Genomic DNA, 57,671 nt, shown 5'->3' on the forward strand with positions numbered 1-57,671 from the left:
GTTCCGACGGACGCCGGCACCGTCGTGTGCGCGGGTCCGTACGCGGTCCGCGAGTGGGTCCGTCCACGGCTTCGCAGGTGGGTCCGTACGCGGGTTCGTGCGTGGCGGGCGCCGGCGGGAGGGGACGGAACCCCCGTCCCACCAGCGCGTATTGACCGGGCCGCCGGTCGCTCCGAATAATCGGCGGGACCGGGCACGGCGGTACGCCGCGCCGCGGTACACCGCATCGGGGGAGCGACCGTGATCGAACAGCCTCAGCACACCGGACTCGCCGCACTCGCGGAGGAGTTCTTCGACGCCGAGAACACCCACAACCCGTTCGACGCGACCCTCAGCGGGGTCGAGGGCTACGCCCACCTGGTGCCCGACCCGTCCCGCGCGGCCGCGCACCGCCACCGCGAGGCCCTGCTGGGCTTCACCGCCCGGCTGGCCGCGATCCCGCTGGACTCGCTGGCCGGCGAGGACCGGATCACCCACCGGGTGCTCGCCCGGCTGCTCGCCAACGGCATCGGCCAGATCACCCACGGGCTGGCCGAGTTCAGCGTCTCGGCGACCATCGTCGCCCCGCAGAACGAGGCCTTCACCGCGCTCGCCATGACCTCGATCGACCAGGAGGGCGCCGACGCCTACCTGGAACGCCTCGCCGCGCTGCCCGACTACTTCGACGCCGTCCTGCGCCGCACCCTGGACGCCGCCGCCGAGGGCCGCCACCCGCTGCGCAGCGGGGTCGACGCCGCCGTCGCCCAGCTGGAGGCCCACCTGGCGACCGCCCCGGCCGAGGACAAGCTGCTGCGGCCGCTGGCCGGCCGCCCGGAGTCCGAGCGCGCCCTGGCGATCGTGCGCGACGCCGTCCGCCCCGCGGTGGCCCGCTTCCTGGCCGGGCTGGCCCAGCGGCTGGCACCGGGCGCCCGGCCGGACGACAAGGCCGGGGTCTGCCACGTGCCGGGCGGCGCCGAGGGCTACGCGGACGCCGTCGCCCGCTTCACCCGGCCCGGGCTCACCCCGGAGGAGGTGCACCGGATCGGTCTGGAGGCCGTCGCGGCGCTGCGCGAGGAGTTCGCCGAGCTGGGCGGCAAGGTGCTGGGCATCACCGACCCGGCCGCCGTGCTGACCGCGCTGCGCGAGGACCGCTCGCTGCGCTTCGGCAGCGCGACCGAGATCGTCGCCCTGGCGGACGGGGCGCTGGACCGGGCCCGCCGCGCCGCCCCGGACTGGTTCCGCCCGTACCCGATCGCCGACTGCGTGACCAGGGAGATCGACCCGATCGAGGCGGAGACCGCGCCGCTGGCCTACTACCAGCCGCCGGGCCCGGGCGGACTGCCCGGCACCCACTGGATCAACACGCTGCGCCCGGAGACCCGGTTCAGCTACGAGTACGAGGCGATCGCCTTCCACGAGAGCGTTCCCGGCCACCACCTCCAGCTCGCCGTCGCGCAGACCCTGCACCACCTGCCGCGGTTCCGGCGGAACCCGAGCGGCCAGCTGACCGCCCACGTCGAGGGCTGGGGCCTGTACACCGAGCGGCTCGCGGACGAGATGGGGCTGTACGGCTCGGAGCTGTCCCGGTTCGGGATGCTCTCGCTGGACGCGATGCGGGCGGTCCGGCTGGTGGTGGACACCGGGATGCACCACTACGGCTGGTCCCGGGAGCGGGCGAAGGCCTACATGCGGGCCAACACCGCGACCCCCGAGGCCAACGTCCGCAACGAGATCGACCGCTACATCGCCTGGCCGGGCCAGGCCACCGCCTACCTGATCGGCCGCCGGGAGATCGTGCGGCACCGCGAGCGGGCCGAGGCGGCGCTCGGCGCCCGGTTCGACGTCCGGGAGTTCCACCACCGGCTGATCGGGCACGGCAGCCTGCCGCTGGGGGTGCTGGAGGAGCTGGTGACGGACTGGATCGCGGAGCAGTAGGCCGGCGGTCCTCCGGCCGGGCTCAACGGCCCAGCACCGCACCGCCGTTGAGCCCGATCACCTGACCGGTCAGGTACCCGGCGGCCGGCGAGGCCAGGTAGGCGACCGCCTCGGCCACGTCGGCCGGGGTGCCCGCCCGGCCGACCAGGGTGTCGGCCACCTTCCGCGCGTGGAACTCCTCGCTCCAGCCCGCCCCGAAGATCTCGGTGGACTCGACGTACCCGGGCGCGAGCACGTTCACCGTGATCCCGTCGGGCCCCAACTGCCGCGCCAGGCCGAAGGCCCAGCCGTGCAGCGCGGCCTTGGCCGCGGCGTACGAGCCCGCCGAGTGCGGGCCCGCGCCGCCGCGCTGGGCCGCGGCCGAACTGATCACCACCAGCCGGCCGCCGGGCCGCCGCAGCGCGTCCTGGAGCGCGGTGGTCAGCAGCACGGCGGTGAGCAGATTGCCGTCCAGGTCCCGCCGCCAGGCGGCGGCCAGCGCGGCCAGACCGTCATCGGCGGGCGGGGTGACGATCGCGCCCGCGTTGTTCACCAGCACGTCCACCGGCCCGAGCCCGGCGATCCGGGCCGCCGCCGCCTCGACCGCCGCCGGGTCGGTCAGATCGGCCGCCACCGGCACGACGCGCCCCGGTCCGGCGGTCCGCTCGATCTCCTCCCGGGCCTGCTCCAGCACCGCCGCCCGGCGGCCGAGGACCACCACCCGGTGCCCGTCCCGGACCAGCCGCGCCGCGATCGCCCGGCCGATCCCGGTCCCGCCCCCGGACACCACCGCGAGCCGCTCCACCGTCGTCACTCCGCCCCCCTCGGGCTTCGGCCCGTACGCGCCGGGCGATGTTCGGCAGCCCCACGGTCACCTGGCGGTACCGGGGGCCTGGTCGTCCACGTCATGATCAGACCGCCGAGGGCCTTCGCCCCCCGGCCCCGGCGGACCGCTCCGGAGCCCGGCGCCGGCGGCGCGCTCGTCCGGACCGGTCAGACCACCGGCGGGACGACCGGCAGGTTGCGCTTGTGCTCGGTGCGGCGGTAGTGGCCGAGGACGGTGCGGAAGACCTCCTCGCTGACCGGCATGCCCTCCAGGAAGTCGTCCAGGGCGTCGTAGCTGACGCCGAGGGCGTCCTCGTCGGGGCGGCCGGGGGCGAGGTCCTCCAGGTCGGCGGTCGGGATCTTCTTGACCAGCTCGGCGGGCGCGCCCAGCGCCTCGGCGACCGCCCGCACCTGGCGCTTGGTGAGGCCGGACAGCGGCATCACGTCGGCCGCGCCGTCCCCGAACTTGGTGAAGAAGCCGACCGCGGCCTCGGCCGCGTGGTCGGTGCCGACGACCAGCCCGCCCTTGGCGCCCGCCGCCGCGTACTGGACCACCATCCGCTGGCGGGCCTTGACGTTGCCGCCGACGAAGTCCTCGTGGCCGTGGTCGCCGTAGGTCAGGCCGGCCGCCTTCAGGGCGGCGAGCGCGCCGTCGGTGGCGGGCTTGACGTCGACGGTCAGCACCTCGTCGGCGCGGATGAAGCCGAGCGCGAGCTGGGCGTCCGCCTCGTCCGCCTGGACGCCGTACGGCAGCCGCATGGCGGTGAAGGTCACCTGGTGCCCCTCGGCCCGCAGCCGCTCGACGGCGAGCTGGCACAGGCGCCCGGCGGTGGTGGAGTCGACGCCGCCGCTGATGCCGAGCACCAGGCTGCGCGCGCCGGTGGCCCGCACCTGGCCGACCAGGAACTCCACCCGCCGCTCGGCCTCCTTCGCGGGGTCCGGCACGGGGACGACCCCGAGGGCACGGGCGATCTCCCGCTGGACGTCGGCGGGCAGGGGCTCGGTCATTCCGACTCCTCGGGACGGTGGGTACGTGACGCGATCACGAGGATACGACCACCCACGACGCGGCCGTCACGGGCGGGGGGCCTCCCCCGGTTCCGCCTGCGCGTCCGTGTCCGCCGGTGCCGCCTGCGCACCCGCCTCCGCCGCTCCTTCGGGCCCGTCCGGCTTCCGCAGCGAGACCGGCCGCTCCGGCCTCGGCGCCGGGTGCGACAGGATGTCGAGCACCACCCGGCCGTCCACCGTCTCCTGGGCGACCAGCAGCGCCGCCAGCTCGTCCAGGTGGTGCCGGTGGTCGGTGAGCAGGGCGACGGCCCGCCGCTCGGCGCCGCGCAGCAGGCGGGCCACCGCCTCGTCCACCGCGCGCTGGGTCTGCTCGGAGTACGGGCGGCGCAGCAGGTCCTCGGGGTTGTCGCCGAGGTAGTGCGGGGTGCCGCTGGAGTAGCCGACCGGGCCGAGTTCCGGGGAGAGGCCGAACTCGCGGACCATCCGGGTGGCGACCGAGGTGGCGTTGGCGAGGTCGTTCGCGGCGCCCGTGGAGCCCTCGCCGAAGACCACCAGCTCCGCCGCCCGGCCGCCGAGCTGGACGGTGATCAGGTCGACCAGGTAGGCCTCGCTGTACAAGTGCCGTTCGGCCTCGGGCAGCTGCTCGGTGGCGCCCAGGGCGACGCCGGCCGGGAGGATCGTCACCTTGGCGACCGGGTCGGCGTGCTCGCACAGCGCGGCGACCAGCGCGTGTCCGGACTCGTGCACCGCGACGGCGTGCCGCTCGTCGGGCAGCAGCGCGTTGGAGGACTCCCGGCGGCCGAGCAGCACCCGGTCGCGGGCGGTGTCGAGGTCGTCGGCGGTGAGGGTGGCGCGGTCGGCGCGCACGGCGTTGATGGCGGCCTCGTTGACCAGGTTGGCGAGGTCGGCGCCGGAGAAGCCGGGGGTGCCGCGGGCGAGCCGCCCGAGGTCGACGTCCGGGGCCAGGGTCTTGCCGCGGGCGTGCACGGCGAGGATGGCGGCCCGCTCGGCCTGGTTGGGCAGCGGGACGGTGACCTGCCGGTCGAAGCGGCCGGGGCGCAGCAGGGCCGGGTCGAGGGCGTCCGGGCGGTTGGTGGCGGCGATGACGACGATGCCGGTGCTCTGGTCGAAGCCGTCCATCTCGGCGAGCAGCTGGTTCAGGGTCTGCTCGCGCTCGTCGTTGCCGCCGAGCCGGGTGCCGCCCGCCCGGCGGCCGCCGACGGCGTCGATCTCGTCGATGAAGATGATCGACGGCGCGCGCTTGCGGGCCTCGTCGAAGAGGTCGCGCACCCGGGAGGCGCCGACGCCGACGAACATCTCCACGAAGCCGGAGCCGGTCACCGAGAGGAAGGGCACCGAGGCCTCGCCGGCGACCGCCCGGGCGAGCAGGGTCTTGCCGGTGCCGGGCGGCCCGACCATGATCACCCCGCGCGGCCCCTTGGCCCCGGCGGCGGCGTACCGCTCCGGGCTGCGCAGGAAGTCGACCACCTCGCTGACCTCCTGCTTCACCCCCTCGTACCCCGCCACGTCGGCGAACCCGGTGTCCGGCCGCTCCGCCTCGATGATCTTGGCCCGGGACCGTCCGATGGCGCTCAGACCGCCGCCCAGCGAACGGGCGGCCATCCGGCCGGACCAGAGGAAGAGCCCGCCGAAGATCAGCAGCGGCAGGAACAGCAGCAGGGAGGACCAGATCGAGCCGCCGCCGCTGCTCCGGCTGCCGGTGACGGTCACGTGGTGGTCGGAGAGCGCGCTGCTGAGCTGGGAGGTGTCCAGGGCGGTCGGGATCTGGCTGCTGAAGTGGGTGCCGTCCTTGAGCGTGCCGCTCACCGCGCCGGTGTCGCTGACGTCCACGGTCTGCACCTGGCCGGCGTCGACCCGGTTCACGAAGTCGGTGTAGCCGTAGCGGGTGCCGGGCTTGCCGGGGTTGGAGAAGAGCACCAGCAGGAGCAGCGTCACCAGTACGGCGACGGGCAGCAGCCAGCGGCGCCACGAGGGCGGCGGGGGCTTGGCCGGGCCGCCGGGGCCGGGGCGCTGGTTCCGGCCCGGGCCGGGGCCCTGGCCCGGGCCCCGTGGTTGGCCCCAGCCCTGCCTCGGGCCGGGGTCGGGGCCGGAGCCCGGCGGGGTCGTGGGGTGACGGGCGGCGCGCAGCCGGATTCGTGCGATCATCCACGCTCACCGCCTCTCGGGGGGCCGGACAGCCTCCGTCCCTCCATGGTCGGACTCTCCGCGCCCGGACGGGAGCCTGAAGGGGGTGGCAGCGGTCCACTCGGGGGAGAACGACCCGCTCGGCGCCACGTGCCCGCAGCGCCGGATCGGGCTCGGGAGGCGGGAACGGGCGTCGGGCACGGCGTCGGACTCGGGAGGCGGACTCGGGCAGGCCGAAGGCCGGTCCGGTACGTGGGGTCGCGCCGTCGCGAACGGTTTGCGGAAGCCTGCCGGGCGCCTCCACCGCACCCGGCGGAGCCTTCGCCCGGCCGCTCCTTCGGCTGCCCCTCCGACCGCTCCTCCGGGCCGCGCTCAAGGATCATCGGGCCGTACGGAGTTGGCGATCGAGCCGCCCACCAGGACGATTCGCGACCTAGAGTAGCCGCATGGTCAACGAGGAACTGCCAGCGCCGCACAAGACGCCCGAGGCCGCCGTGGAACCCCGGGCCGGGGACAGCGACCGGGACGCGGTGGCCGAGCAGTTGCGGATCGCCGCCGGCGACGGCCGCATCGACCTCGGGGAACTGGAGGAGCGGCTCGACCGCACCTACGCCGCGCGGACGTACGGCGAACTCGACGTCCTGGTGGCCGACCTCGGCGGCCGGCTGGAGGCCCGGGAGGCGTCCGCGGCGGAGGAGGTCCTCACGCTCCGGCCCCGGATGAACAACATGGTGCAGAGCGGCCGCTGGTCCGTGCCCCGTCGGATCGTCGCGGAGACCAAGATCTCGCTGCTCACGGTCGACTTCACCGAGGCCGTGTGCCCCCACCGGGAGATCACGGTCGAGGCATCGACCGGCATGGGCCACATCCGGCTGATCGTCCCGCGGGGCTGGGGCGTACGGATCGACCCGTCGAGCACCAACACCGGAAACATCGTCAACAAGGCGGCCGAGCAGGCGGAGCCGGGCGCCCCGGTGCTGACCGTGATCGGCCACCCCCGGTCGGGGCCGATCAGGATCAAGCAGCGCCGCCGGGGCTGACGGGCCGCAGGCCGGGCCCGCGGCAGTCCTCCGTGCGGGCACGCCCGATGCGGGCTCGGCCCGGCCTCCGCCGGGGCGGGTCAGGAGAAGTCGAGCGCGTCCGTCCGGGTCCGCTTGAGCTCGAAGAACTTCGGGTACCCGGCCAGCAGCCGCACACCGTCGAAGACCCGTACGGCGTCCTCGCCGCGCGGGATGGCGCTCAGCACCGGACCGAAGAAGGCGACGCCGTCCACGTGGATGGTCGGCGTCCCGACCTCCTCGCCGACCGGGTCCATGCCCTCGTGGTGGCTCTTGCGCAGGGCCTCGTCGTACTCCGCGCTGTTCGCCGCCTCGGCCAGCTCCTCCGGCAGGCCCGCCGCCGCCAGCGCCTCCCGGATGACGGCGTCGTCGGCGGCCCGGTCCTGGTCGTGCAGCCGGGTGCCGAGCTCGGTGTACAGCTCGCGCAGCACCTGCGGGCCGTGCTGCTCGGCGGCGGCGATGCAGACCCGCACGGGGCCCCAGCCGGTGGTCATCAGGCGCTGGTAGCGCTCGGGCAGGTCGGTGCGGCCCTCGTTGAGGACGGACAGGCTCATCACCCGGAAGTTCAGGTCGAGTTCGCGCTGCTTCTCGACCTCCAGGATCCACCGGGAGGTTATCCAGGCGAAGGGGCAGACGGGGTCGAAGTAGAAGTCGACCTTGACGGTGTCGTTCCTGACGGTGTCGTCGCCGGCCCGGTGGCCGTTGCCGGGGTGCCGGTCGGGAAGCCGGGCGGCGAGCTGGTCGAGGTGGTGCTGGGCGGGCGCGGTGTTCGTCACGTCGTTGGTCACGCTGAGAAGACTAGTGACAGAGTGGCCCACTCTCCAGGGCCAATCGATGGCTGCTCCAGTGGGCCACTTTCACTCCCGGCCGTCCGTCCCCGCACGCCCTGCGCGCCCGGCACGGCCCGCACACCCTGCACGCACCGCACGCCCCGCCGACCGCTCAGCCGCAGGTCGTCCCGTCCGCCGGCACCGTCCCGTCCAGCAGGTAGGCGTCCACGGTCTGCTTCAGGCACGGGTTGCCGGTGTTGTAGCCGCCGTGCCCCTCGCCCTGCAGCGTGACGGTGACGCCGACGCCCGCGCCGAGCTGCTGCGCCATCGTACGGGCGCCCTCCACCGGGGTGGCCGGATCGCCGGTGGTGCCGACCACCAGGATCGGGGCGGCCCCCGGCGCCGACACCTCCGGGTGGGCGGCCTTGCCGGGGACGGGCCAACCAGTGCAGGCGGTCAGTCCCCAGGCCGTGTAGGACCCGAACACCGGGGAGGCGGCCTGGAACTGCGGCAACTGCTGCTGCACGTCCTGGTCCGAGTAGCGCTGCCTGGCGTCCACGCAACTGATCGCCCGGTTCGCGGCGTTCAGGTTGCTGTAGTGCCCCTGCGCGTCGCGCCCGTTCAGCGCGTCGGAGAGCTGGAGCAGCGTGTCGCCGGTCCCCTGGTCCATCGCCTGGGTGAGCCCGGCGGCCAGCACGGGCCAGGTCTCCTGGCTGTACAGGGCGCCCGCGATGCCGGTGATCGCCAGGCTCTCGGTGAGCTGCCGCCCCTGGGTGGTCGGCAGCGGCGACTGCGCCAGCTTCTGCACCAGGGCGGTGACCTTCGCGGTGCCCTCGTCGCCGCCCGCGCCGGTCGGGCAGGCGGCCCCGACCTGGGCGGCGCAGGCCTTCATGAAGTCGTCGAGGGCGAGTTGGAAGCCCTGGGCCTGGCCGAGCGCGGCCTGCTGCGGGTCCTTGGTGGGGTCGACCACCGAGTCCAGCACCATCCGGCCGACCTGCTGCGGGAACAAGTGCGCGTAGACGCCGCCGAGCTGGGTGCCGTAGCTGATGCCGAAGTAGGAGAGCTTCGGGTCGCCCAGCACCTGCCGCATCAGGTCCATGTCGCGCGCGGCGCTCTCGGTGTCCACGTACGGCAGCACCGCGCCGGAGTTGTGCTCGCAGGCGGCGACGAAGCGGGCGTTGCCGTCGTCCAGGGCCTTCACTGCGTCGGGGGTGTCGGGGGTGCTGTCGGCGGCGGTGGCGGCGTCCATCGCCCGGTCGTCCAGGCACGTCACCCCGTCGCTGGCGCCGACCCCGCGCGGGTCGAAACTCACCAGGTCGTAGCGGGAGTTGAGGGAGGAGTAGGTCGCGGCCAGGGCCGGCAGGGTGGCCACGCCGGAGGCGCCGGGGCCGCCGAAGTTGAACAGCAACGAGCCGATCCGGTGCTGCTCGTCCTTGGCCCGGCTGCGGATCAGCGCGAGACCGATCGTCGTGCCGTCCGGTTTGCCGTGGTCCAGCGGGGTCTTGAGGGTGGCGCACTGCCAGTCGGCGGCGGGCGCGGTGCCGTCGCCCTGGGCGCCGGTGGGGGCGGGGCAGGCGTGCCAGTCCAGCTGTTGGGCGGCCAGTCCGGTGGCGGTGCCGGTGGCTGCCGCCGCCCCAGTGGCCGGGGAGGTCGGGGAGGTCGGGGAGGTCGGCGCGGGCTCGGCGGCGGAGGAGCCGTCGCCCTGGCAGCCGATGGCCGCGGTGAGCAGCAGGACGGTCAGGCCGAGCGCTCCGGCGCCGCGGACGACGGTGTGCATGGGGCGGGTCCACCTCTCGGTCGGCCGGGCACCCCGGCGCGCGGTCTCGGGCCTGCCGGACACCCCGGCGCACGGCGGGAGGGCTCACGGCGGGGCGGCCGACGCCTGGCGGGCCTGCGTGCGCGCGGCACCCGGTTCGCCGACGCACCACAGACCCTAGGGGCCGGGGGCCGCCGATGCCCTGCGGAGACCCCCGGACGGGGGGCGTGCGCCGTACCGGCTGCCACCGGCCGAACGGGTGCCGGGCCGGTGGGCCGACGGGCTCCGGCTGACGGGCCGACGGGCTCGGACTGACGGGCTCGGCCCGGCCCAGCCCGGCTGCGGCGCCTCTCGGTGGCGGCGGGGCACGTCTCGCTCCGCTCCCGGGCCCTGTCGCCGCCCTGTCTCGACCCTGCCGATCGGCAGGGTCGAGACAGGAACGGCGCAGCAGGAACCTCCCGATCGGCACATGTGCGACGGACCGGCGGCACGCAAGGATGACGGCCATCGGAGCCCCGCCGATGGGGCCCGGGAAGGAGCCTCCCGTGACCGCCCTGACTCTGTCGTCCCTTTCCCCGCTGTTCCCGTTCCTGCCCTTCCTCTCCCTCTTCCTCTTCCTGCTGTTTCGCCGGCGCACCGCCTCAGTACAACGCCATGCCCGGGGTTCCCCGCACCGCGTACGCCGGCAGGCGCAGCCCGCCGAAGGCGTCCCGGGGCAGGCTCAGTCCGAAGCGCCGCTCGACGGCGCCGAGGGTGCGGCGGCGGGCGGCCCCGTCGGGCTCCCGCCCGGGGTCGCAGGAGGTCACGCCGTCGGCCTCCAGGACTCCGGCGGCGACGAGGTCCGGCACCAGCAGGTCCGGCTCCTGGCCCCAGCGCCAGCGCTCCTCGCCGAGGCCGAAGCCGCACAGCACGGCACCGTCCCGGGCGTAGTCCAGCAGAGCCGGCCGCCGCTCCGGCATCGGGCGGAAGTGCACCACCTCGGCTCCGTCGCGCGCTATCTCGGTGAGCAGCTCACCGCCGGTGGAGTCGCCGTACTCGATCGCGAACGACCAGCCGGCGCACGCGCCGACCCGGATCACGCCGTCGCCGTCGTCACCGGGGCGGTAGACGTCGATGTCCAGGTCCCGGATCTCGGTGTCACTGATCGGCTCGGTCGCGGTGGCCGGGTCGGCACCCATCCGGTGGGCGAGCTCCGCGGGCGTGATCCCCCGGGCGAAGACGACGCCGCCGACCTCACCGTCCGTGCCGGGCCCACCCATTGACGACCGGCTGGTGCCCGGTCGGCCGGTACTCGGCCGACCGATCTCCAGGAGCCACTGGATACCGTCGCCGTCCTGCCCCACTCCCCCGTGCGTGCCGTCGGTCATGCCGCCCTCCCCTCGCGCGCGGCCTGCGGTGACCGGGCGCGCCCGTGGGCACCCTAACCGACCCGGCCGACACCCGGCCGCCGGTCGCCGGATCGCCGCCCGAACCAGCCGCGCCCGGATCGCCAACCACCCCTGATCGATCGGAAGGAGACCGATCCGAAGCCGAACTCACCTGGCACCCTTCGCCGTTCACCCGAACCGGCGGCACACGCCCCACCCCGCCACTCACCGGGACGCGGCCGGTACCTTCTTGCCCACCGCCTCGAACAGCAGCTTCGCGGCCACCGTCGCCCCGTCGGTGCGGATGCCGCCGGCCACGGCCTCCGCCCGTACCCGGGTCTCGGGCGCCAGGGCCGTGGCGAGCGCGGCGGAGAGCGAGTCGACGGTCGGCGTGCGGTCGAGATGGGCCGCGCCGATGCCCAACTCGGCCACCCGGCCGGCCCAGTACGGCTGGTCGGCGATCCGGGGCACGACCACCTGGGGCACGCCCGCCATGGCCGCGGTCGTCGTGGTGCCCGCACCACCGTGGTGGACGACGGCGGCCACCCGGCGGAACAGGGCCTGCTGGTTCACCTCGCCGACGACGTGGCAGTCCTCGTGCTCGTCGACCGCGGCGAGCCCGGCCCAGCCGTGGGCCAGGAGCACCCGGCGTCCGTGCGCGCGGCCCGCTTCGACGGCCACCCGCGCGATGTCCTCCGGGGCGTGCGCGGCCATGCTGCCGAAGCCGACGTACACGGGCGGTTCACCGGCGGCCAGGAACGCCTCCAGGTCGGCCGGGAGCGGTCGGTCGTCGGGCAGGATCCACGCGCCGGTCTGCACCACGTCGAGTTCCGTCCTGCCCTCCGACGGGCACAGCGTCGGGTCCGCCGCCAGCCACGGCCGTCCGGTGAGGACGTGGTCGCGGACGTTCTCCACCGGCGGCAGGCCGATCGCCGCCCGGTGGCTGTTGAGTGCCTCCCCGTACAGCGCGTTCACCCGCTGGGCGTCCTGCTCCCAGAGCTTCCGGTAGTCGGTCTCGTCGTCCGGGGACGGCGTGCCCGGCCGCCGGCCGGGCCGGGAGTGCCGCGAGGGCAGTCCGAGGATGTGGAAGCAGGCCAGCACGTAGGGCAGGCCGAGCTTCTCGGCGACGTCCCGCGCACCGGCCGGCATCAGGCCGGTCGCCAGCACCACGTCACAGCCCTCGGCCGCGGCGGTCAGCGTCTCGAACCGCACGGCGACCAGCTCACGGGCGAGCCGGAACGCGTCCTCCGCCGTCGGCGGCTTCGGGCCGGCCACCACCGACCGCACCGACGGACCGAGCGGCACCAGCGGCACCCCCGCCCGCCCCAGCACCGCCGCGAACTCCTCGTCCGGCGGCGCGCACACCCGCACCTCCGCACCGAACCCCCGCAGCGCCACCGCCAGCCCCGCCAGCGGCTCGACATCCCCGCGCGACCCCCAGGTCGTCATCAACACACGCATTTCACGACTCCCGTTTCCGCAGGTCATGGCCTTACGGCGGGGATTCTGCGCCATGCCGGGGGCCTTGCCGCAAGCCCGGGGGCACGGTATAGCTTGAAAGTGGCAAGGGGATTCACTCTCCTCGCCTTTTTCTTTGGCCGCCCGGTCCCACCCACTCCCCCGAACCGGCCACACCGGAGCAATCCCCACCCGGAACCCGCCGCCTACCACGCGCCGCTCACTCCGAACCACCACCACCGAGCAGCCCGCTGCGAGCCACCGCCCCCTACCGCGTGGCCGCATACCCCCCGTGGTGTCAACTCCGGAACACCCACCGCAGTCACCGTCACGAAGCACCCACTCCGGGCCCCGCCATCGGCCGCTTCCCCAGACCTCACACGCCCGGGCCGTCCGCACAGGGGCCACCTGCCCGGTCAGCCCATCCCAACACGCCTGTTCCAGACGGCCCCATACTCGACCCGCCCACCCAGGACCCCGCCCCCGGGACCCCGGAACTCACCCCAGCCACACACACCCAGCTCTTCCCCACTGGCGTGCCGAGGCGCCCGCAGCAGACCTCCTGACCAGGGCAGCCCACCTCAACATGCCTGTCCTGGACGAGCCTGCGTTCCTGGCGGCTCCTCAGCCGGGCCGCCCAGCCCCGGGCCCCGTCCCGGAGACGCCGGACCCCCGGCCGGTCGGTCGTCGCGCAAAACGGCGGCCCCGCGTACGACCCGCCGCCGCCACCGTGCCCACCGGCAGCACCAGGTCCACCCCGCCCGGCCCAGCCACAGAACCACCCACGCCCCAGCGCAGACCTCACTCGCCGCCAGCGACAAGCACCGAACCGACTGTCCGACCCACGACCAACCGCTCGGCCCAGGGCCAGCCACCACGGTCAGGTCACCCACCAACCCGGCCAGCCTGGCCACCGAGCCGGCGGAAACACCACCGCACCCCCACTCCCACCCGCCCGGCGGCGGGACAGCCAATCCATGGCCAGCAGCCCCAACTGGCGTCACCCCCGCCAACGACGCATCGGCACCGCATCCAGGACCACCACCACCTCGCCCACCGGCAGCGCAACGTCCGCCCCGGCGAGCGCGACCACAGAACCGCCCACGCCCCGGCGCGAACCTCACTCGCCGCGAGCGACAGCACCGAACCGACTGCCCCCAACCGCCCGGCTCAGGGCCGACCGCAAACAGGGCAGCCCCGGCCCCCGAGCCGGCGGAATCACCACCCAACCCGCCCCGCGGCAGCGCAGCCGGGCCACGACCAGCAGCCCCGACCGGCGTCACACCCACCAACGGCGCATCAGCACGGCGTGCTGAACCACCACCGCCGTCACCATGCCCACCCGCAGCGCGAGGTCCACCCTGGCCGGTCGGCCAACCGACGCGGAAACAGCGGCCCGGCGTACAGATCCGCCATCACCACGCCTACTGGAAGCGCGAGGTCTCCCCCGCCCGGCCCAGCCGCAGAACCGCCCACGCCCCAGCGCGAACCTCACTCGCCGCCCGCGACAGGCACCGAATCGGCTGCCCGCCCCACGACCAACCGCCCGGCCCACAGCTGGCCGCCACGGGCAGGTCACCCACTAACCCGGCCAGCCCGGGCGCCCGGCCGCCCGGGCGGTGGAAGCACGCCCACCCGCCCTGCGGCGCGCACGCGGCCGGACCGGCGTCACCCCCGCCGGCGAGGCATCAGCACGGCGTACAGGACCGCCGCCACCACCATGCCGACCGGCAGCGCGACGTCCGCCCCGGCCAGGGCGGCCAGTGGGCCGGTGTAGAGGGTGTCCACGCCGAGGGCTGCGGCTGTGACGCCGCCCGTGAGGGCGATGGCGCCGGCGGGGTTGACGCCGGCGCGGTACCAGAAGGGGCTGCCGGGGCGTTCGTCGCCGAGGGCGCGGCCGTCGTAGCGGTTGCGGCGGAGCAGGATGTCGGTGGCGTAGACGGCGGTGCTGGGGCCGAGGAGGACGACGGTCAGCTGGAGCACGTTGCTGACGGTGTCGAGGAAGTTGGAGACCAGGAGGGCGTACAGCGTGAGCGAGACGGCGACCGCGCCGTCGAGCAGCACGCTGCGGGTGCGGCGGATGCGGATGCCGACGGCCTGGAGGGCGAGGCCCGCGCTGTAGGCGGTGAGGGCGTTGACCGCGATGGTGCCGACCACCAGGGAGAGCAGGAAGACCGGGTTGAACCAGCCGGGCAGGATCTGCCGGAGGGCGGCCTGCGGGTCGGTCATGTCGACGGCGGTGGCGCCGAGCACGCCGAGGCCGCCGACCACCACGCTGGGCAGGAAGCCGCCGAGGGCGGTCCAGCCGAGGACGGCGCGCGGGGCGGTGGTCGCGGGCAGGTAGCGGGAGAAGTCCGCACTGGTGGTGTAGGAGAGCGGGCCGGAGGCGATCAGGGTGACGCCGGCCAGGACGGCCGCCCAGAGTCGGCCGCCGGTGAGGGGTTCGGGCTGGGTCCAGCCGGGGTCGGCGTGGGTGACGATCGCGTAGCCGACCACGGCGAAGGCGGCGGTGAGGGCGAGGGTGATCGGCAGGTAGAGCCGGACGATCAGGGCGTGCCCGTAGACGCTGATGGTGAGGGTGAGTACGACGATCACGATCACGATGGCGATCTTGATCGGGGTGGTCGGGGTGATCCCCGCCTCCCCGGCGAGCGAGAAGGCGGCGACGGCGGCCGCGGCCAGGTTCAGCGCGAAGTAGCAGACGGAGATCATCCAGCCGGTGACCGCGTTGTTCACCCGGTTGCCCCGGATGCCGTACATGGCGCGGGTGATCACCTCGCTGGGCGCGCCGGCGGCCGGTCCGGAGACCGCGAGCAGGCCGGTGCCCAGCCAGAACAGGTTGCCGAGGACGACCACGGCGAAGGCCTGCCAGAGGCCGAGGCCGCTCAGGACCAGGGCGCCGCCGACCACCAGGTTGAGGTAGTTGACGCTGGCGGCCGCCCAGACGGGGAAGAGTTCGCGGGCGCGACCGCGCCGCTCGGTCTCGGGGATGTGGTCGATGCCGTGGACCTCGACCCGGCCGCCCGGTTCCCGCTGGGGCGGGGCGGCGGGGTGCGCCGGGTGGTCCGGGTGGTCCGGCGAGGTGTGGGGGTGGTCCGGGAGCGTGGACGTCATGCGGGGGCCCTCCGTGGGGGTGTCGTGCCCACCTGCTTGCTTATTGGTCGCACACTCAATAGCATCCGCCCCATGACGTCAAGCGTTCAGCGCAAAAGGGTTCGCAAGTCCCCCGAGGACCGCCGGGCGGAGATCGTCGGCGCCGCGGCCGAGGTCGCCCTCACCGAGGGCCTGGAGTGCATCACCCTGCGCCGGATCGCCGACCAACTGGACGTCCGCCCCGGCCTGATCAGCCACTACTTCCCCGCCGTGGAGGACCTCGTCGCCGAGGCCTTCGGCAGCGCCGCCACCGCCGAACTGGAGGCGCTGCTGCCCGCCGACCCGCGGGACGGGTCCCCGTTGCGGCACCTGGCCCGCTTCTTCGCCCGCACCACCGGCCCGTCCTACGACGACGTGAGCCGGCTCTGGCTCAACGCCCGCCACCTCAGCCGCTACCGCCCCGTCCTGCGCGACCGCGTGCTCGACCAGGAGGCGGACTGGCGCGGCCGGCTCGGCGACGTCATCGCCGCCGGGGTCGAGCAGGGCGAATTCCGCACCGCGGACCCGGTGTTGACGGCCGTCCACATCCTCGTCGTGATCGACGGCCTGGCCGTCCACGCCAACACCGGCCTGCGCAAGGACCCGTACGCCGCCACCCGGCTCGCCGCCGCCACCGCCGAACGCGAACTGGGCCTGGCCGACGGCACGCTGGCCTCTGCGGACCCGGCGGACGCACCCGAGACCCCCGCCCCCGAGCAGCCCTGACCACCACCCCAGCCCCCTCAGCTCCCTCAACCCCCTCAAGCCCCGCAGACACCACGCCCCCACCCCGAAGCACCACTGGAGTCGAAGTGCGCACCTCCCTGGTCCTCCTCTCCGCCCGTCTGCTCGACCCCGCCTCCGGCGGCTTCCTCCCGCAGACCGCCCTCGCCGTCGTGGACGGCCGGATCGCCGCCCTCGGCGACGACCGCACCGTCCGCGAACTCGCCGACCCCGCGACCACGGTGATCGACCTCAAGGGCGCCGTGGTCACCCCCGGCCTGGTGGACGGCCACCTGCACCCGGTCACCGGCGCCGAGCTCACCCAGGGCCTGGACCTCTCCGGCTGCACCGACCTGGCCGGCGTCCGCGCCGCCCTCGCCGCCGAGGCCGGACGCCTCGCCCCCGGCGCCTGGCTGCACGCCTGGGGCCTGGACCCGAACGTCTTCGGTGACCGCCCGGTGGAGTCCGCCACCCTCGCGCCCGTCCTGGACGGCGTTCCGGCGCTGCTCCAGCTCTTCGACGCCCACTCCATGCTCGCCAGCCCGCGCGCCCTGGAGCTGGCCGGCGTGGACGGTCCCCGCCGCTTCGACCAGGCCGCCGAGGTGGTCTGCGACGCCGAGGGCCGCCCCACCGGCCTGCTGCTGGAGGACGCCGCCTGCGAGCTGGTCGAGCGCGCCGCCCCGCAGCCGACCCGCGCCGAGCGCCGCGACCGCCTGGCCGCCGCGCTGCGCGCCATGGCCGCCGCCGGCCTCACCGGCGGCCACGCGATGGACGCCAACGGCGACAGCCTCGACCTCTACACCGAGCTGGACGAGGCCGGCGAGTTGCCGCTGCGGCTGCGCGTGGCCCCCTGGTGCCAGCCCGGTGTGGACGCGGACGGGCTGCGGGCGCTGATCGGGCAGCAGGGCCGGGGCGGTCGGCTCTGGCGGGTGGACGGCGTGAAGCTGTTCATGGACGGCACGATCGACAACGGCACGGCCTGGCTGGAGCGCCCGGACTGCCACGGCGAGTCCACCCACGCCTTCTGGCCGGATCCGGCGCACTACACCCGCGTCGTCCGGGAGCTGCACCAGGCCGGGGTGCCGACCGCCACCCACGCGATCGGCGACGCCGCCGTACGGCACGCCCTGGACTCGATCGGAGCGGCGGCGGACGGGGGGACGACGCACGGGGCGTCCCCCGTCCGCCACCGGATCGAGCACATCGAGACCGTTCCGGACGCGGTGGTCCGGCGCTTCGCCGAGCTGGGCGTGGTCGCGTCCATGCAGCCCACCCACTGCTGCGACTTCACCCGGGCCGACCACACCGACAACTGGTCCCGCCGCCTCGGCGAGGAGCGGGCCGACCGCGCGTGGCGCTGCCGGGACCTCTGGGACGCGGGCGCCACGGTCGTCCTCGGTTCGGACTGGCCGATCGCCCCCTACCCGCCGCTGGGCGTCATGGCGGGCGCCCGCCACCGCCGCCCCACCCGCGACCTGAGCCAGGCCCCGCACAACCCCGGCCAGGCGCTCACCGCCCTGGAGGCCCTGCTGGCGATGACCGCCAACGCCGCCCACGCGGCCGGCGAGGAGCAGCTGGCGGGCCGGATCACCGTCGGCCACCGCGCGGACCTCACCGTGTTCGCCGCCGACCCGCTCACCACCCCGGCCACCGAACTGGCGGACCTCCCCGTCCTGTTGACCGTCCTGGACGGCCGACCGACCCACCGCTCCGCCACGCTCTGAACCCTCACCCGGTACCGGCCCCGGCACACCCCCGCGCACGGGTGTGCCGGGGCCGCCCGGGGGTTATCCCCCTGGTCGATCCGGCGGCACTCCTCAGCGCGCCGAAGCCCCCCGGTGATCGACTATTCATTGACCGGCACGTTCGCCGGCGAACCACTCGAACCACCGTGGCCGTTCCGACGGGTTGACGGTTCGACGAATTTGAGGAGCCCCCGAAGTGACCGTACGCAGCGAGAAGCACGGCAAGCCCATCGGTCGACGCGCCCTGCTGGCCGCCACGGCGGCCGTCGCGACCACCGCCCTGCTCGCCCCGGCGGCACACGCGGACCAGCCCGGCACCGACAAGATGACGAACAGTCAGATATCCACCGTGGTCCGCGAACTGAACGGTCTCGCCCACCCGTTGCGGTCCACCGAGCCCGGGGGCCGGACCACCGACCTGCGTCCGCTGGGCGCGATGATCGGCGACGCCAAGGTGGTGGGGCTCGGCGAGGCCACGCACGGCGCCCACGAGTTCTTCACCATGAAGCAGCGGGTCCTGCGCTACCTGGTCGAGGAGAAGGGCTTCACCGCCTTCGCCCTGGAGACGAGTTGGTCCTCCGGTCTGCGGATCGACGACTACGTGCAGGGCCTCACCGGCGGCGACGCCCGGCAGCTGGTCAAGGAGACGATGGGCAAGTCCCCGTGGGAGCGCCAGGAGTTCGCCGACCTGATCGACTGGATGCGCGACCACAACCGCGAACACCCGCAGCACCCGGTCCACTTCGTCGGCGACGACCTGGACTTCCCCGCCATCGGCGACCAGCTCTTCGACCGGGTGACCTCCTACGTCCGCGAGGCCGCCCCCGCGTCGCTGCCGCGCCTGGAGCAGCTGTACGCCGGGCTGCGCCCGTTCGACGACGCCATCGGCTACATCACCACGCGCCCGCTCGCCGAGCGGCGGCAGAACGCCGCCGTGGCGCAGCAGACCCTGGAGCTGGTCACCGCGGCCAGGGGCGAGGGCGGCGAGGCGTACGACTGGGCGGTGCAGAACGCCCGGAGCATTGCCCAGACCTTCACCTTCACCGCCATGAACCTCGAGGACAACAGCGAGGTGGCCGCGATGCAGAACCTCCGCGACCGCGCCATGACCGACAACACCCTCTGGTGGCAGCGCCGCACCGGCGGGAAGGTGCTGCTGTCCGCGCACAACGGCCACGTCGGCTACCAGAGCAGCGACCCCGAGCTCTACCCCAAGACCCAGGGCTCGTACCTGCGCGACGCCCTCGGCGCGGACTACCTCGCCGTCGGCTTCACCTTCGACCGCGGCTCCTTCCTCACCAAGGACGACCCGTTCGCCGCCGCCTGGAAGCCGGTCACCGTTCCGCCGGCCACCGCGGACATGAACGAGTACCCCCTCGACCGGGTCCGCTACCGCGACTACTACGTCGACCTGCGCTCCGCCCCGCCGGCCACCCGGTCCTGGCTGAACACCGCCCGCCCGACCTACGACGCCGGGACGGAGTTCCGCAGCGACCCGCTGCCGCGCCTCGCGATCGGCACCGCCTACGACGCGCTGGTCCACCTCCACGAGACCAGCGCGGCCCGCACCCTCTGAGCATCGTCGCCGGAGCGCCTCTCCGTCGGCACGGGCCGCACAACGCGCGGCCGCACGGTCGACGGGGAGGCGCCCGCCGACCGCACCACCGACGGGGAGGCCCTCGCCGGCCGCCGGCCGCCGGACGCCCGTCAGCCCGTGAACCGCCCGTCCCGCGCCACCACCCGGCCCGCGCGGACCACCAGTTCACGCGCCGGCAGGTCGATCACCACCTGCGGCAGGCACTCGCCCGTCACCAGCATGAAGTCGGCGGGCGAGCCCGGCTCCAGGGTCACGGCCGGCAGGTCCAGCAGTTCGGCGCCGCCGTCGGCCGCCAGGGCGAAGCAGTCGGCCAGCTGCTCGTCGGTGCGGGCGTCGGTGGTCCAGCCGAGCAGGTGCGCGCGGTGCAGCGGGTCGGCGTTGCCGTACGGGCTCCACGAGTCGCGCACGCCGTCCGAGCCGAGCCCGACCCGCACCCCGTGCGCCCGCAGCTCGCGGAACGGCAGCACCTGGTGGGCCGAGGGCGCCACGGTGGTGAGGCCGACGCCGGACTCGGCCAGCTCGGCGGCGAGGTCGGCGAGCTGGGCGCCCGCCAGCTCCGGGACGCAGAAGGCGTGGCTGACGACCACCCGCCCGGCCAGTCCGGCCGCCCTGGTCCGCGCGGCGATCTCGCGCAGCGGGCCGAGGCCGCGCTCGCCCCGGTCGTGCAGGTGGATGTCGAGGCGCAGTCCGTGCTGTTCGGCCAGGCCGAACAGCAGCTCCAGCTGGGCGGGCCCCTCGCCGTCCGGGCCCTCGGCCGGGACGGCGTCGAAGCCGGCCGGGTCGATGCCGCCGATGGCGTCGACCAGCCCGCTGGCCGCCGCCTCCGCGAGCAGCGCGCCCGCGCCGGGCGTCCGCCGGACCCCGTGCTGCGGGAAGGCCACCAGCTGGACGTCCAGCGCGCCGGCCAGCCGCTCGCGCGCCTCGGCGAGCCCGGTCACCCCGGCCAGCCCGTACGCGGGCGCCACGTCCACGTGGGCCCGCACGGCGCGGGTGCCGCGCGTCACGGCGTGGCTCAGCAGCCGGTGGGCCCGCTCGGCGAGCGGGGTGCGCTGGTGCCGGTGGAGGTCGACGTCGCCCTGCACGTACTCGGGCAGCGAGCCGGCCGGGCGCCGGCTGTACCAGGGCTCGCCCCAGGCCGTCTTGTCCGGGTGGATGTGCGCGTCCACCAGGGTGGGCAGCGCGATCCGGCCGCCGCCCTCGACCACCTCCGGCACCGCCCCGTCCGGCACCCGCTCGGCCAGCAGGCCGTCCACGACGATCAGGTCGACGGCCCGGGCGGCACCGTACGGGCGAACGTCCCGGAAGACGGTGACGGAAGGCGTGGTCATGGGCTGCTCTCTCTCGCTCTGGTTCCGCGGCTCGCTCTGGTTCCCCGGCTCGCTCTGAATCCCCGGGTGGTCCTGCCCCCTGGACGGAATGTGCCCGACAGGCAAAACGTCCTACCTTTCATTCAACAGTCTGTTTATCATCTCCGGGTCCCCGTCCCTCGTCCGGAGTAGCTCACGCATGTCCACACCACCGCCCGCCGCCACGCCCGGACGGCACCCGCTGCACGCCCTGCGGGCCACCGTCTTCGCCATCGGCGCCCTGCTCCTGCTGGTCGGGGTGGGAGTACTGCTCGACCAGCCACTGCTGATCCCGCCCCTGGCCGCCAGCGCCGCCCTGGTGCACGGCGCGCCCGGGCTGCCGATCTCGCAGCCGCGCAACCTGGTCGGCGGGCACCTGATGTCGGCCCTGATCGGCTTCGCCACCCTCGCCGTCACCGGCAGCACCACCTGGGGTGCGGCCGTCGCCGCCGGGCTCTCGCTCGGCGCGATGATGCTCACCCACCTCTCGCACTCCCCGGCCGCGGCCACCGCCGTGATCGTGGTCCTGCAGGCGCCGCATCCCGTGCCCTTCCTCCCGCTGCTCGTCCTGGCCACCGGGCTGCTGGTCGTGATCGGCCTGCTGCCCGGCCGGATCGGCGGGCACCCGGTCCGCTACCCCGTGTCCTGGTGACGGCCGCGCCGTACTGACCGGCTCTCCACTCTCCCGCCGAACGCCGACGGCCGGGTCATCCGATCGGATGACCCGGCCGTCATCCGTTCCACCCGGCACGGACACCCGCTCCACCCGCGCCGCGGCGAGCGCCCCCTGCACGACGCACCCCGAGCACCGGCGCGCCGCCCCTCCGTCGTACATCACCGCTCTTGTAGAGAACTGCTCTCGAACAGATGCGGGTCGACACCCGCCCGCCGCTCCCGCCACAGCGTCCGGAACGCCGGCGGGGTCAGCGGGCGGGTTGCCGCCCTAGGCCCTGGTCCGATGATCGATCCCCCGCAACACCCAAGTCAATCCGCCGATTTACTGGGACCCCTCCAAGCGATACCTTGGGTCTCCGTGACCATTGACGACCTCCGCGTCTTCGCCGCGGTCTGCCGGGCCGGCTCGCTCAGCGCCGTCGCCCGCGAGCTGAACTGCACCCAGTCCGCCGTCAGCCAGCACGTGAAGCGGCTCGAACGGGAGGTCGGCCTCGCCCTGATCGAGCGCCACCCGCGCGGAGTCGTCCCCACCACGGCGGGCAGCCTGCTGCGCACGGCGGTCGCCACCGGCCTCGGCGGCATCGACCACGCGCTGCACCGGATCGCCGAACTCTCGCGCGGCGAGGGCGGATCCGTCCGGATCACCACCGGGGCCACCAGCATCCGGCACTTCATGTCCGCGGCCGTGGTGGACTTCCGACGGCGCTTCCCCCGGGTCAGCCTGGAGTTCCAGACCGAAGTCTCCAGCCGCAGCTGCCTGGAGTCTCTCAACGCCGGCCGGGTCGACCTCGCCTGGATCACCCTCGGCGCCCCGGCCCGGGGCATCGACCAGCAACCGGTGGTCGACCTGCCCTGGGTGCTCGCCGTCACGGCGGGCGACCCGCTCGCCGCCCGGGACCGGATCGCGCCCGCCGACCTCCAGGACGCCCGGCTGATCGGACTCCCGCAGAACTCCGTCTCCCGCTCCCAGGTCGAGTCCTGGCTGGGGAAGTCGGGCATCCGGCCGGTCTTCGACACCAGCGTCGCGGACTGGGACACCGCGATCCTGCTCGCCGAACTCGGCCTCGGCCACGCCGTCGTCCCGGCCCTCCCGCAGTGGCAGGGCCCCGGCCACCCCGGCCTGCGGCTGCTCCCGCTGCCCGACCTGCCCGCCCTCACCGCCGGGTGGGCCGTCCGGGACTGGGAGAACCTCGGCCCGCTCGCCCGCGCCTTCGCCGACACCGTCGCCGCCCACTGCGGCCGCGAAGCCCCGCCGGCCGTCGATCCGGAGACGGCCTGACCCCGTCGTGCCCCGCCCCCGCCCGTTACCCGGAGCTCGCCGTCCGCAGCGGGGCGAAGTCCTCCGGCAGGCCGCGCACCCGGCCCCCGCCCGCACGGCGAGCGCCACCTCGAAACTCAACTGCCTTGGCAGCTCCCGCCGGCGGAGCAGACCGTGCCACCGCCCCGCACCCCGACCGTCACCGACCGTAGAAGGCGTGACCGCGCCCGATCTCCTCGAAACCCCGGCGGCCGTACCACTCACGCGGCCAGTCCACCGCGTCCGCGAGCAGGAACAGCTGCGGGACACCGGCCTCGGCCGCCAGCGCCAGGCCGGTCGCCAGCAGGGTGTCGCCGTGCCCCGCACCGCGGTACCGCGAACCGGTCACCAGGTCCTCCAACTGGCCCAGTCCGACGGCCGGTTCGAGATAGAGGTCGCTCCAGGCCGCGACCTCGCCGGCCGGCGTCCGAGCGGCCAGGAAGTGCACCCGCTCGGCACCGCGCAGCCGGGCGGAACGGCGGTCGGTGAGCTGCCGGGCGAGCTCCTCGCCCTCGATCCACTCCCGCTGCTGGCGCAGCACCGCCGCCCGCACTTCGGCCAACTCGACGGGGAGTGCGGCCGGTTCGGGCCGCCGGCAGCCGAGCGTCGACCGGGCCAGGACCACCACGCTCTCCCGCTCCCACCCCGCCGCCGCCAGCACCGGGGCGGCCCGCTCACCCGACTCCGGGTCCAGCACCGTGACGCGGTACCGGTGGCGGCGCCCCAACCACCGGGCGGCCAACTCGGGCAGCACCGCCGGGTCGGTGCCCGGACCCTCGACGATCAGCTGGCTGTGCTCCTCCGATTGACCGAACGCCGCGTCCCGGACGGCGAACACCCCGGGGAACTCCGGCAGTTCGACGGTCTCCGCCGCCTGGCGGCGGGCGAAGGCGGCGCGGAAGGCGGTCACACGGGCGAGTAGATCCGACATCCCGCCATGATCAGCCCCCGGTCGCCCGCCGACAACAACTTTCCGGTACCGCCTCAGGATTCCGCACCGGAGGACGAGCTGCCACCGGAGGACGAGCGGTCCAGGAAACGCCGGATCCCGTCCCGTACACCGACCGTCGGCACGGTCGCCGCGAAGGCCGCCGCCTCCACCGCGAGCCCCTCGTCGATCGGCAGGTTGATGCCCCGGGTCACCGCCCGCAGGCAGGCGGCCACGGCGGTCGGCGCGTGCCGGATGATCCGCTCGGCCAGATCCCGTGCGGTGTCCAGCAGTTCGTCCGCCGGGACGACCGAGTTGACCAGGCCGATCTCGGCGGCGCGGGCGGCCGGGACAGGGTCACCGGTGAGGATCATCTCCAGGCCGCGCTTGCGGCCCACGTGCCGGGGCAGCCGCTGCGAGCCGCCGAAGGGCGGCGGGAAGCCGAGCGAGATCTCGGGCTTCGCGAAGGTCGCGTGCTCGGCCGCGACGGCCAGCGGGGCGGCCTCGGTGATCTCGCAACCACCGCCGAAGGCAAGGCCGTTGACGGCCACGATGACCGGCTTGGGGAACTCCTCGATCCGCCGGGTGAGGGTGTGCCCGCGCCGGACGAACTCGCGCAGCGCCCGCTCGGGCCCGCCCGCGATGCTGGCCGCCAGCGACGGGATGTCGGCACCCGCGCTGAACGCCCGCCCGCCGGCGCCGGTGAGGATCACGGCGCGGACGGTGTCGTCGGCGTCGATCCGGTCGAGCTCGGCGAGCAGCGCGTCGATCGTCGGGTAGTCGAGGGCGTTGAGCTTCTTCTCCCGGTCGATGGTGAGGGTGACGACGTGCCGGTCCCGCTCGCTGCGGATGGTCATGGGCGCGTGCTCCGTTCCTGGCCTCGCTGCTGGATGTGACGAGGCTAGGAACACCGGCCCAGGACAATCCACTTATTGTCCTGGATACACTCCGGTACGCACCCGTCCACGCCTGTGCACGCCCGTGCCCGGACCGTCCACTCCCCGGAAGGGCAGGTGACCCGTGCGACCGCCCTCCTACAAGGCCATCGTCGACGAGTACGCGACCGCCATCCGCTCCGGCGCGCTCCCGGCCGGCACCCGGCTGCCGACCCACCGCACCCTCGCCCGCGAGCGGCGGATCGCCCTCGCCACCGCCACCCGGGTGTACGCCGAACTCGCCGCCGCCGGGCTGGTGGTGGGCGAGCAGGGCCGCGGCACCTTCGTCCGGCTGCGCTCCGGCTACGACGGCCTCGAACCCTCCCGCGCGCTCCCCGTGCCCCGGGTGGCCGACCTCTCCTTCAACCAGCCGCTCTCCCCCGGGCAGGGCGACCAGCTGCGGCAGGCCCTGCGCGCGCTCGCCTCCTCGGGCGACGCCGAGGCCCTGCTGCGCCAGCACCCGCCGGGCGGCCACCGGCACGACCGGGCCGCGGTGGCCACCCACCTGCTGGACCGCGGGATCGACACCGCACCCGAGAACGTCCTGCTCACCAGCGGGGCGCAACAGGCCCTGGACTGCGTCCTGCGCACGCTCACCCGCCCCGGGGACGTCCTCGCCGTGGACGCGCTCGGCTACCCGGGCATCAAACTGCTCGCCGCCGCCCACGGACTGGACCTGGCGCCCGTCCCGGTCACCGCCGACGGCCCGGACCTCGACGCACTCGACCGGCTCTGCCGCACCCGGCCGGTACGGGCGGTGTACACCCAGCCGACCGTCCACAACCCGCTCGGCTGGGTGCTCGCCCCGGCACAGCGCGAACGCCTCGTCCGGCTCGCCGCCGACCACGGCTTCACCCTCATCGAGGACGGCACCTACGCCTTCCTGGAGGCCGCCCCGCCCCCGCCCCTGCACGCCCTCGCCCCCGAACACACCTGCTACCTGGCCGGCCTCTCCAAGAGCGTGGCACCGGGCCTGCGGTTCGGCTTCGCCGTCCTGCCCGACCACCTGCTCCGGGCCGCCACCACCAGCCTGCGCGCGGCGGCCTGGGGCGCCCCCGGCCTGATCACCGCCCTCGCCACCGGCTGGCTCACCGACGGCACGGTCGCCCGGCTGGAACAGGAACGCCGCACCGACGCCGCCGCCCGCCAGTCCATCGCCCGCACCGCCCTGACCGGCCTGACCACCACCGCCCACCCCACCTCCTACATCCTCTGGCTCACCCTCGAACCCCACCAGCGCCCCGACCACGCAGCCGCCGCCCTGGCCGCCGAAGGCATCCTGATCTCCACCGCCGACGCCTTCGCCACCACCCCCCACCACCCCAACGCCCTCCGCCTCGCCCTCGCCACACCCCCACTCCCCACCCTCCCCACCGTCCTCACCCACCTCCGCACCACCCTCGAAGCCATCGCCCCCTGACCCCCCCCCACCACCAAAAGCCGACGGCCCCGACTTCCCACTCCGCCACCACAACCCGGCCATACCGAGCGCCGACAGCACATCAGGCCCCACCCGACCCGCTCTCACCACAACCGCACCAGAAGTCGGCCATGCCGACTTCCCACGCCACCCCGCCCACAAGGACCCGCCCCATCCCCACCTGACAAGCCCCACTTGATCCCCCACGCCCGCACGTACGTCTACGGGTCCGATTTCCCACTCCGCCACCACCAGCCAGCCGTGGCGGTCTCCGAGGGCTGCCGCCACAGCTACACAGACCGGAGAAACACGGCATTCGCTGGCAGGGGACACACTCACCGGTCACACCGGCACTCAGCCCCGTCGACTTCCGACGCCAGCACCTGCACCGGGCCGAGGCGCTAACGCCCCAGTGGCAACCCGCCAGGAGTCGGCCTGGTCGACTTCCTACTCCGCCGCAACGGGCCGTCGCCTGCCCAGGGCGAGCGCCAGAAGAGCAAGCCACGACAAAGCAGCCGCAGGAGCGGTGCACCACACCCCTTGCCGACGCCAGAAGTCGGCCGGGCCGACTTTCCACACCACCACCCACCCTCGGCCTCAACCCAGGGACGGGGCAAAGGCGAAGGCCGAGGGTGAGGGCAGAGGCGGGGCAAACTCCGCCCAGGCGCAGCAAGGTGCGCGAACTGTCAGCACCAGAAGTCGACCAAGCCGACTTCCCACGCCACGACCCGCCACCGCCCCCCACGCCCACGCGGCACCCACGCCCACGCCAAATGCCATTGGGCCTGAACCCGCCCAGGGCCCGCGCCAAAAGTCGACGGGTCCGATTTCCCACTCCACCTACCGGCCCGCCACAAACCCGAACCCGCCCAGAGCGGCACCAGAAGTCGACGGGCCCGACTTCCTGCTCCACCAACACCGGCCATGCCGCCACAGCTGCTCAAACCGGAAGCACGGCATTCGGTGGCCGGGGCACACTCGCCGGTCACACCGGCACTCAGCCCGGGCGACTTCCGACGCCGGCACCGGGCCGAGGCGGTGATGTGCCAATGGCCACCCGCCAGAAATCGGCCCGGCCGACTTTCCACACCGCCAACCGCCCCCGGCCGCGCCCTGGGGACGGAGCGAACGCGAAGGCCGAGGGCGAGGGCAAGGCCGAAGGTGAGGACAGAAGCGGAGCAAGATGCGCGGACCGTCAGCACCAGAAGTCGGCCGGGCCGACTTCCCATGCCGCCACCCACCCCGGCCGCAGCCCAGGCACAGGGGCGAGCACCGACACCGGAGCGAGCATGAAGGCCAAGGCCGGGCGCAAACACGGGGCCGGGCAAGCAACAGCCAGGCGCAGCGGGATGCACGGACTACTGACACCAGAAGTCGGCGGGGTCGACTTCCTACTCCGCTGCAACGGGCCGTCGTCCGACCATGGCAAGCACCGGAGCAGCAGACCACGACGAAGCGGCCGTCAGAGCGGTGCACCACGCCCCTTGCCGACGCCAGAAGTCGGCCAGGCCGACTTCCTACGCCTCCTCCCCCTCCGCCGCTGCGCGGGCGAAGCGGGTGCTCCAGTCCGTGAGCAGGGTCCGGAGGGCGTCCGGGGCGAGTACCTGGAATTCGGCGCCCAGGGAGCCGAGGGCCATGGCGGGCCAGTCGAGCGAGTCGGCGGTCATCCGTAGGCAGCAGCGGTGCGGGGTGACGGGTTCCACGGTGCCCCAGCGGCCGACGCGGGCGCGGACGAACTCCGCCGGTGCCTCGATCAGGGCCTCCACCTGGTGCGGTCGGGGCATCCTGTTGAGGCCCGCGCGGACGAATTCCGCCGCGTCGGCCGCCGGGAGGGTCCGGGAGGAGAAGCGGGCGCCGCTGCCGGTCGGGGCGGTGAGGCGGTCGAGGCGGAAGCTGCGCCAGTCGGCCCGGTCGAGGTCGTACGCGACGAGGTACCAGCGGCGGTTCAGGCAGACCAGCCGGTGCGGTTCGACGTGCCGGTCGATACCGCGCCCGTCGGCGGCCGTGTACGAGAACCGCACCCGCTCGCCGTCCCGGCAGGCGAGTGCCACCACCGTCAGGACGTCCGGGTCGACGCCCGTGCCCGTCCGCGTCCCCCAGTCCACCGGGACGGTGACCGCGCGCAGCGCCTCGACCCGGCGGCGCAGCCGGGCCGGCATCACCTGGACCACCTTCGCCAGCACCCGCGCCGAGGCCTCGGCGACGCCCTCGACCGGGCTCTCGGCCGCCGCCTGGAGGCCGACCGCGAGGGCGACCGCCTCCTCGTCGTCGATCACCAGCGGAGGCAGCGCCGCGCCCGCCGCGAGCTGGTAGCCGCCGTCGACGCCGCGCTGGGCCTCGACGGGGTAGCCGAGTTCGCGCAGCCGGTCGATGTCGCGGCGCAGGGTGCGGACGGAGACGCCGAGCCGGTCGGCCAGTTCGTCGCCCGGCCAGTACCGGTGGGTCTGGAGCAGGGAGAGCAGTCGCAGCGTCCGCGTGCTGGTGTTCGCCATGCGTCGATTCTCCCTGGGATTCAGGACAGGAAGTGACCGCAATGGTCCGTAGCGTTGTTCTTGTCCGAGGGAGCAGGAACCCGTAGCAGGAACCCAGCGAAAGGCCATGACGATGACCACGACCACCACCCCCGCCGCCACGCAGAACCTCACCGGCGAGCGCGCCGACCTCCTGGCGGCCCTGGAGAAGCAGCGGCACTTCCTGCGCTTCACCACCCGCGACCTCACCGACGAGCAGGTCGGCCTGCGGACCTGTGCGAGCGAGCTGTGCCTGGGCGGCCTGATCAAGCACGTGACCAGCGTCGAGCGGCTCTGGGCGGAGTTCATCGTGCAGGGCCCGTCCGCGATGCCCGACTTCACCGCCTGGACCGAGGAGGACTTCGCCCGCCGCGCGGACGAGTTCCGCATGCTGCCGGGCGAGACGCTGGCCGGTGTCCTCGCGGCGTACGCCGAGGTGGCCGTGCGCACCGACGAGCTGGTGGCCACCCTCCCCGACCTGGACGCCACCCAGCCGCTGCCGAAGGCCCCGTGGTTCGAGGCGGACGCCGAGTGGTCGGCCCGCCGGGTGCTGCTGCACATCGCCAACGAGACGGCCCAGCACGCCGGTCACGCCGACATCATCCGCGAGTCCCTGGACGGCGCGAAGAGCATGGGCTGAGCCCGGCCGGCGGGACGGCGGCGGGGCCCGTCGACAGCAGTCGCCGGGCCCCGCGCCCCCCTGCACCGCATCCCCGGACCGCCCCTCCCCGGAACCGCCCTCAGGCCTGCCCGACGAAGGTGAACCCGGCCCCGTCGACGACGCGGCGGACCAGGGCCTCGTCCAGCGGCTGCGCGGAGGCCACGGTGACCCGGCCGCTCGGCGCGTCGGCACTGACGTCGGTGACGCCCGGCAGGACGGCGAGCCCGGCGCTGACCGTCTTCTCGCAGTGGCCGCAGCTCATGCCGTCGACGGTGAAAACAGCGGTGGTGGACATGACGGCGCCTCCGATGGCAGCTCGCTCGGGACAGGGCCGACCCGGACGGATCGACCCGCCCTACGACACCCGAATCCGACGGCGCCGCCCAGGGACACGCCGCCGGGGTGACACCATCGAGCGGTTCCGGGAACCACCCGGGCCTCCCGTCCGACAGGGGCCGGCACCGTGGCGCACGCCACCGCCCGAACCGCGAAGGCGCGCCGAACCGCGAAGGCGCCCTGAACCGCCGCCGCACCCCGCCCCGTTCCTCCAGGTACCACCCTTTCGCACGACCGGGCGACGGCCCGGTCGCCGATCGGCCGCCCCGGCCCGCCGATCCCGTCCTGGAGCACTTCCGCCATGTCCACCCTGGCCCCGATCCACGCCCGACCGGACACCACCGCCCTCCTGATGGCCCACGCCGCCCTGCGCGGCGTGTACGGCCATCTGGCCGCGGCGGGAGCGGGCCGGTGAGGGCGCCCGCGCGGTTGCGCCGCTGGAAGCCCCGGCACGCTCTGCCCGCCCTCGCGCTGGTCGCGGCGCTGACCGCCGGGCTGCTCTGGTGGCAGCCGTGGAGCGGCGGGGACGGTGACCGGATGGCGTTCACCACCGCGCCGGGCGGCTCCGCCCGCTTCGGCACCGGCGAGCACCTGTACCGCTACAAGGTGCGGGTGGAGGACGGGATCGCGGAGAGCCCGGCGCAGTTCGCCGCCGAGGTGGACGCGGTCCTCGGCGACGTCCGGCATGGCTGGGCGGCCGGTGGCACGGCCTCGTTCCAGCGGATGCCCGCCGACCCGGTGGACTTCACCGTCTACCTGGCCACCCCGAAGTCCACCGACCGGATCTGCGGCCAGTACGGGCTGGACACCGGCGGCTGGGTGAACTGCGGCGTCACCCACCAGGTGGTCGTCAACCTCACCCGCTGGACCGAGTTGTCCGAGTTCTACCAGGGCAGGCCCGAGCAGTACCACGCGCTGGCCGTCAACCACGAGGTCGGCCACATCCTCGGCAACGGCCACGTCGACTGCCCCGGCCCGGGCGCCCCGGCGCCGGTGATGATGCAGCAGATCAAGGGGCTGCACGGCTGCGTCCCCAACGGCTGGCCGTACTCGGACACCGGCACCCTGCTCACCGGCCCGCCCGTCCAGGCCCCCACCAACGCCCCGTAGCCGGCCCGCACGCCGCCTCACGCCGCCGCACACCGCCGAGCGGCACAACCCGGCACCGACGGCCTCACGACACCGCACGGGGCGAACCACCCACCCCCCTCCCGACCCACCCGCCCGAAACACGGATAATCCTGGTCGGACCGGACGCACCCGCACCGCGCGCCCGGTCCCGGTCGTGTTCCCAGTCGGTGCCGGTGGAGGAGAAGCGTTGAACGGTGTGCCCGGCGGGGAGTACCTGGACTGGCCGGTCCTGCTGGAGGCCGCCGAGGCGGCCGCCCGGGCGACCACGGGCCGGGGCCGGGTCGCCGACTACATCCCGGCCCTCGCCACCGCCGACCCGGAGGCCTTCGGCATGGCCGTCGCCACCGTCGAGGGGGAGCTGCACGGTGTCGGGGACTGGCAGCGGCCGTTCTCCGTCCAGAGCGTCTCGAAGCTGTTCTCGCTCGCCCTCGCGGTGGCCTACGGCGGTGACACCCTCTGGCAGGGCGTCGGCCGCGAGCCGTCCGGCAACCCGTTCAACTCCCTGGTGCAGCTGGAGACCGAGCACGGCATCCCGCGCAACCCGTTCATCAACGCGGGCGCCCTGGTGGTCACCGACCGGCTCCACACCATGACCGGCGACGCCTCGGGCGCGGTACGGGAGTTCCTGCGCCGCGAGTCCGGCAACCCGCTGCTGGACACCGACCCGGTGGTCGCCGCCTCGGAGGCCGAGCACGGCCACCGCAACGCCGCGCTGGCCCACTTCATCGCCAGCCACGGCAACCTGGAGAACCCGGTCGAGACCGTCCTGGAGCACTACTACGCCCACTGCGCCGTCGCGACCAGCTGCCGCGACCTGGTGCTGGCCGGCTCCTTCCTCGCCCGGTACGGCGTGCGCGCCGACGGCACCCGGCTGATGTCCCGCAGCGAGACCAAGCGGATCAACGCCGTCCTGCTCACCTGCGGCACCTACGACGCCGCCGGCGAGTTCGCGTTCCGTGTGGGCCTGCCCGGCAAGAGCGGCGTCGGCGGCGGCATCCTCGCGATACTCCCCGGCCGCGCCGCCGTCTGCGCCTGGGGCCCGCGCCTGGACCAGGCCGGCAACTCCGTCGCCGCGGTCGCCGCCCTGGACACCCTGACCACCCTCTCCGGCTGCTCGGTCTTCTGACCCGCGGACAGCGGAACGCGGGCCCCGGCCGTCCGCACAGCGACCGGGACCCGCGGGTCCGTGACGAGCGCCCTCCGCTCCGAGGACGCCCTCCCCCGAGGCTCCGGGGGACTACTCCACCGTCACGCTCTTCGCGAGGTTGCGCGGCTTGTCCACGTCCCGCCCCAGGGCGACGGCGGCGTGGTAGGCGAGCAGCTGGAGCGGGATGTTGAGCAGCAGCGGGTCCAGCTCGGGCTCGCTCTTGGGCACCAGGATGCAGTGGTCCGCGAGCTTCTCCTCCGGCCGCCGGTGGCCGACGGCGATGACCCGCCCGGAGCGGGCCTTGATCTCGCCCAGCGTGGTGAGGTTCTTGTCCAGCAGCTCGTCGTCCGGAACCAGTGCCACGGTGGGCAGTTCGGGGCTGATCAGCGCCAGCGGGCCGTGCTTGAGCTCGCTCGCCGGGTAGGCCTCGGCGTGCACGTAGGAGATCTCCTTGAGCTTCTGCGCGCCCTCGCGGGCCACCGGGTAGCCGCGCACCCGGCCGATGAACATCATGCCCGCGGAGTCGGCGTACTCGGCGGCGAGTCCGGCGATGGCCTCGCTCTGCTCCAGCACCTCGCGGATCTGGTCGGGCAGCGCCTTGAGCGCAGAAACGATCCGGCGCCCGTCGGCGGGCGACAGGTCGTGGATGCGCCCGAAGTGCAGGGCGAGCAGCGCGAAGGCGACCACGGTGGAGGTGAACGCCTTGGTGGAGGCGACCGAGACCTCCGGACCGGCGTGCAGGTAGATACCGCCGTCACACTCTCGGGCGATAGCACTGCCCACCGTGTTGACGACGCCGAGCACCCGGCCGCCCTTGCGCTTGACCTCCTGGACGGCGGCCAGCGTGTCGTAGGTCTCGCCGGACTGGCTGACCGCGACGTACAGGGTGTCCGCCTCGATCACCGGGTTCCGGTAGCGGAACTCGGAGGCCGGCTCGCTGTGCGCGGGGATCCGGGCCAGCTCCTCGATCAGCTGCGCGCCCATCTCGCCCGCGTAGTAGGCCGATCCGCAGCCGAGGATCTTCACCCGGCGGATCTCGCGCAGCTCCCGGGCGTCCAGGTTGAGGCCGCCGAGGTGCGCGGTGGCGAAGCGCTCGTCGAGCCGGCCGCTCAGGGTGCGCTCGACCGAGCCGGGCTGCTCGTGGATCTCCTTGAGCAGGAAGTGCTCGAAGCCGCCGGTGTCGTAGGAGTCGACCTCCCAGTCCACGGTGGACGGCTGGCGGTGCGTGGTGCGGGCGTCCTCGGTGAAGGTCCGGAAGCCGTCGGCCCGGACGGTGGCCAGCTCGCCGTCCTCCAGGTGGACGACCTGGCGGGTGTAGCGGACCAGCGCGGAGACGTCCGAGGCGGCGAACATCTCCTTCTCGCCGATGCCCAGCACGATCGGGCTGCCGTTGCGGGCGACGACGATCCGGTCCGGCCGCTCGGCGTCGAGCACCGCGATGCCGTAGGTGCCGACCACCCGGCCGAGCGCGGCCCGCACCGCGTCCTCCAGCTCGACACCCTCGGCCACGTTCGCGGCGATCAGGTGGGCGAGCACCTCGGTGTCGGTCTCGGAGCGGAACACCGCGCCGTCGGCGGCGAGCTTGGCGCGCAGCTCGTCGGCGTTCTCGATGATGCCGTTGTGGACGACGGCGATCCGCTCGGCGTTGTCCAGGTGCGGGTGCGCGTTGGCGTCACTGGGGACGCCGTGGGTGGCCCAGCGGGTGTGGCCGATGCCGGTGGTGCCCTTGAACCGGGCCGGCACGGCCGCGGCCAGGTCGGCGACCCGGCCCTTCACCTTGCGGAGCTTGATCCCGCCGCTGCGCCCGGTGACGGCGACACCGGCCGAGTCGTAGCCGCGGTACTCCAGCCGCGCCAGCCCCTCCAGCAGGAAGGGGGTCGCGTCCTTGGGGCCGATGTAGGCCACGATTCCGCACATGCGTGGTCTCCTCTTCGAAGTCTTCGGAAGGTCGGGAACGAGGGCGGTCAGCCCGCTGAGGGCCGTGAGGGCAGTCAGCCCGCTGAGGGCAGCGAGCGCGATGAGGGCGACGGGCGCTCGGCCGCCTCGGCCGCCTCAGCCGTAGACGATCCGCCGCAACTGGCGGGCCGAGAGCTCCGGCGCCGAGACCCGGCGCTGCGGCAGCTCCTCGGTGAGCCGGGCGAAGATCCGCTCGTTGGTCAGACCGCGTGCCTGGAGCTCGGTGTGGCGGCGGCGCACGTACTCCTCGGTGCTCTCGGAGAAGTACGCCAGCACCTCCGCCACGACCCGCGCCGCCTCCCGGGGCCCGAGCGGGCTGGTCCGGGTGAGGTGGGCGAGGAGGTCTTCGTGGGGGTGGGGTGAGCTCGGCACGAGTGTGGAGCCTAGGTCGGGCCGGCCGCCGAAGCCAAAGTTTCTGCCCGAAATCGGGCAGACATTACGACTTTTAGACCACATCCACGACTCCTTCACATTCGGCCGTCGAACGGCCACCCGTTCGCCCCCGTTCCCGAAAGCCCCTTGAAGCGGCGCCAACTCCGCACGTAGCGTGACCCCCTGAACACGAAGCGGAAGACCGGAGGCTTGCTGATGTGCGGGATCACCGGATGGGTCGCGTTCGAGCGCGACCTCACCGCCGAACGGGGGGTCATCGACGCGATGACGGCCACCCAGGCCCGCCGCGGCCCGGACGCCGGCGGCGTCCACCTGGAGCCGCACGCCGTGCTCGGCCACCGCCGGCTCGCGGTGATCGACATCGCGGGCGGCGTCCAACCGATGACGGTCGAGCACGACGGCCGGACGCTGGCCGTGCTCACCTACAGCGGCGAGGTCTACAACCACCGCGAACTGCGCGCGGAACTGGAGGCGGCCGGGCACCGCTTCCGCACCCGCAGCGACACCGAGGTCGTGCTGCGCGCCTACCTGGAGTGGGGCGAGCACCTGGCCGAGCGGCTCAACGGCATGTTCGCCTTCGCGGTCTGGGACATCCGGCGCGAGGAGCTGCTGCTGGTCCGCGACCGGATGGGCGTCAAACCCCTGTACTACCACCGCACCCCGGACGGCGTGGTCTTCGGCTCCGAGGTCAAGGCCCTGTTCGCCCACCCCGCCGTCCGCCCGGTGGTGGACCTGGACGGGCTGCGCGAACTGCTCGGCTACGCCCGCACCCCGGGGCTCACCCCGTACCGGGACATCCACGAGGTCCGGCCCGGGCACGTCGTGCGGGTGCGCCGCGAGGGCCTCTCGGTCCGCCGCTACTGGGCGCTGGAGGCGCGCGAGCACCGCGACAGCCTGGAGGCCACGGTCGCCACCGTCCGGGCCCTGCTGGACGACATCGTGCACCGCCAGCTGGAGGCGGACGTCCCGCTCTGCTCACTGCTCTCCGGCGGCCTGGACTCCAGCGCCGTCACCGCCCTGGCCGCCCGGACCCTGGGCGCGGCCGGGGCCGGCCCGGTGCGCTCCTTCTCCGTCGGCTTCGCCGGGCAGAGCGAGACCTTCAACGCCAACGACGTCCGGCAGACCCAGGACGGCCCGTTCGCCCGGCTGCTCGCCGACCACGTCGGCGCCAACCACAGCGTCGTCGAGCTGGACGCGGCCGACCTGACGGACCCGGCCCGGCGCTCCGTCGTGCTGCGCGCCCGCGACCTGCCCAACGGCGTCGGCGACATGGACACCTCGCTGCTGCTGCTCTTCCGGGGCGTGCGCCGCCACTCCACGGTCGCGCTGTCCGGCGAGTCCGCGGACGAGCTCTTCGGCGGCTACCGCTGGTTCCACGACCCGGCCACCATCGCCGTCGACGACTTCCCCTGGGCGCTCGGCCTCACCGGCATCGCCGGCGGCGGAGCCACCCCGCGCGAGCACCTCCTGGACGCCGAACTGCTCCGCAAGCTCGACCTGGACGGCTACCGCAGGGCCCGCTACCGCGAGGCGGTCGCCGAGGTCCCGCACCTGCCGGAGGCGGATCCGCTCGAACGGCGGATGCGCGAGATCTCGTACCTCAACCTGACCCGCTTCGTCTGCATCCTGCTCGACCGCAAGGACCGGATGAGCATGGCCAACGGCCTGGAGGTGCGGGTGCCGTTCTGCGACCACCGGCTGGTCCAGTACGTCTTCAACGCCCCGTGGGCGATGAAGTCCTTCGACGGGCGGGAGAAGAGCCTGCTGCGCGCCGCCGTCCGGGACGTGCTGCCGGCCGCGGTCGCCGAGCGGGCGAAGAGCCCGTACCCGGTCACCACCGACCCGCACTACCCGGCGAAGCTGCGCGCCGAACTGGCCCGGCTGGCCGTCGAGCGCACCTCCCCGGCCCTGGACCTGCTCGACCGGCGGCGCCTCGCCGACGCGCTCGCCCCGGACACCGACCCGCAGTCCGTCCGGCTGGCCGTCGACCTCGCGCTGGACTTCGACGCCTGGCTGACGGAGTACCGGGTGACGCTGGAGCTCTGACCGCCGGGGCCTGAACGCGTGTGGGGCGCGGGTGCCGCCACCCGAACGGCGCACCCGGCGACGCCCGCGCCCCCGTACTCCGTCCGGGTGATTGTGCGGAACCATCCCGCCGGGCCCGGAGGTCCCACGGTGCGATAGCGTCGCCGACACCTCCCGAATGGCGGGCGAAATCGCGGCTTACCGCTCACGTGCCGTCAGGATGGGAGCGAAACGTTCACCTCGATCCGCCGGGGGATCCCGTCATGCAGCCGCGAGTCTTCGCGATTCTCACCGCCCTGCTCCTGGGCGTCCTGGGCCTGGGGTCGGTGGCCGTCACCGACTGGTCGCCCGCGGCGGCCACCGCGTCCCTGACCGCCGTCGCCCCCGGGGCCCCCGCCGCCGGCGCCCGGCCGGCCGCGGCCGGCCCCGCGAGCGCCACCCCGACCGGCGACCCCGCCGTGTGGACCCGCTCCACGCTGCGCAACAAGGTGATGGCCGAGATGGACGCCACCGACCCCGGTGTCGCCCTGGCCGACCTCGACAAGATCACCAAGGAGAAGCCGTACACCGTGCGCTTCTGCCACCCGATCGCGCACGAGCTCGGCCACGCGGCGGTCAAGCGCTTCAACGCCGACTTCCAGAAGGTCATCTCCTTCCCGCACGAGACCTGCGCGGCCGGCTACCTGCACGGCGCGGTCGAGGAGATGCTCAACGCCTCCACCCAGCCCGAGACGGACCTGCTCAAGCTCTGCGCGCCCAAGAACACCGGGCCCTGCATCCACGGCGTCGGCCACGGCACCATGTTCGTCGCCAAGCAGGACGTCGCCAAGGCGCGCGACCTGTGCAACAAGTTCCCCTCCGACCAGAACCGGATCCGCTGCTCCGAGGGCCTGTTCATGCAGCTCTTCGGCCCGGACGAGGAGGACGAGCAGGCCAAGGCCAACCTGCCCGCCGACAAGCTCGCCCAGGACCCGCTCTACCCGTGCAAGGACCAGCCGTCGCTGTTCCAGTCGGCCTGCTTCTTCTACGCCCCGACCTTCTTCCTCTCCTCGCACGACTACCCGAACCACCCCGAGGTCTACGCCGAGGCCCTCAAGTGGTGCCTCAACGGCAAGGCCAGCGGCGGGGCGGTGGACTGCAGCCGCGGTGTCGGCTCGCGCACCATGAAGTACAACCTGGACCGCGAGGACTGGGCGTCCGAACAGTGCGCGACCGCCGCCGACGGCTGGCAGCGCAAGGCCTGCGCCGAGGGCCTGGTCAGCTACTACACGGTCAACTACACCGACGGGGGCGCGGCCGGACGGCTCTGCGCCAAGATCACCAACAAGGAGATGCAGGGCTACTGCCGCTCGGCGAGCGGCCTGTCCAGCTCGCTGGACTGACGCCCCCGGTCCCCCGGACCGACGCCCCCGGGTCTCAGCAAGCAGGCTCGCACCGCACGGTGCGGGCCTGCTTGCGTAGGATCACCCGATCATCGCCTGACCCGGGTGCGCCAAGGACGCCGCGCCTCGCCCAGCCCGTCCCCCGGCCTCCCTGGAGCACGCCATGACCACCGAGGACTCCCCCGGCACCGACGTCACCGGCACCGACGTCACCGGCACCGACGTCACCGGCACCGACGTCACCGACGCCGACTTCCGCCGTGCCGCCCACGCCACCGCCGACCTCGTCTCCGACTACCTCGCCGACCTGCCCGGACGCCCGGTCTGGCAGCCCATGGACGAGACCGCCCGCCGGGCCCTGCTCGACGCCCCGCTGCCCGCCGAGGGCCGACCGCTCGACGAGCTGATCGGCGCCATCGGACGGGACGTCCTGCCGTACCCGATGGGCAACGGCAACCCGCGCTTCTTCGGCTGGGTCAACTCCGCCCCCGCCCCCGCCGGGGTGCTCGCCACCCTCGCCGCCTCCGCGATGAACCCCAGCTCGGCCGGCGGCGACCACGCCGACGTCCACCTGGAGCGCGCCGTGGTCCGCTGGATAGCCGAACTGGTCGGCTTCCCGCACCCGGCCGGCGGCGGCCTGCTCACCTCCGGCACCTCGATGGCGACCATCGTCTGCCTCGCCGCCGCCCGCAACCGCGCCGCCCGGCGGGCCGGCCGGGACGTCCGCGAGGAGGGCCTGGCGGGCCTGCCGCCGCTGGTCGGCTACGTCACCGGCGAGACCCACTCCTGCGTCCGCAAGGCCGCCGAGCTGCTCGGCCTCGGCAGCCGGCAGCTGCGCACCGTGGCCACCGGCCCCGACGGCCGGCTGGACACCGCCGACCTGCGAGCGGCCGTCGAGCGCGACCGCGCGGCCGGCCTGCTGCCCTTCCTGGTGGTCGCCTCGGCCGGCACCGTCGGCGCCGGCGCGGTGGACGGGTTCGGCCCGATCGCCGACCTCTGCGAGGAGCAGGGCCTCTGGATGCACGTGGACGGCGCGTACGGCGCCTTCGGCCGGCTCGATCCGGCCATCGCCCACCGCTACGCCGGGCTGGAGCGCGCCGACTCGCTGGCCCTCGACCCGCACAAGTGGCTCGGCGTCCCGGTCGACTGCGGCTGCGCGCTGGTCCGCGACACCGAGGAGCTGCGCGGCACCTTCAGCCTCGTCCCGTCCTACCTGCGCGACGAGTCGGCCGGCGCCCTCGGCTGGTTCTCCGAGTACGGCACCGAGCAGACCCGCCCCTTCCGGGCCCTCAAGGTCTGGGCCACCATCGCCCACAAGGGCCGGGCCGGGCTCGCCCAGGACATCGCCCGGTGCACCGCACTGGCCCGCCGGCTCGGCGAACTCGTCGAAGCGGACGAGGAGTTGGAGCTGCTCGCCGAGGTGCAGACCTCGATCGTGGCGTTCCGCCACCGCGCCCCCGGCCGGGACGGGGCCGCCCGCGACGCCCTCAACCGCGACCTCCCCGCCGCCGTCCAGCGTCGCGGCCGGGTCTTCGTCACCGGCGCCCGCCTGGGCGACGCCGAGCTGCTCCGCGCCTGCCTCCTCAACGCCGCCACGACGGAGGCCGACCTCCACCTCCTGCTCGCCGAGGTCAAGGCCGCGGCCCGCGACCTGCTCGGCTAGACCACCGGCGGCCCGGCCTCCCGACTCGGCCCCGCGCGTTCCTCCCGTAACACCCCGGCGCGGACCGTAACCGGCCGGTCACGACGGATGCCCGACCGGGAAACACCGGTCGGGCACGGTGGTGGCATGGAGCATTCGAAGCCCTCTCCCCTCCGTGCCCCCGCCGGCCCCGGTGCCCGCCGCACCCACCGCTGGCGCCGTGACACCGTCGAACTCGCCGCCGTCTTCCTCTCCGTCACGGCGGCCGACCTCATCGCCAAGATCGTCGTCCACGGCCCGGACGGCCCGGTCGTCGTGGCCGCCTCCGCGCTCGCCCTGCTGGCCACCGCCCTGCTCCACAGCTGGTGGTCACCGCACGCCCCGCCCCCGGTCGCGCTCTGGCGGGTGCGCACCACGGCCCTCGCCCACACCCGCACGACGCTCGCCGACCACCGGATCACCCTGCTCTCCGTCCACCCCCACCCCGCCGCCGACGAGCTCTACCTCCGCACCGAGCACCCGGTGACCCCGGCCGTCCTGACGACGCTGCTGACCGCCACCGGCCACACCCTCCAGGACGCGCCGACCCGCATCGCCTGAGCCGTCGCCTCAGGCCGGGCCCGGGTCGTTGGGGTGCGGTTCGAGCGGGGTCACCACGACGGTCATCCACGGCCGCAGCGGGAGGCTGCCGAGCACCTCCGCGCGCAGCCGGGCCTCGTCGGCCGCCCGCCAGACGCCGATGCTGCGCCGTTCGCCGACCGGGCGCCACAGCCTGGCCAGGTGGCCGGTGGCGGCGAGCTCGCGGGCGCGGACGGCCTCGGCGGCGCGCCGCCGGTCGACCTCCTCCTCGGCGGTGCCCTCGGGGACGCTGGTGGTGATCTCGACCAGGAACTCCTGCACGGTCCTGCTCCCTTCTCGCCCCCCGCCCCGCCCCCGCCCCCTCATCGTCGGCCCGGCACCCGACCGCCGCCACGACCGGCCCGCGCCCGGTGGGCCGGCCGGGCGAATCCGGAGCCGGCCTCCGGCGGCCCCGCACCCGGCGCGGGCCCGGGATCCGGCTCCGCCGGCGGCGGCCCGAGGAGGGCGGCCACCGCCGGCGGCGGATTCCCGGGAGGCGTCAGCCCTTGTCGGCCGGCTGTACGACGCACACGGCCTCGCCGAGCATCGGCCCGAAGCCGCCGAGCAGGGCGCCGAGCACCTGGTGGCAGGTGGCGGCCTCCTCGGGCGTCTTGGGGCCGTTGCTGTCGGCGGCGGCCGACTGGGCGAGGGCGAGCGGCAGGGCGAGCAGCAGGGCGCAACAGGCGGTGGCCAGTGCGGAGTTCTTCACGGACATCGGAAAGCCCCTTCGGAGGAGACGGGATCGGCGGAGAAGCCGAGCCATCCCTATCCGAAGGGGCTCCCCCGCTCACGGATCCTGAGCCATCCGTGAGCGTGTCCACATCATCCGATCAGCGGCCCGGGGGCTCCCCGGGGCCCGTCCGTTCCACCTCCCGGATCGCGGCGGCCAGCTCGGTCACCCCGTGCTCCCGCAGCACCCCGTAGTGGTCGCCCGCCAGGTCGACCACGGTGGGCGGGGCCGCGGAGTAGCCGGTGCTGCCCTCGATGAACGAGTAGTCGTCGCCCGCGGCCTTGAAGACGGTCACCGGCGCCTCCAACCGCCGCTCGGCGAGCTCGCGGAAGCTGTACTCGAACTCGTAGGTCTCGCCGACGATCCCGGTGATCCGCCGGATCAGCTCCTCGTCCAGCTCCGGCAGCATCCGGTGCACGGAGGCGACGAAGGTCGCCTCGTCCACCGTCTCGGCCAGGCAGCGCTCCAGGTCGGGGCCGCTGATCCGGCCGGCGAACACCCCGAACAGGATGGTCAGGTACGCCGGGTTGGCGTACGAGGCCTCACGGCCCCACGACCGGGCGTCGTCCCGGCGCACCTTCGGGTTGCCGGGGCAGATCAGCAGCAGCCGCTCCACCCGCTGCCCGGCGCGCTCCAGCTGCCAGGCCGCCTCGAAGGCGACCCGGGCGCCGAAGGAGAAGCCCCACAGCGTGTACGGCCCCCGCGGCTGCACCCGGCGCAGCTCGGCGACGTCGGCGGCGGCCATCTCCCGGATGGTCGGGTACGGCGTCTCGCCCGGGTTGACGCCGTGCGCCTGGACGCCGTAGAAGGCCCGGCCCGCACTCGCCTCCCGGCCGAGCGGCCGCAGGTTCATCGGGTAGCCGCCCAGTCCGGGCCAGCAGAACACGGCCCGGTCGGCCGCCCCCGGGTGCAGCGGCACCAGCCGGGAGGCCGCGCTCCCGCCGGTGCCCCCGCCCGCGCGCTCGCCGCCCTCGCCGCAGGCCCGTTCGACGCGCGCGGCCAGGTCGCCCAGCCGGGGGCACTCGAACAGCACCTGGAGCGGCAGCGCGACGCCGAACTCGCGGTTGATCCGGTGGACCAGGGCGACGGCGATCAGCGAGTTCCCGCCGACGGCGAAGAACTCGTCCGTCACCGACACCTCCTGGCACCCCAGCGCCCGCCCCCAGGCCTCGGCCAGCCGCCGCTCGTACCCGGTGGCGGGTGCGACGTACGCGCCGCGCACGCCGGCCGTGCGGACGGCCTCGGAGGCGGCCAGCGCCTTGAGGTCCACCTTGCCGTTGGCGGTGAGCGGCAGGGCGTCCATCACCAGCACCCGGTTGGGCAGCATGTAGTCGGGCAGCAGGGTGGCCAGTTGGTCCTTGATCAGCTCGGCCGGTCCCTTCATGTGGACGGTGTCCTCGTGCATGCCCTCGCTGCGGATCTGCTCCTCGCTCACCTTGCCGCCGAGGAAGAAGTAGGACGGTCCCGGGGTGATGCCGCGGCCGGCCAGGATCTCGTCGATGCGGCGCGAAGCGGGCAGCGGGTGGCCGGACTTGGAGCTGTAGCCGGAGGACATGAAGCCCAGCCCCAGGCCGTTGCGCTGGAGGCGGTGCAGCTCCGTGCCGAGCACGATGTACCGCAGCCACTCCTCCTCGGCGCGGGCGACGGCCGTGATGCCGAACGAGGCCCGGGCGTAGACCGCCTGGTTGATCGCGATCACGTGCCGGGACTCCACCACCTCCTCCGAGACGTGCGTCAACTCGCCGTCGGCGTACCGGTAGAGGCCGCCCGGCAGGCCGTCCACCCGGCCCTGGTGGGCCTGGACGTACAGCTCGGTGCCCTCGTCCCGCGCCGGGCCGCCGGCCCGGACGACCGCGAAGGCGCCCAGGTAGTGGTCCTCCTCGGCGACGTCCAGCCGGTCCCTGGCCGCCGGGTCGAGGCCGATCGGGCGCACGTCCAGCCCGTACTCGGGCAGCACCTCCGCCAGGACGCCCAGCATGTGGCCGGTCTCGAACTCCAGCACCTCCCGGATGTTGTTCTTGTAGACCGGCTCGATGGCGCCGTGCTTCCCGGAGAAGTGCAGCGTCAGGTAGGCCCCGTCCTCCGGGCCCGGCCGCGCCCCGGCGGGGCCGATCCGGACCAGGACGTGCTCGACCGGGTGGTAGTAGTACAGCCCGGCCGCGAGCCCGTCCAGGCCGCCGGTCTCCAGGTACAGCTGGGTCGCGTACAGCGCGCCGGGCGAGGCGTAGGCGTACTTGGGCAGCAGCCGCTCCTCGCTGTGGAACTGGCCGAACCACCGCAGGACGCGGCCGAGTTCGGGCAGGCTCAGCAGTTCCAGGTCGCGGCCGAAGGTGCCGGCCGGGCCAGGGCCTGTCTTCGAACTCCCGTCGTCCGCCCGGAGGGCGGGCGGGGCGGCGTTGGGGTGCGTGCATCGCAAGGCGGAGGAGGGAGCCACTGCGGAGCATTGGTGACCGACGACAACGCGGCGAGGTGCGTGCCCCGGCGTCGCCCCGCAGACGCGAGTTCGAAGACAGGCCCTATGGGCGAGCAGCGCGGTGAGGTCGTCCCGGGTGACCGCGCCGCCGTCGTAGAAGCGGTAGCTCTTGCGGGCGAAGGCCTCCCGGCGCTGGGCGTCGGTCTCCTTCCGGCCGGGCAGTTCGACCCGCTCGCGGCCCGCCAGCCGGGCCCGGTCGCGCAGGCCCGGGTCGGACAGCTGGGCCTTGACCTGGAGCTTGCTGGCCTTGGACTGGTGGTGGCCGCCGTGGCTGCCCTGGTCCATCAGGGCGGCCTCGCGCGGGTTGAGCTCGACACAGGCGACCAGGTTCGGGTGCCCGGTGCGGTCGTCCCCGGTGACGACCGCGGCCGAGCGACGCACCCAGGTGTGCTCCTCGATCGCGCGGGCGATCTCGTCCAGCTCGACCCGGTACCCGCGCAGCTTGACCTGGTTGTCCACCCGGCCGGCGAACTGGAGGGTGCCGTCCGGGTTCCACCGCACCAGGTCGCCGGTGCGGTACAGCCGCTCGCCGGGGGCGAACGGGGAGCGGACGAACCGCTCCGCGGTCAGCTCCGGCCGGTTCAGGTAGCCGCGGGCCAGCTGGACGCCGCCGATGTACAGCTCGCCGACGCCGTCGGCGGCGACCGGCCGCAGCTCCTCGTCGAGGACGTGGCACTGGGTGTCGGCCACCGGTCGGCCGATCGGCACCGAGCCGGCGCCGTCGGCCGGATCGGCCGGGTCGACCAGGTGCCAGGTGGCGTTGATGGTGCACTCGGTCGGGCCGTACAGGTTGACCAGCGCCGCCTCCGGGAGGGCGCGGCCCAGGTCGCGGGCGAGCCGCCGGGAGAGCGCCTCACCGCCGGAGAACACCCGGGTCAGGCCGGTGCAGTCGGCGAAGCCCTCGGTGTCCAGCAGCGCCCGGAGCAGGGTGGGCACGCACTGGAGCGCGGTCACCCCGTGCCGCCGGACGGCGGCGACCAGCGCCTCCGGGTCCCGGTAGAGGCCGGGCGTGCCGGCCGCCACCCGGGCGCCGACGGCCGGGGCGAGGATCTCCCACTGCGCGGCGTCGAAGCTCATCGGGGTCTTCTGCAGCACGGTGGTCCCGGGGTCGAGGTGCCCGGCGGAGTGCATCCAGCGCAGCTGGGAGACCACCGAGCGGTGCTCGATCATGACGCCCTTGGGGCGGCCGGTGCTGCCCGAGGTGTAGATCACATAGGCCAGCGACTCCGGCTCGGCGGCCGCCTCGGGCGCTTCCTCGTGTACCTCCTCCGCCGCCGCCTCCGGCAGCGGAGCGGCGTCCTCGCAGGCCTCGAAGGTGACGACCGCGGTCCCGGCCGGGACCAGCGCGGCCAGCCGCTCGCGCAGGTGCGCCTGGGTCAGCACGATCCGGGTGCCGCTGTCCTCGACCATGTAGCGGATCCGGTCCTCGGGGTACTCGGGCGACAGCGGCAGGTAGCCGGCCCCGGCGTACAGCACGCCCCAGGCCCCGGCGACCAGCTCGACGGACGGCTCGACGAACAGGCCGACGCAGCCGTCCGGGACGGCGCCCAGGCGGCGCAGCCGCGCGGCCAGCCGGCGGGCCGTCCCGGCCAGCTCCTGGAAGGTGAGGCCGCCGCCCTCGCCGAGGACGGCCGGCGCGCCGGGCCGGGTCTGCGCCTGCCGGTCGAGCAGCCCGGTGAGCGCGGTGCCGACCGGAGCCCGGCGGGCGTGCGGGACGGCGGGGGTGCCGGTGGTGGCGGCGGTCTCGGTGGTGCCAATGGTGCCGGTGGTGGCGGTGGTGTCGGTGGTGGGGACGGATGGGGTGTCGCGCATGGAAACGGCCTTCGGTGCGTGGACGTACGGGTGTGGCCGTACGGGGCGTGGCCTCCTGCTCACCAGGAGCACCGGGGAACGCCGTCCACCGTCGGCCGCCCGCTGTCCCACCCGCCTGAGGCACCGGTCGCGACCTGCGCCGATGCCGTCCCGGCCACCCGTGCCGCCGTCCCGGGCGGGGGCCCGCCCTGTCCCACCCCGCCCGGCCGCGCACCCGGGCATTCGCCCGTTCACGATCACGTAACCGAACGGAAGCGCACCGTCGGTAGCGTCGGCGGCATGAAGGCATCACGCACTCGCCCCGAACGGCTCTGGCACCGGCCCTTCCGCAGGTCCGACCGCAGGTGCGCGGCGCCCGAGGGCCAGGCCACCCGGCCGCCCGCGCTCACCGGCGGCCCGTACCGGACCGTGCGGCCGCACCCGCCCGCCGTCCGCGCCGCCGGTCCGGCGCCGGAGGCCCCGTCCCGACTGTCCCTGCCGGATGGGACCGGGCTGCTGCTGCGCCCGGCCGGGCCGGCCGACCGGGCGGCGGCGCTGGCGATGCACGGGCGCTGCTCCCCCGCCGCGCTGCGGCTGCGCTACCACGGCCCGGTCCGCGACGCCGGCCGCTACCTGGACCACCTGCTGGACCCGCGGCACGGCCGCAGCTACGCGGTGGCCGCCCCGGACGGGCGGATCCTCGCGCTCGGGCACCTGATGTGGGACGACGGCGAGGCCGAGCTGGCCGTCCTGGTCGAGGACGACTGGCAGCGGCACGGGCTGGGCGCGGCGCTGCTGCGGCGGCTGTCGGCGACGGCCCGGGCGGCCGGCGTCCGCACGGTGTACGCGGTGACCCAGGGCGGCAACACCGGGCTGATCGCCGCGATGCGACGGCTGGACGCGCCGCTGGACTTCCGGGCCGAGGACGGCACCCTGGTGATCACCGCCACGCTGGCCGCCGGGGATCCGGCCGGCTGCGCCCACCATCCGGGACGCTGATCATTTCTTCACCAGATCCTTACCCGGGCAGGTCGGGAACCCGACGGTGGTCGTCGAGCGTCGTCAAAGCAGTAGGGGTTCGGAGCCGAACCCTTGGGGCTGCTCCGTACACCGCTCTCCCCGACAGGCCGTCAGCAGCACCCGCGAGCGCGTCGCAGCAGGCGGCACGGGGTCCGGATCGTCCGGTCGGGCGACGGAGTCGGTAGGCTGACCCCCGTCCCCGCCGCCCGACGGCCCGTTATTCGGCCACGGGTGGTGCCGCAGCAAGGAGGAACCACTGAGCATGGCAGGCACCGAATCGGAGCCCACAGGCGCACGCGACGCCTCGCTGCCGGCCCGCGCCAAGATCGCGGTCACCGCCGGCCGGGTCGCCGCCGCCGTGTCGCGCAAGGCCGGGCGCGGGAGCGGCTCGGTGATCGGCGGCAAGGTCGCCCTCAAGCTCGACCCCGACCTGCTCGCCACCCTCGCCGAGAACCTCGACGTCGTCCTGGTCAGCGCGACCAACGGCAAGACCACCACCACCCGCCTGATCGCCGAGGCGCTGCGCGCCGCCGGTCCGGTGGTCTCCAACGCCCTGGGCGCCAACATGCCCGCCGGCATCACCTCCGCCCTGGCCGGCGGCAACGACGCCCGCTTCGGCGTGATCGAGGTCGACGAGAAGTACCTGGCGATGGTCGCCCGCGACACCCGCCCCAAGGCGATCGCCCTGCTCAACCTCTCCCGCGACCAGCTCGACCGCGCCGCCGAGACCCGGATGATGGCCGAGAAGTGGCGCGAGGGCCTCCAGAACACCGAGGCCGTGGTCATCGCCAACGCCGACGACCCGCTGGTGACCTGGGCCGCCTCCTCCTGCAAGAAGGTGGTCTGGGTGGCCGCCGGACAGGCCTGGAAGGAGGACGCCTGGTCCTGCCCCGCCTGCGGCGGTGTGATGCAGCGCCCCGGCGACGACTGGTTCTGCCAGGACTGCGGCTTCCGCCGGCCCAACCCGCACTGGGCGCTCCAGGGCACCCACGTGATCGACCCGCAGCGCGGCGCCTGGCCGATCCAGCTCCAGCTGCCGGGCCGGGCCAACCTGGCCAACGCCACCAGCTCGGCCGCCGTCGCCGCCGTGTTCGGCGTCGCCCCGCAGGTCGCCCTGGAGCGGATGCGCTCGGTGGCCGCCGTGGCCGGCCGCTACGACGTGGTCCAGTACCAGGGCCGGGACATCCGCCTGCTGCTGGCCAAGAACCCGGCCGGCTGGCTGGAGACCTTCTCGCTGATCGACGGCCCGCCCGCCCCGGTGATCCTCTCCGTCAACGCCCTCGACGCCGACGGCACCGACACCTCCTGGCTGTGGGACGTCGACTACGAGCGCCTCGCCGGGCACCCGGTCTTCGTGATGGGCCAGCGCAAGCTGGACCTGGCCGTCCGCCTGGAGGTCGCCGGACTCCAGTTCCACGTGGTCGACACGCTGGAGCAGGCCGTCCGGATGGCCCCGCCCGGCCGGATCGAGGCCATCGCCAACTACACCGCCTTCCAGCAGCTGCGGAAGGTCGTGGCCGGCTGATGCCGCGCCCGCACACCAGTCTTTACGTGACGGAAGGCCTTCGAGGATGAGTGAGAGCAGCCTGCGCGTGGTCTGGGTCTACCCGGACCTGCTCAGCACCTACGGCGACCGGGGCAACGCCCTGGTCGTGGAGCGCCGGGCCCGCCAGCGCCACCTCAACGTGACCCGGATCGACGTCCGCTCCGACCAGGCGATCCCCACCAGCGGCGACATCTACCTGATCGGCGGCGGCGAGGACCGCCCGCAGCGCCTGGCCGCCGAGCGGCTGCGCGCCGACAGCGGCCTGGTGCGGGCCGCCGAGAACGGCGCGATCATCTTCGGTGTCTGCGCCGGTTTCCAGATCATGGGCCACGAGTTCATCAACGACCTCGGCGAGCGCGAGCCGGGCCTGGGCCTGCTCGACGTCTGGACCACCCGCGGCGAGGGCGCCCGCTGCGTCGGCGACGTGCTCGCCGACGTCGACCCCCGGCTCGGCCTGCCGCAGCTGACCGGCTTCGAGAACCACCAGGGCGTCACCCATCTCGGCCAGGGCGTGCAGCCCTTCGCCACCGTCAGCGTCGGCCGGGGCAACGGCACCGGTGACGGCACCGAGGGCGCCTGGCGGGACACCGTGTTCGGCACCTACCTGCACGGCCCGGTGCTGGCCCGCAACCCCGCCGTGGCCGACATGCTGCTCAAGCTGGCGCTGGACGTCGCCGCGCTGCCGCCGGCCGACACCACCTGGTACGACGCGCTGCGCGCCGAGCGCATCGCGGCCGCGACGCGTCCCCAGTAGTACATCCGTACGCCCCGGCCGGGTGCCCGCCATGCGGTCACCCGGTCCGCGGGCGGCCCCGGACGTACCACAATGGGGCTGCCTACTGCACACCCTCCTCGGCAGCAGGCTGCAATTCCGCGCGGGGGCGCCGACGGCGCCGCTCCCGCGTCGGCTCCTGCCCGGCCGGACCAGGGGCCGTATGCTCGACTTCGCGGCCGTTTTCGGGCGTTCTGTCCGGATCGGCCGGTCCTTCACCCCGCGGCCACCTCCCCGCCACCACGGCGAGGGAGCGCCCCGTTACGGTGACGGCTCGTCGTCCCAGCCTGTAGTCCGGCCGTTCCTCGGTTCTGCTCGGGAGTTGCAAAGCTAATGCGTATCGGAGTGCTGACCAGCGGCGGTGACTGCCCCGGCCTGAACGCGGTGATCCGCTCCGTGGTCCACCGGGGGGTGGTCGACCACGGCGACGAGATCATCGGGTTCGAGGACGGGTGGCGCGGTTTCCTTGAGGGCCACCACCGCCCCCTGACCCTGGACTCGGTGAGCGGCATCCTGGCCCAGGGCGGCACCATCCTCGGTTCCTCCCGGGTCCAGCCGAGCCACCTGCGGGACGGCGTCGAACGGGCCAAGAAGTACTGCGCCGACCTCGGCCTGGACGCGGTCATCCCGATCGGCGGCGAGGGCACCCTGAAGGCCGCCAAGCTGATGAGCGACGCGGGCCTGCCGATCGTCGGCGTGCCCAAGACCATCGACAACGACATCGCCGCCACCGACGTGACCTTCGGCTTCGACACCGCCGTCTCGGTCGCCACCGAGGCGCTGGACCGGCTGAAGACCACCGCCGAGTCCCACCAGCGCGTCATGGTCGTCGAGGTCATGGGCCGGCACACCGGCTGGATCGCGCTGAACGCGGGCATGGCCGCCGGCGCGCACGCCATCGTCGTCCCGGAGCGCCCGTTCCACATCGACAAGCTCACCGAGGTCGTCCGCGAGCGCTTCGACCGCCAGAAGAAGTTCGCCATCGTGGTCTGCGCCGAGGGCGCCAAGCCCGAGCCCGGCACCATGCACTGGGAGGAGGGCACCAAGGACATCTACGGCCACGAGCGGTTCACCGGCATCGCCACCCAGCTCTCCCGCGAGCTGGAGCACCGCCTCGGCAAGGAGGCCCGCCCGGTGATCCTCGGCCACACCCAGCGCGGCGGCACCCCGACCGCCTACGACCGGGTGCTCGCCACCCGCTTCGGCTGGCACGCCGTCGAGGCCGTCCACAAGGGCGCCTTCGGGCACATCACCGCGCTGCAGGGCACCAACATCAACCTGGTGCCGCTGGCCGAGGCGGTCGCCGAGCTGAAGACCGTGCCGCAGGACCGCTACCTGGAGGCCGAGACGGTCCTCTGACCGCCCCTGCCCTCCCCGGAGGCCCCCGGCCCGCCCCGCGCGGCCCGGGGGCCTCCGTACGTCCCGGGCCTCCGTACGTCCCAGGGGCGCTTGCCGCACCCGGCGGGCGTCCGGCGGTCCCCGCCGCTAGCGTGTCCGGCATGGAGATCCTCGCCTACGGAGTGCAGGCCGACGAGCGGCCACTGCTGGAGCAGGCCTTCGCCGGCCGCCACGGGCTGCGCTGCCTCGACGTGTTCCTCAACCGCGACACCGCCCCGCTGGCCGCCGGCTACCCGGCCGTCAGCAGCAGCGTCAACGCCGTCCTGGACGCCGAGACCCTCGCCGTCCTCGCCGCCGGCGGCACCGAGCTGATCGCCCAGCGCTCCACCGGCTTCAACAACATCGACCTCGACGCGGCCGCCGAACTCGGCCTCACCGTCGCCCGGGTCTCCCACTACAGCCCGTACTCCGTGGCCGAACACGCCTGGACCCTCGCGCTGGCCGTCAACCGCCGCCTCACCCGCGCCGCGAGCCGCTCCCGCGAGTTCGACTTCCGCCTCGACGGGCTCCTCGGCCGCGACATCCACGGCATGACCGTCGGCGTCATCGGCACCGGCAAGATCGGCGAGTGCTTCGCCCGCATCGCCGCCGGCTTCGGCACCGAACTCCTCGGCTGGGACATCGCGCGGAACCCGGCCTGCCTCGACCTCGGCATGCACTACACCGAACTGCCCGAACTCCTCTCCCGCGCCGACCTGGTGAGCCTCCACGTCCCCCTCCTCCCGGCCACCCACCACCTCATCGACGGCGCCGCACTCGCCCGCATGAAGGACGACGCCATCCTCATCAACTCCAGCCGCGGCGGCCTCGTCGACAGCGCCGCCCTGGTCGAGACCCTGCGCGCCGGCCGCCTCTCCGGCGTCGGCCTCGACGTCTACGAGGAGGAGACCGGCGTCTTCTTCACCGACCGCTCCATCGAGGGCATCACCGACGACACCCTCGCCCGCCTCGTCACCTTCCCCCAGGTCCTCGTCACCAGCCATCAGGCCTACTTCACCCGCACCGCCGTCGGCCAGATCATCGACGCCACCGCCCGCAACATCGACGACCACGCCGCCGGCCGCCGCAACGAGAACACCCTGGTCCCCAGGAACTGACACCGCGGATGGTGACCCGGGTCACGGGAACCGGCCCTCCCGCCCGGACAAGGCATGACGTGAACCATCCACACTCCCGGCTCCGGGCCGGGAACCCCGAAGCGTTCCGCGACCTCTTCCGGGACCACGCCTCCCTGGTGTACCGCCACGCCGTGCGCGTGACCGGGAACTGGGCACTCGCCGAGGACGTGGTCTCGCTGACCTTCCTCGAGGCCTGGCGCCTGCGCGGGAAACTCCGCGACGAGGGCGACAGTCCACGCCCCTGGCTCATGGGCATCGCCGTCAACGTGCTGCGCAACACGACGCGCGCCGCCCGCCGCCACAGCGCGGCCCTGGCCCGCATGCCCGCGACCGACCCGGTCCCCGACTTCGCCGACGAACTCGTCGGCCGCATCGCCGACTCCGAGCAACTCGCCGCCGCCCACAAGGCCTTGGGGCGCCTGCGGCGCTCGGAACGCGAGGTCTTCGCGCTCTGCGTCTGGTCCGGGCTCGGCTACGCGGAAGCGGCGGCCACCCTCGGCATACCCGTCGGCACCGTACGCTCGCGCCTCTCCCGCGCCCGCACCCGACTGCGCAGACTCGCGGCCGAGGAACTGCGCGCCGCGCAGCAGAACACGGAACCGCTCCCGATCCCCGGACAAGTACAGGGCAGCCGCAGCACCGCGGCCCGGCCGCACAAGGAGACGCACCGATGATCCGCAACTCGCGGCGGCACACCGAACCGCTCGACCACGCGGAACTGGCCCGTCTACTGCCGGCGCCGGCCGATCCCCGCCTGGCGGCCGACCGCCAGGACCTGCTCGAGGAGCACCTGATGAGCGAGATCCACCGGCCCGACCAGGCCGCCCCCGCGGCCGCCCCGGTACGGCGCCCGCTGCGCCGCACCGTCCTCTTCGCGGCGCCGGTCGCCGCGGCCGCGGCCCTCGCCGTGGTCGTCTCCCTGAACACCCCGGCCGACACCGTCGGCTCCCCACGGCTGGTCAGGGCACCCGTCGTGCGGATCGAGGAGGGGAGCACCGTCCAGCTCGCCTCGACGGTCCACGCGATCGCCGCCGCCGCGACGGCGCGCACCACGCCCCAGCCCGGACCGGGCCAGTTCGTCTACGTCAAGAGCCAGGTCTCCTTCATGGCCACCCGTCACAACGCGGACACCGGGGAGTCCGCCACCTGGGTCCAGCCGCTGCACGACCGCGAGGTGTGGAAGTCCCCCGACGGCACCAAGGGCTGGCTGGTCGAGCCGGGCTACCAGTCGAAGGGCGGCATCACGCTGGACACCAAGGAGCCCCGCGAGCAGCTGACCTACCAGTGGCTCGCGGCCCAGCCCGCCGACCCCGACGCGCTGCTGAAGTCCGTCTACTCGACGGTGAGCGGCGACCGGGACCACGACCAGCAGGCGTTCAACGAGATCGGCTCCATCATCCGCGAGCAGCTCGTCCCCTCCGCCCTCGCCGCCGCGCTCTACGAGGCCGCCGGCAAGATCCCGGGCGTGGTGGTGGTCGAGCACGCGCAGGACGTCTCCGGCCGCGACGGGATCGCGTTGGCGCGGCTCGACCCCCAGACCGGCGAGCGATCGGAGTGGATCTTCGATCGGGAGAGCCACCAGTACCTCGGCAGCCGTGGCGTGCAGGTCCGGGAGGAGTACGGCATCAAGCCCGGCACCGTCGTGGAGCGCACGACCATCGTCACCCGGGCCGTCGTCGACGCGAAGAACCAGCGCCCCGGCGCCGGGCAGGCCACGGCCTGACGGTCCCACGCCCGATGGGGGCCGCCGCCGCAACGGGAACACCCCGGCACCGGCGGCCCCTCAACGATCGGGCCCACCTCGTCGGTCATCGGCGGAGCCGCCCCCGCCCAGCAGGGCGGCGGCCACCTGGTCGAAGTACGGTGTCACCTCGGGCAGGGTCGCGGCGGCGAGCACCTCGCTGCGCACCACGGTCCGCACCACGCTGATGCCCAGCAGCCACGCGCTGAACAGCTCCGCCCGCAGATCCGCGTCCGGCCCGTCGACCAGGGCGCGCAGGCCCGCGATGTAGGTGTCGCACACCTGGTCGTGCAGCTGACCGCGGATCGTCTCGTCGCCGGCCGACCGCAGCATGGCGATGAACGGGTGGTCGCCCACCGACTCCGGCCGTTCCTCGCGGAGGATCATCTCCAGCAGCCTGTAAGGGAGTTGGCCGGGCGGGCCGGCCAGCACGGCCCCGGCCTCCTGCGCGTCCTCGGCCGACGCCTCCTCGAACAGCTTCCGCTTCGAACCGAAGTACCGGAACACCAACGAGGCGTCCACGCCCACGTCCTGGGCGATGCCGCGGACGTTCGCCCCGGCGTAGCCCTCGCGGCCGAAGTGGACCCGGGCGGCCGCCAGCAGGGCGGCTCGGGTGGCCTCCCGGTCGCGCTTGTGGCGCGGCGGCCGGCCGCTCGACGGTGCGGTCACGGCATTCTCCCGGTGGATCGACAGGCGCTGCGGCATCAAGTCATCAGCTGTTGACATGGTATCCCGGCGCGATTAGCTTCGACCGAGTCATCAATCGATGACTTGGCGGCACGCGTATGCGCACGCCTTCCCACAGGTCGGTTCCCGCCGCACCGGCGTTCCCCGCCGCGAGTTCTCCCGTGTTCACCGTTCCGTGGAGGTCCCAGCGTGAAAACGATTGTTGTCTCGGGTGGTACGGACGGCATCGGCAAGGCCGTTGCCCTGACGCACCTGGGGCGCGGCGACGAGGTCGTCGTCCTCGGCCGCAACGCCGAGAAGGGCGCCGAGGTTCTCGCGGAGGCCGAGCGCATCGGCGCCAGGGGCCGCGCACACTTCATCGCCGCCGACCTCAGCCTGGTCAGCGAGACCCGCAGGGCCGTCGGTGAGATCCGGGACCGGTTCGCCGGGATCGACGGACTGGTCCTGTGCGCCCAGCACTTCCGATCCACGCGCCTGGTCACGACCGAGGGCTTCGAGCACACCTTCGCGCTGTACTACCTCAGCCGCTTCGTCCTCAGCCACGAACTGGCCGACCTGCTGGCCGCCGCACCGTCACCCGTCGTGGTCAACGTCTGCGGCCCGGGCGTCGACTTCGGCGAGATCCGCTGGGACGACCTGGGCCGTGAGCGCGACTACAGCGGCATCGACGCCCTGATGCAGGGCAGCCGCCTCAACGACCTGCTCGGCGTCGGGTTCGCCCAGCGGCGGCCGGCCGGTCCGGTGCGGTACGTGCTGCTGAACCCGGGCAGCGTCCGCACCGGCTTCTCGGGCGAGTACGACCCGGTCATGGCCGAGCAGATAGAGGCCGCGCGGCGGAACGCCAGGCCGGTGGAGGAGGGGATCGTGCCGGTCCTGGCGGCGCTCGACGCGCCGCCCGCCGAGACCCTCTCCGCCTCCATGACGGGCGCGCCGCTGGAGCTCACCGGCCCCGCCTTCGACCCCGAGGCGGCGCGGCGCCTCCACGAGCTGACCACCGCGCTGCTCGCCGACGCGGCCTCCTGAACCGGGACCGGGAGGACCCCGGCCGCGACGCCCGCCTCCCGGCGGCCCCTCAGGGCCGGCCGAGCGCCTGGCGGTACCAGGGGGCGGCCTCGGGGAGGCGGGCCAGGGGGCCGGGGCCGGGCGGGCAGGCGGCGAGGTGCCAGATCCGGTCGCTGCGGTACCAGTGGTCGCGGGCGATCAGGCCGAACTGCCGCTCGGAGACCCGGCCGGGCGCGGCGGCCAGCAGTCGGCGGCACTCCTCCCAGGGGGTGTCCGGGCCGTCCGGGGCGGGCAGCAGGCCGAGGGCGGCCAGGGCCGTGAGCAGGTCGCCGCCGCGGACCGGGGCGGGGTGCGAGGCGTGGTGGACGCCCGTCGGGGCGGCCTGCCCGTCCAGGGCGAGCGCGGTGATCAGCCGGGCCAGGTCGGCGCGGTCGACCATCGAGAGCCGGGTGCGGCCGCCCTCCCAGCGGACCGGCACCCGGCGGACCAGCTCCGCCAGCGCGGGCACCACCCAGCGGTCCCCGGTGCCGGTCACCAGTCCGGGGCGCAGCACGCACCCGCCGGCCGCCAGCGCGTGGCGCTCGCCGAGCAGCCGGGTGCGGCTGGCCTCGGACACCGGGGCGGGCGGCACCTCGTCCACCTCGATGCCCTGGTGCGGGCCCTCGCCGTAGACCGCGGCCGTGGAGAGGTGGACGATCCGCCGCACCCCGGCGCGGGTGGCGGCCGCCATCAGGGCGGCGGTGCCCCGGTCGTTGACCGCCTCGCACTCCTCGGCTCCGCCGTCGACCCGGGAGGCGAGGTGCACCAGTGCCCCGGCGCCCGTACAGAGCTCCGTGAGCGCCGCCGGGTCGGCCAGGTCGCCCGGGACCCAGACGGGGCCCGGTACGGCCTCCTGGGGCCGTGTGCGGGCCAGGGCGCGTACCCGGACGCCGCGCGCGGCGAGGGCCGCGAGCACGCCGGAGCCGATGAAGCCGGTCGCCCCGGTCAGCGCGACCGTGGTGGGCGCCGCGGGACCGTGTTCCGTCGCCATCTCCGAGCCTCCCTGCCGAATCCCCGAGCCCTCGGACTCCGAGCCCCCGAGCCTCCCCGCCGACCGGCCGGTCAGTCTAGCCAGGAGGCGCTCCGGTGGGGAGACACCCGTACGGAGGGGGTGGGGGGATGGCCCGGGGTAAGGCCCACCTAGGCTGTATGTCAAGCAAAACGGGCGAACCGGACCCGCGTTTTGGACCACGAGGACGGAAAGCAGGACCCGCCGATGGGCGACGGAATGTCAGGAATGCACCACCACGGCGGGATGACCCAACTAGGCCCGTTCAGCTTGTCCAACGTCTGGACCTGGTCCCCCGACTGGGTGTTCCTGCTCGGCGGACTGGTCCTCCTGGGGCTGTACGCGGCGGGCGTGGTGCGGCTGTACCGGCGCGGCGACCGCTGGCCGATCGGCCGGGCGGTCGGCTGGGCGGCGGGTGTCGCCACCATGCTGCTGGTCACCTGCACCGGGCTGAACGACTACGGCATGGTGCTGTTCAGCGCGCACATGATCCAGCACATGGTGCTCTCCATGCTGACGCCGATCCTGCTGCTGCTGGGCGCCCCGATCACGCTGGCGCTGCGCGCCCTGCGCCCGGCCGGCAAGGGCCGTCCGCGCGGGCCGCGCGAGCTGCTGGTGGCGCTGCTGCACAGCCGGTACATGCGGATCGTCTCGCACGCGGCGTTCACCATCCCGATGTTCATCGCGAGCCTGTACGGGGTCTACTTCACCCCGCTGTTCGACTTCCTGATGCAGTACCGCCTCGGGCACATCTTCATGATGGTGCACTTCCTGCTCACCGGTCTGGCCTTCTTCTGGCCGATCATGGGCGTGGACCCGGGCCCGCACCGCCCGGGCCACGTGATGCGGATCATCGAGCTGTTCATGGGGATGCCGTTCCACGCCTTCTTCGGCGTGGCGGTGATGATGGCGGGCCACCCGCTGGTCACCACCTTCACCGTGGAGGGCGCACCACCGGGGACCAACCTGCTGGAGGACCAGAAGCTGGCCGGCGGCATCACCTGGGCGTTCGGCGAGATCCCGACCGCGATCGTGCTGATCGCGCTGGTCTACCAGTGGATGGGCTCCGAACAGCGGCAGGCCCGCCGCCGCGACCGCTCCGAGGAGCGCACCGGCGACGCCGAGCTGGAGGCGTACAACGCCTACCTGGCCTCGCTGCACAAGCGCGACCGGCGCCCCGGCTCGGCTCCAGCCGCCCCGGTGGCGGGCGCCACCCCGGCGGCCGAGGCCGGCTGAGGCCACCCCACCACTCACCGCGGAACGACCGTTCCCGGGAACCCCCGTTCCGCCTCCGGAACGGGGGTTCCGCCGTTCCGGGACCGCCCCGGAACGGTCGTTCCGCCGCAGGCGTTCGAACGTATATGCACGTCCTGCTGTTCGTCGCCGTCCTGCTCTGCGGGTCCGTCCCGCTCTGGCTGCTCGGCTTCCTCGGCCTGGCGCTGTACCACCGCCGCCGGCCCGTGCCGGCCGGCTCCGACTACCTGGTGGTCCTGGGCGCCGCGCTGGAGGGCTGCGAGCCCGGGCCCCCGCTGGCGGCCCGGCTGGACGCCGCGCTGGCACGTTTCGCCGCCGAGGAGGCCGCCGGGTACGCCCCGCTGGTCGTGGTGACCGGCGGGAAGGGCCCGCACGAGGACTGCACCGAGGCCGCCGCGATGGCCCGCTACCTGGTCGCCCGGGGCGTCCCGGCCGAGCGGATCCGGCGCGAGGAGCGGGCCGTGAACACCGCCGAGAACCTGCGTTTCAGCGCCGCCCTGATGGCCGCCGAGCGCCCCGGCTACCGCTGCACGGTGGTCACCAACGGCTTCCACACCGTCCGCTCCGCCCTCGCCGCCCGCCGGGCCGGCGCCCCCGCCGCCGTGCTCGGCGCGGACGGCCCGCTGGCGCACGGCCCGTACCTCCTGCTGCGCGAGGCCGTCGGCACCGCCCTCGCCCTGTGGCGCCCGCACGGGGCCGCCCTGCTCCTGGTGGTGGCGGCGGCCGGGGCCGGGGCGCTGCTCGGACTGTCCTGAGGACGGTCCCGGGGCAGCGCGGTCCCGGGGCAGAGCGGTCCCGGGGCACAGCGGTCCCGATGCCGGGCTCTGGATCGTGTCGTACCCCTCCGCCAGGATGGAGGCGGAGCCGAGTGCGGAGGGGGCACGAGCGTGTCCAAGTGGAGCGCGTTGCAGCGGGCCTGCGTCCTGGTGGCCCTGGCGGCCGCCCTGGTCGCGGCGGTGGTGGGCGGGCTGGCCGCCTGGCAGTGGGTGTTCGACGACCCGGGGTGGCTGTCCTGGCACGGGTGGGTGTTCGGGGCCGCCCTGCTGGCGGGCGCGGCGGCCTCTGGACCGTTCCTGCGGTACGAGGTCTCCCCCGGCGCGGTCGTGGGCATCGGCCTGTTCCTGCTCGTGCCGCCGCTGGTCGGCGTCCTGATGGCGGCGTCCGCCACGGACGACATCCGGAGCTGGATGCGCACCGACAAGGCGGTGACGG

At 74.3% G+C, this 57,671-nt stretch carries 46 protein-coding genes (1 of these 46 running past the window's edge); 26 read left to right on the top strand and 20 right to left on the bottom strand.

The genetic code is table 11. The features are described 5' to 3' along the window. Nucleotides 1–240 precede the first annotated feature (240 nt). Nucleotides 241–1,914 (top strand): DUF885 domain-containing protein, encoded by a 1,674-nt coding sequence (locus tag ACFRQN_RS05685; protein ID WP_380738499.1) that lies wholly within the window; start codon nucleotides 241–243, stop codon nucleotides 1,912–1,914. Between the two features lie 22 nt (nucleotides 1,915–1,936). Here ACFRQN_RS05685 and ACFRQN_RS05690 read toward each other — a convergent pair whose 3' ends face one another. The 3 genes from ACFRQN_RS05690 to ftsH form a co-directional block, all read right to left on the bottom strand. Continuing rightward, complete coding sequence (locus tag ACFRQN_RS05690) at nucleotides 1,937–2,707, bottom strand: SDR family NAD(P)-dependent oxidoreductase (protein WP_380738500.1); 771 nt, start codon at nucleotides 2,705–2,707, stop codon at nucleotides 1,937–1,939. Between the two features lie 179 nt (nucleotides 2,708–2,886). Further along, nucleotides 2,887–3,726 carry an ammonia-dependent NAD(+) synthetase gene (nadE, locus tag ACFRQN_RS05695; protein ID WP_380738501.1) on the bottom strand — a complete coding sequence of 280 codons (840 nt, stop codon included), beginning with the start codon at nucleotides 3,724–3,726 and terminating at the stop codon, nucleotides 2,887–2,889. A gap of 66 nt (nucleotides 3,727–3,792) precedes the next feature. Beyond that, nucleotides 3,793–5,892 carry an ATP-dependent zinc metalloprotease FtsH gene (ftsH, locus tag ACFRQN_RS05700; protein WP_380738502.1) on the bottom strand — a complete coding sequence of 700 codons (2,100 nt, stop codon included), beginning with the start codon at nucleotides 5,890–5,892 and terminating at the stop codon, nucleotides 3,793–3,795. Nucleotides 5,893–6,317: 425 nt separating this feature from the next. On the opposite strand from ftsH, the gene ACFRQN_RS05705 reads away from it, so the two are divergent. Beyond that, complete coding sequence (locus ACFRQN_RS05705) at nucleotides 6,318–6,911, top strand: DUF1707 domain-containing protein (protein WP_380738503.1); 594 nt, start codon at nucleotides 6,318–6,320, stop codon at nucleotides 6,909–6,911. A gap of 80 nt (nucleotides 6,912–6,991) precedes the next feature. On the opposite strand, the gene ACFRQN_RS05710 is transcribed toward ACFRQN_RS05705, so the two are convergent. The 5 genes from ACFRQN_RS05710 to ACFRQN_RS05730 all read right to left on the bottom strand — a co-directional run bounded on the left by ACFRQN_RS05710 (nucleotide 6,992) and on the right by ACFRQN_RS05730 (nucleotide 15,394). Next, nucleotides 6,992–7,717 (bottom strand): DsbA family protein, encoded by a 726-nt coding sequence (locus ACFRQN_RS05710; protein WP_380738504.1) that lies wholly within the window; start codon nucleotides 7,715–7,717, stop codon nucleotides 6,992–6,994. A 154-nt stretch (nucleotides 7,718–7,871) separates the two neighbouring features. Continuing rightward, complete coding sequence (locus ACFRQN_RS05715; protein ID WP_380738505.1) at nucleotides 7,872–9,476, bottom strand: alpha/beta hydrolase; 1,605 nt, start codon at nucleotides 9,474–9,476, stop codon at nucleotides 7,872–7,874. 620 nt (nucleotides 9,477–10,096) lie between these two features. After that, a complete protein-coding gene (locus ACFRQN_RS05720; RefSeq protein WP_375875288.1) occupies nucleotides 10,097–10,822 on the bottom strand; it encodes a DUF6461 domain-containing protein in 726 nt (241 codons plus the stop codon). 225 nt (nucleotides 10,823–11,047) lie between these two features. Beyond that, nucleotides 11,048–12,283 carry a glycosyltransferase gene (locus tag ACFRQN_RS05725; RefSeq protein WP_380738507.1) on the bottom strand — a complete coding sequence of 412 codons (1,236 nt, stop codon included), beginning with the start codon at nucleotides 12,281–12,283 and terminating at the stop codon, nucleotides 11,048–11,050. 1,665 nt (nucleotides 12,284–13,948) lie between these two features. Beyond that, nucleotides 13,949–15,394 carry a purine-cytosine permease family protein gene (locus tag ACFRQN_RS05730; protein ID WP_380738509.1) on the bottom strand — a complete coding sequence of 482 codons (1,446 nt, stop codon included), beginning with the start codon at nucleotides 15,392–15,394 and terminating at the stop codon, nucleotides 13,949–13,951. A gap of 72 nt (nucleotides 15,395–15,466) precedes the next feature. On the opposite strand from ACFRQN_RS05730, the gene ACFRQN_RS05735 reads away from it, so the two are divergent. From ACFRQN_RS05735 to ACFRQN_RS05745, 3 genes are all read left to right on the top strand, one after another. Further along, nucleotides 15,467–16,138, top strand: coding sequence for a TetR/AcrR family transcriptional regulator (locus tag ACFRQN_RS05735; RefSeq protein ID WP_380738511.1), 672 nt, complete (start codon nucleotides 15,467–15,469; stop codon nucleotides 16,136–16,138). Nucleotides 16,139–16,224: 86 nt separating this feature from the next. Then, complete coding sequence (locus ACFRQN_RS05740) at nucleotides 16,225–17,859, top strand: amidohydrolase (protein WP_380738513.1); 1,635 nt, start codon at nucleotides 16,225–16,227, stop codon at nucleotides 17,857–17,859. Nucleotides 17,860–18,076: 217 nt separating this feature from the next. After that, the gene (locus tag ACFRQN_RS05745; RefSeq protein ID WP_380738515.1) at nucleotides 18,077–19,456 is read left to right on the top strand and encodes an erythromycin esterase family protein; all 1,380 of its coding nucleotides are present in this window, start codon (nucleotides 18,077–18,079) and stop codon (nucleotides 19,454–19,456) included. Nucleotides 19,457–19,587: 131 nt separating this feature from the next. On the opposite strand, the gene ACFRQN_RS05750 is transcribed toward ACFRQN_RS05745, so the two are convergent. Beyond that, nucleotides 19,588–20,805, bottom strand: coding sequence for an amidohydrolase (locus ACFRQN_RS05750; RefSeq protein ID WP_380738517.1), 1,218 nt, complete (start codon nucleotides 20,803–20,805; stop codon nucleotides 19,588–19,590). A gap of 178 nt (nucleotides 20,806–20,983) precedes the next feature. Between ACFRQN_RS05750 and ACFRQN_RS05755 the strand changes: the two genes are divergently transcribed. Then, on the top strand, nucleotides 20,984–21,475 hold the full coding sequence (locus tag ACFRQN_RS05755) for an HPP family protein (protein WP_375875281.1): 492 nt from the start codon (nucleotides 20,984–20,986) through the stop codon (nucleotides 21,473–21,475). Nucleotides 21,476–21,856: 381 nt separating this feature from the next. Then, nucleotides 21,857–22,777: a LysR family transcriptional regulator gene (locus ACFRQN_RS05760; protein ID WP_380738520.1), complete on the top strand. Its 921-nt coding sequence runs from the start codon at nucleotides 21,857–21,859 to the stop codon at nucleotides 22,775–22,777. 178 nt (nucleotides 22,778–22,955) lie between these two features. Here ACFRQN_RS05760 and ACFRQN_RS05765 read toward each other — a convergent pair whose 3' ends face one another. Together ACFRQN_RS05765 and ACFRQN_RS05770 are read right to left on the bottom strand one after the other, a co-directional pair. Further along, nucleotides 22,956–23,726: a GNAT family N-acetyltransferase gene (locus ACFRQN_RS05765; protein WP_380738522.1), complete on the bottom strand. Its 771-nt coding sequence runs from the start codon at nucleotides 23,724–23,726 to the stop codon at nucleotides 22,956–22,958. A 53-nt stretch (nucleotides 23,727–23,779) separates the two neighbouring features. Continuing rightward, nucleotides 23,780–24,580 (bottom strand): crotonase/enoyl-CoA hydratase family protein, encoded by an 801-nt coding sequence (locus tag ACFRQN_RS05770; RefSeq protein ID WP_380738524.1) that lies wholly within the window; start codon nucleotides 24,578–24,580, stop codon nucleotides 23,780–23,782. 163 nt (nucleotides 24,581–24,743) lie between these two features. Here ACFRQN_RS05770 and ACFRQN_RS05775 point away from each other — a divergent pair, with 163 nt between their 5' ends. Next, nucleotides 24,744–26,078 (top strand): PLP-dependent aminotransferase family protein, encoded by a 1,335-nt coding sequence (locus tag ACFRQN_RS05775; protein WP_380738526.1) that lies wholly within the window; start codon nucleotides 24,744–24,746, stop codon nucleotides 26,076–26,078. A 1,517-nt stretch (nucleotides 26,079–27,595) separates the two neighbouring features. Here the strand turns inward: ACFRQN_RS05775 and ACFRQN_RS05780 are convergent. Continuing rightward, nucleotides 27,596–28,570 (bottom strand): helix-turn-helix transcriptional regulator, encoded by a 975-nt coding sequence (locus ACFRQN_RS05780; protein WP_380738528.1) that lies wholly within the window; start codon nucleotides 28,568–28,570, stop codon nucleotides 27,596–27,598. A gap of 106 nt (nucleotides 28,571–28,676) precedes the next feature. On the opposite strand from ACFRQN_RS05780, the gene ACFRQN_RS05785 reads away from it, so the two are divergent. Continuing rightward, a complete protein-coding gene (locus ACFRQN_RS05785; RefSeq protein ID WP_380738530.1) occupies nucleotides 28,677–29,228 on the top strand; it encodes a DinB family protein in 552 nt (183 codons plus the stop codon). A gap of 100 nt (nucleotides 29,229–29,328) precedes the next feature. Here the strand turns inward: ACFRQN_RS05785 and ACFRQN_RS05790 are convergent, their stop codons facing one another. After that, complete coding sequence (locus ACFRQN_RS05790) at nucleotides 29,329–29,544, bottom strand: heavy-metal-associated domain-containing protein (RefSeq protein ID WP_049651651.1); 216 nt, start codon at nucleotides 29,542–29,544, stop codon at nucleotides 29,329–29,331. Between the two features lie 452 nt (nucleotides 29,545–29,996). Between ACFRQN_RS05790 and ACFRQN_RS05795 the strand changes: the two genes are divergently transcribed. After that, entirely contained in the window at nucleotides 29,997–30,695 is a 699-nt protein-coding gene (locus ACFRQN_RS05795; protein WP_380738532.1) for a DUF3152 domain-containing protein, read from the top strand. Nucleotides 30,696–30,903: 208 nt separating this feature from the next. Beyond that, nucleotides 30,904–31,842, top strand: a complete 939-nt coding sequence (locus ACFRQN_RS05800) for a glutaminase (RefSeq protein WP_369808293.1) — start codon at nucleotides 30,904–30,906, stop codon at nucleotides 31,840–31,842. A 111-nt stretch (nucleotides 31,843–31,953) separates the two neighbouring features. Here ACFRQN_RS05800 and glmS read toward each other — a convergent pair whose 3' ends face one another. Together glmS and ACFRQN_RS05810 are read right to left on the bottom strand one after the other, a co-directional pair. Next, nucleotides 31,954–33,780, bottom strand: coding sequence for a glutamine--fructose-6-phosphate transaminase (isomerizing) (glmS, locus tag ACFRQN_RS05805; protein WP_049651653.1), 1,827 nt, complete (start codon nucleotides 33,778–33,780; stop codon nucleotides 31,954–31,956). A 135-nt stretch (nucleotides 33,781–33,915) separates the two neighbouring features. Next, nucleotides 33,916–34,191, bottom strand: coding sequence for a hypothetical protein (locus ACFRQN_RS05810; RefSeq protein ID WP_049651654.1), 276 nt, complete (start codon nucleotides 34,189–34,191; stop codon nucleotides 33,916–33,918). A 216-nt stretch (nucleotides 34,192–34,407) separates the two neighbouring features. On the opposite strand from ACFRQN_RS05810, the gene asnB reads away from it, so the two are divergent. From asnB to ACFRQN_RS05830, 4 genes are all read left to right on the top strand, one after another. After that, complete coding sequence (asnB, locus tag ACFRQN_RS05815; RefSeq protein ID WP_074004552.1) at nucleotides 34,408–36,258, top strand: asparagine synthase (glutamine-hydrolyzing); 1,851 nt, start codon at nucleotides 34,408–34,410, stop codon at nucleotides 36,256–36,258. A gap of 242 nt (nucleotides 36,259–36,500) precedes the next feature. Then, nucleotides 36,501–37,619: a hypothetical protein gene (locus ACFRQN_RS05820; RefSeq protein WP_074004551.1), complete on the top strand. Its 1,119-nt coding sequence runs from the start codon at nucleotides 36,501–36,503 to the stop codon at nucleotides 37,617–37,619. Between the two features lie 163 nt (nucleotides 37,620–37,782). Continuing rightward, complete coding sequence (locus ACFRQN_RS05825) at nucleotides 37,783–39,282, top strand: pyridoxal phosphate-dependent decarboxylase family protein (RefSeq protein WP_380738534.1); 1,500 nt, start codon at nucleotides 37,783–37,785, stop codon at nucleotides 39,280–39,282. A 126-nt stretch (nucleotides 39,283–39,408) separates the two neighbouring features. Then, on the top strand, nucleotides 39,409–39,861 hold the full coding sequence (locus tag ACFRQN_RS05830) for a hypothetical protein (protein ID WP_074004549.1): 453 nt from the start codon (nucleotides 39,409–39,411) through the stop codon (nucleotides 39,859–39,861). A 9-nt stretch (nucleotides 39,862–39,870) separates the two neighbouring features. On the opposite strand, the gene ACFRQN_RS05835 is transcribed toward ACFRQN_RS05830, so the two are convergent. The 3 genes from ACFRQN_RS05835 to ACFRQN_RS05845 form a co-directional block, all read right to left on the bottom strand. After that, the gene (locus ACFRQN_RS05835) at nucleotides 39,871–40,161 is read right to left on the bottom strand and encodes a muconolactone Delta-isomerase family protein (protein WP_049658392.1); all 291 of its coding nucleotides are present in this window, start codon (nucleotides 40,159–40,161) and stop codon (nucleotides 39,871–39,873) included. Between the two features lie 217 nt (nucleotides 40,162–40,378). After that, entirely contained in the window at nucleotides 40,379–40,594 is a 216-nt protein-coding gene (locus ACFRQN_RS05840) for a hypothetical protein (RefSeq protein WP_049658393.1), read from the bottom strand. A gap of 115 nt (nucleotides 40,595–40,709) precedes the next feature. Beyond that, complete coding sequence (locus tag ACFRQN_RS05845) at nucleotides 40,710–44,894, bottom strand: amino acid adenylation domain-containing protein (protein ID WP_380738536.1); 4,185 nt, start codon at nucleotides 44,892–44,894, stop codon at nucleotides 40,710–40,712. A 279-nt stretch (nucleotides 44,895–45,173) separates the two neighbouring features. Between ACFRQN_RS05845 and ACFRQN_RS05850 the strand changes: the two genes are divergently transcribed. From ACFRQN_RS05850 to ACFRQN_RS05880, 7 genes are all read left to right on the top strand, one after another. Beyond that, nucleotides 45,174–45,872: a GNAT family N-acetyltransferase gene (locus tag ACFRQN_RS05850; RefSeq protein ID WP_375877750.1), complete on the top strand. Its 699-nt coding sequence runs from the start codon at nucleotides 45,174–45,176 to the stop codon at nucleotides 45,870–45,872. Nucleotides 45,873–46,155: 283 nt separating this feature from the next. Continuing rightward, nucleotides 46,156–47,418: a MurT ligase domain-containing protein gene (locus ACFRQN_RS05855; RefSeq protein WP_049656207.1), complete on the top strand. Its 1,263-nt coding sequence runs from the start codon at nucleotides 46,156–46,158 to the stop codon at nucleotides 47,416–47,418. 46 nt (nucleotides 47,419–47,464) lie between these two features. Beyond that, a complete protein-coding gene (locus tag ACFRQN_RS05860; RefSeq protein WP_074004546.1) occupies nucleotides 47,465–48,193 on the top strand; it encodes a type 1 glutamine amidotransferase in 729 nt (242 codons plus the stop codon). A gap of 351 nt (nucleotides 48,194–48,544) precedes the next feature. After that, complete coding sequence (locus ACFRQN_RS05865; protein ID WP_074004545.1) at nucleotides 48,545–49,570, top strand: 6-phosphofructokinase; 1,026 nt, start codon at nucleotides 48,545–48,547, stop codon at nucleotides 49,568–49,570. 140 nt (nucleotides 49,571–49,710) lie between these two features. Beyond that, nucleotides 49,711–50,706: a 2-hydroxyacid dehydrogenase gene (locus ACFRQN_RS05870; RefSeq protein WP_049656211.1), complete on the top strand. Its 996-nt coding sequence runs from the start codon at nucleotides 49,711–49,713 to the stop codon at nucleotides 50,704–50,706. Between the two features lie 59 nt (nucleotides 50,707–50,765). Next, a complete protein-coding gene (locus ACFRQN_RS05875; protein ID WP_074004544.1) occupies nucleotides 50,766–51,401 on the top strand; it encodes an RNA polymerase sigma factor in 636 nt (211 codons plus the stop codon). Beyond that, complete coding sequence (locus ACFRQN_RS05880) at nucleotides 51,398–52,450, top strand: CU044_5270 family protein (RefSeq protein ID WP_380738539.1); 1,053 nt, start codon at nucleotides 51,398–51,400, stop codon at nucleotides 52,448–52,450. Before ACFRQN_RS05875 ends, ACFRQN_RS05880 begins: the two co-directional genes overlap by 4 nt. Nucleotides 52,451–52,510: 60 nt before the next feature. Here ACFRQN_RS05880 and ACFRQN_RS05885 read toward each other — a convergent pair whose 3' ends face one another. Further along, nucleotides 52,511–53,137, bottom strand: coding sequence for a TetR family transcriptional regulator (locus ACFRQN_RS05885; protein ID WP_380738541.1), 627 nt, complete (start codon nucleotides 53,135–53,137; stop codon nucleotides 52,511–52,513). Between the two features lie 207 nt (nucleotides 53,138–53,344). Between ACFRQN_RS05885 and ACFRQN_RS05890 the strand changes: the two genes are divergently transcribed. Continuing rightward, nucleotides 53,345–54,178, top strand: coding sequence for an SDR family NAD(P)-dependent oxidoreductase (locus ACFRQN_RS05890; protein WP_380738543.1), 834 nt, complete (start codon nucleotides 53,345–53,347; stop codon nucleotides 54,176–54,178). Between the two features lie 49 nt (nucleotides 54,179–54,227). On the opposite strand, the gene ACFRQN_RS05895 is transcribed toward ACFRQN_RS05890, so the two are convergent. Continuing rightward, nucleotides 54,228–55,187: an NAD-dependent epimerase/dehydratase family protein gene (locus ACFRQN_RS05895; RefSeq protein ID WP_380738545.1), complete on the bottom strand. Its 960-nt coding sequence runs from the start codon at nucleotides 55,185–55,187 to the stop codon at nucleotides 54,228–54,230. 246 nt (nucleotides 55,188–55,433) lie between these two features. Between ACFRQN_RS05895 and ACFRQN_RS05900 the strand changes: the two genes are divergently transcribed. From ACFRQN_RS05900 to ACFRQN_RS05910, 3 genes are all read left to right on the top strand, one after another. Continuing rightward, complete coding sequence (locus tag ACFRQN_RS05900; protein ID WP_380738559.1) at nucleotides 55,434–56,441, top strand: cytochrome c oxidase assembly protein; 1,008 nt, start codon at nucleotides 55,434–55,436, stop codon at nucleotides 56,439–56,441. 125 nt (nucleotides 56,442–56,566) lie between these two features. Continuing rightward, complete coding sequence (locus ACFRQN_RS05905) at nucleotides 56,567–57,214, top strand: YdcF family protein (RefSeq protein ID WP_380738547.1); 648 nt, start codon at nucleotides 56,567–56,569, stop codon at nucleotides 57,212–57,214. Between the two features lie 132 nt (nucleotides 57,215–57,346). Continuing rightward, nucleotides 57,347–57,671, top strand: the 5' portion of a protein-coding gene (locus tag ACFRQN_RS05910) for a hypothetical protein (RefSeq protein WP_380738549.1). 347 nt of this gene lie beyond the right edge of the window; 325 of the gene's 672 nt are visible here — the first part of the coding sequence; its start codon is at nucleotides 57,347–57,349; the stop codon falls past the right edge of the window.

The sequence above is a fragment of the Kitasatospora sp. NPDC056800 genome, assembly GCF_042789775.1.
GTDB lineage: Bacteria > Actinomycetota > Actinomycetes > Streptomycetales > Streptomycetaceae > Kitasatospora.

Coding starts and splice junctions, on each gene's coding strand:
- ACFRQN_RS05900 (WP_380738559.1), top strand. CDS start 55,434: ATGCACCACCACGGCGGGATGACCCAACTAGGCCCGTTCAGCTTGTCC.
- ACFRQN_RS05905 (WP_380738547.1), top strand. CDS start 56,567: ATGCACGTCCTGCTGTTCGTCGCCGTCCTGCTCTGCGGGTCCGTCCCG.
- ACFRQN_RS05725 (WP_380738507.1), bottom strand. CDS start 12,283: ATGCGTGTGTTGATGACGACCTGGGGGTCGCGCGGGGATGTCGAGCCG.
- asnB (WP_074004552.1), top strand. CDS start 34,408: ATGTGCGGGATCACCGGATGGGTCGCGTTCGAGCGCGACCTCACCGCC.
- ACFRQN_RS05880 (WP_380738539.1), top strand. CDS start 51,398: ATGATCCGCAACTCGCGGCGGCACACCGAACCGCTCGACCACGCGGAA.
- ftsH (WP_380738502.1), bottom strand. CDS start 5,892: ATGATCGCACGAATCCGGCTGCGCGCCGCCCGTCACCCCACGACCCCG.
- ACFRQN_RS05855 (WP_049656207.1), top strand. CDS start 46,156: ATGGCAGGCACCGAATCGGAGCCCACAGGCGCACGCGACGCCTCGCTG.
- ACFRQN_RS05830 (WP_074004549.1), top strand. CDS start 39,409: ATGGAGCATTCGAAGCCCTCTCCCCTCCGTGCCCCCGCCGGCCCCGGT.
- glmS (WP_049651653.1), bottom strand. CDS start 33,780: ATGTGCGGAATCGTGGCCTACATCGGCCCCAAGGACGCGACCCCCTTC.
- ACFRQN_RS05820 (WP_074004551.1), top strand. CDS start 36,501: ATGCAGCCGCGAGTCTTCGCGATTCTCACCGCCCTGCTCCTGGGCGTC.
- ACFRQN_RS05715 (WP_380738505.1), bottom strand. CDS start 9,476: ATGCACACCGTCGTCCGCGGCGCCGGAGCGCTCGGCCTGACCGTCCTG.
- ACFRQN_RS05850 (WP_375877750.1), top strand. CDS start 45,174: ATGAAGGCATCACGCACTCGCCCCGAACGGCTCTGGCACCGGCCCTTC.
- ACFRQN_RS05730 (WP_380738509.1), bottom strand. CDS start 15,394: ATGACGTCCACGCTCCCGGACCACCCCCACACCTCGCCGGACCACCCG.
- ACFRQN_RS05735 (WP_380738511.1), top strand. CDS start 15,467: ATGACGTCAAGCGTTCAGCGCAAAAGGGTTCGCAAGTCCCCCGAGGAC.
- ACFRQN_RS05750 (WP_380738517.1), bottom strand. CDS start 20,805: ATGACCACGCCTTCCGTCACCGTCTTCCGGGACGTTCGCCCGTACGGT.
- ACFRQN_RS05770 (WP_380738524.1), bottom strand. CDS start 24,580: ATGACCATCCGCAGCGAGCGGGACCGGCACGTCGTCACCCTCACCATC.
- ACFRQN_RS05860 (WP_074004546.1), top strand. CDS start 47,465: ATGAGTGAGAGCAGCCTGCGCGTGGTCTGGGTCTACCCGGACCTGCTC.
- ACFRQN_RS05865 (WP_074004545.1), top strand. CDS start 48,545: ATGCGTATCGGAGTGCTGACCAGCGGCGGTGACTGCCCCGGCCTGAAC.
- ACFRQN_RS05870 (WP_049656211.1), top strand. CDS start 49,711: ATGGAGATCCTCGCCTACGGAGTGCAGGCCGACGAGCGGCCACTGCTG.
- ACFRQN_RS05825 (WP_380738534.1), top strand. CDS start 37,783: ATGACCACCGAGGACTCCCCCGGCACCGACGTCACCGGCACCGACGTC.
- nadE (WP_380738501.1), bottom strand. CDS start 3,726: ATGACCGAGCCCCTGCCCGCCGACGTCCAGCGGGAGATCGCCCGTGCC.
- ACFRQN_RS05845 (WP_380738536.1), bottom strand. CDS start 44,894: ATGCGCGACACCCCATCCGTCCCCACCACCGACACCACCGCCACCACC.
- ACFRQN_RS05785 (WP_380738530.1), top strand. CDS start 28,677: ATGACGATGACCACGACCACCACCCCCGCCGCCACGCAGAACCTCACC.
- ACFRQN_RS05840 (WP_049658393.1), bottom strand. CDS start 40,594: ATGTCCGTGAAGAACTCCGCACTGGCCACCGCCTGTTGCGCCCTGCTG.
- ACFRQN_RS05790 (WP_049651651.1), bottom strand. CDS start 29,544: ATGTCCACCACCGCTGTTTTCACCGTCGACGGCATGAGCTGCGGCCAC.
- ACFRQN_RS05720 (WP_375875288.1), bottom strand. CDS start 10,822: ATGACCGACGGCACGCACGGGGGAGTGGGGCAGGACGGCGACGGTATC.
- ACFRQN_RS05705 (WP_380738503.1), top strand. CDS start 6,318: ATGGTCAACGAGGAACTGCCAGCGCCGCACAAGACGCCCGAGGCCGCC.
- ACFRQN_RS05765 (WP_380738522.1), bottom strand. CDS start 23,726: ATGTCGGATCTACTCGCCCGTGTGACCGCCTTCCGCGCCGCCTTCGCC.
- ACFRQN_RS05755 (WP_375875281.1), top strand. CDS start 20,984: ATGTCCACACCACCGCCCGCCGCCACGCCCGGACGGCACCCGCTGCAC.
- ACFRQN_RS05895 (WP_380738545.1), bottom strand. CDS start 55,187: ATGGCGACGGAACACGGTCCCGCGGCGCCCACCACGGTCGCGCTGACC.
- ACFRQN_RS05780 (WP_380738528.1), bottom strand. CDS start 28,570: ATGGCGAACACCAGCACGCGGACGCTGCGACTGCTCTCCCTGCTCCAG.